Origin of the sequence: Variovorax boronicumulans (assembly GCF_029892485.1) — a bacterium.
GTDB lineage: Bacteria > Pseudomonadota > Gammaproteobacteria > Burkholderiales > Burkholderiaceae_C > Variovorax > Variovorax boronicumulans_B.
This window is the reverse complement of the sequence record NZ_JARXVG010000005.1, coordinates 340,596-397,253: the sequence shown is the minus strand read 5'-3', so window position 1 is coordinate 397,253 and position 56,658 is coordinate 340,596. Positions and strand designations below refer to the sequence as shown.

Below are 56,658 nucleotides of genomic sequence, written 5' to 3'. Positions count from 1 at the left end.
GTTGCGGCCACTCACTTGCCAGAGGCCCGTGATGCCCGGCCGCACGGCGCAGTAGTGGGACCAGTCCTGGCCATAGAGCGCCTTCTGGTCGAGCATGCAGGGGCGCGGGCCGATCAGGCTCATTTCGCCCACGAGCACATTCCAGAATTGCGGCAGTTCGTCCAGGCTGGTCTTGCGGATGAATTTGCCGAAGGGCGTGATCCGCGGGTCGTTTTCGAGCTTCTGGTATTCATCCCATTGCCGGCGCGCCTCGGGATTGCTTTTGAGATGCTCTTCCAGCACCTGCGCGGAATTCGCCGTCATCGAGCGGAATTTCCAGAAGCGGAATACCCGCCCGTCTTTTCCATAGCGCGGCTGCGAATAAAAGACCGGCGCGCCCGAGCTGACCATCACGCACAGGCCGATCAGCACGAATATCCAGCCGAAGGCCAGGAAGAAGAAAAGCGCGGCGGCAATGTCCACCGATCTTTTTCCGATTTTCAGCGCGGTGGGATGGCGAACGCGGCCCCGCGAATTGTCGCGGGACGATTCGCCGTTGAGTTCCGAATTGTCCCAGCCTTGCGGGACGAGCGATTCTTCGCGGCGGAGGTTTCTCATGGTTTTCTCCATCCGGATCCGGAAAGCGAAAGAATTTCTTTCGACAGGTATTTCATTTTTGGCGCACCTTTCCTCATGCGGGCGAAAACGCCTGCATCTCTCTGGTTATGGCCCTGATTTTTTTTGGCCGACACGACCCGCACAAATGCCTCGTAGCTCTGCCTTGCAGAAGCTGTTGCGCGGCCTACGGACTCGAAAGACGTAACACAAATGATTTATTGCTCATTGGCATTACTTTTGGATTGATTGAATACAAATTGAGTAATAGCTCAATGCGCCGGTTTTGAATGTCAAGCGCATCGAGATGAATTTAACTCCAATTTTTCACGGTCTAGGTGGAATCCCTGTTGGTTTTGTATGTGTATTGTAAATGCTTGTAAGCGCCATATTTATAACCCCCACTGCCCGCATGGCGGCGCGATAGGTCAATAGCATTCAGAATTACGCCATTTACCGAACGGCCTGCATGCGCAAGCCTCCGGACGCTTTCATTCAATTCGCCCAGCTGTGTTTTTTCGGCGCGTGCGACCAGCAGCAAGGTGCTGGCAAGCGGCGCCACGGAGGCCGTGTCCGCGGCCACCAGCACGGGTGCGGTGTCGATGATCACCAGGTCGTAGCCGGGCGAGAGCTTGTCCAATACATGGACGAACGACTCGCTCGTGAGCAATTCGGCCGGATTGGGCGGCAGCACGCCGGTGGTGATGATGTCCAGGTTGGGCAGCACCGAGGGCCGCACGGCCTTCTCGAAGCTGAGCGTTCCCGCGATCAATTCCGACAGGCCGGAGGATCTTGGAATCGACAGGAATTGATTGACCCGGCCTTTTCGCAAATCCGCATCAATCAAAAGAACTCTTTTTCCGGCCGCGGCGGCAATGGTCGCGAAATTGACCGAAATGAACGTTTTGCCTACGCCGGGTGTGGCACCGGAAATGAGCAGGCGGTTGTTGGTCGCCTCCAGCATCGTGAACTGCAGCGCTGTGCGCAGGCTGCGCAGGCTCTCCACCGCCGGGTCTTCGGGCTGCAGGTGCGCTAGCACATGCACGCCGGTGACCTTGTTCTCGATGTTCCTGTCGATGCTGCGCTGGGCGGCGCTCAGCGGAATGCTGCTGTAGACGTTCAGGCCGGTGTGGCTCTCGATCTCGCCCGGATGGCGGATGCCGCCGAAGAACGAGTTGCGCGCCACCGCGGCCGCGACACCCGCGGCAAGTCCCAGGATCAGCGCGAGCACGATGACCAGCGGGCGCTTGGGCCACACCGCCTCTTCCGGCACGATGGCCTCGTCGAGCAGGCGCACGTTGCCCACCTTGCCTTCCTTGGCCAGGCGCATCTGCAGCGAGCTGTTGAGCAGCGACACATAGAGGTCTGTGTTCACCTTGATGTCGCGCTGCATGCGCACGGTGTTCTGCTGCAGCTCGGGCATCTTGCGGATGCGCGCATCGATGGCGGCGATCGCGCTCTTCCAGGCCTTGACCTGGGTGTCGAGCGTCTCGATGGCCGGATGCTCGTCGGTGAAGCGCGCGGCGAGCTCGCGGCGCTTTTGCTCGGCCTCTAGCAGCTTGGACTGCAGGTCGACGGTCTGCGTGAGCGCGTTCTTCGCCTCGTCGTCCAGGCTCACCGTGCCGTTCTGGTTGCGGTAGCGGTTGTAGATGTCTTCGGACTGCTCCAGCTGCTTCTTGAACTGCGGCAGCGCGGTATCGAGGAAGCCCAGCGTCTTCTCGGCCTCGGCGGCCTTGCGCTCCATGTTCTGGCGCACGTAGAGCGTGCCGATCTCGTTGAGCAGCTGCGTGAGCTTCTCGGGGTCGGGGAGCTTCCAGCTGACGTCGAGCACGCCGGACTGCTTGCCCTTCTCGACGACCTTCAGGCCGTCCTGCAGCGCGAGCAGCGTCTGCTGCGTGGACGAGCGCACGAGCTGGAACTGCGCGCCCGGCTTGCCGTCGATGCTGGTGACCATGAGGCCGAGGCTGCCGTTCGCGACATTCGGAATGTTCGCGCTGAGCAGGGTGCCGACGGTGCCCTTCATCGGCGTGTCGATGTCGGGCTGGCTCAGCGTGTACTGGCCACCGGTGCCGACGGTGAGCGTGAACGGCTTGTCCTCGAAGTCGGGCGGCACGTCGAAGCGCGGCACGAGGATCTTCTCGGTGCCGGTGACGTAGCCCGCGAGCCCCATGAAGCCCGGCTCCGACAGCTCCGTGGCGCGGCGCGACAGGTAGCTGCCCACGAAGGGCGCATAGCGCGGCCGCGCGCTGATGTAGAGCTTGGTGTTTTCCACCGCCTTGCCCAGGATGGCGCGCGAGCGGAGGATTTCGATCTCGCCCGCCGCGGGCGTCTTCACGCTCAGCAGCGACGAGGCCGCATCGCCGAGGAAGCTGCCCGCGGAGTTGCCCGAATCTTCGACCTGCACCGCGAGGTTGGCTTCGTAGACGGGCTTGCCCAGCAGCGCATAGGCGGTGCCGAGGAACAGGAACACGGCCACCACGGCCGCGACGAGCCAGCGGTTGTCGACCAGGATGTCCCAGTACTCCGCGAGGTTGATGCCTTCGCCTTCTTCTTCCAGCGCTTGCATCGGTGGGGCGGCTTGCGGGGATGCATTCATGTGGGTTGCTGCTCAGGTTTTGTGATCTTCAGGACGCGGTCGATCCACGACCGGGCACCGGCGTCGATGAGGGCCAGCGCCCGCTCGAACGCCGCATCGCCCTGGCGGTAGGGATCGGGCACGTCCTGCGCGGTGGTGTCGGCGATGCGGAACACCTTGCCGCGCACGAAGGGGTAGGCCGACTCGAGGTAGCGGCGCTGCGCGAGGTCCATCACCAGGATCAGATCGGCCTGGCGGCACAGGAGCTGGCTCACCTGCTGCGCGACGTGGCCCGAGATGTCGATGCCGCGCGAACGCATGAGCGCCTGCGCGGCGGGGTCGGCGGGCCGGCCCACGAGCGCGCCGGTGCCCGCGGACATCACGCGCAGGTGCGGCAGCCCGGCCGAAAGAAGGCCTTCCGCCATCGGGCTTCGGCAGATGTTGCCGATGCAGACCGTCAGCACGGATTTCATCGGTGGTTCATGTAGACGCGGTCGCCGATGTCCAGCACCTGGGCGGCCGGCAGGATCAGGCTGGCCACGCGGTTCCAGCTCACCAGCGGCACCGAGTCGATGTAGATGACGTCGCGCGGCTGCAGCGGAAAGCGGTCGGCCAGCGCGAGCGCGGCGGGGTTCTTCGCATTCAGGTGGAACACGGCCGGCGTGCCCCTGGCGGTGTTGCGCACCACGTAGATCTGGCCCGTGTTGGCGGTGCCCAGGCTGGCGCTGCCGGCCTCGCCGAGCGCTTCGTTCAGGCTCAGGCGTCCGTTGTGCATGGTGAGCGCCGAGGGACGCAGCACCTCGCCCATCACGACGACCTTGCTCTCGTCACGGTTGCGCACCTGGACCACGTCGCCGTTCTGCAGCGGGATGTTGCTGGCGTTGATGCCCAGGTCCTGGAGCCTGGGCAGGTCGATGAGCGTGGTCTTGTCGCGGCGCGTGAGCGTGACGAACGAGCGGTCGCCGTTGGCGGTGATGCCGCCGGCGCGGTTGAGCGCCTCGGCCAGGGTCATCGGCACGTCGGTGAAGATCTGCAGCCCCGGCGTGCGCACCTCGCCCTCGACGAAGGCGCGGCGGCTGCGGAAGGACTGGATGCGCACCGTGACCTGCGGCTCCTTGATGTAGCGGGCGATGCGCTTGGCGATGAGGTCGGAGGCCTCGATCTCGGTCAGCCCCTGCATCTGCACGCGGCCGATGTACGGAAAGCTGATCTCCCCGTTGGCGCCCACGATGAAGCCCGGCGCCACGCTGATGCCGGTGGGATCGACCTGCTGACTGATCACCGCGCCGGCATTGGGCAGCAGTTCGGGGTGGTCGTAGACGATGACGCCCACGACGTCGCCCGGCCCGATGGTGTACGTGGCGGCTTCGCCGAACAGCGCTTTCACGTCGGGGGGCACGGCCGTCGGCTGGGCCTCGGCCATGGCGCGGATGAGCGCCGGCGAGATGGGCGTGAGCGCCCCTTCCGGCGAGCCGTCGGCGGCCAGGCCGGGGGCCGGATTCTGGTCGGGCTCGTAGGCCACCAGGGAGCCGAAGCCCGGCGCGCAGCCCTGGAGCAGCATCGCGCCGAGCAGGGCGGCGCTCCACCCCATCAGGTACACGTGACGTGTCAAATCGATCTCCATTGCAAAACTGGTTTTTTCAACCACAGCGGTTCATATGCAAAGGTCGAGCCCGGTTGAACGGGGCGCGGCCTTTTGGATCGCGCCGCCCTTCAAAGCGGTACCCGGCTTCGTCGGTTGCGGGCGAAATCCGAATTGTCACCGCGTCCGAAGACCTCCTTTTTCGTCGCAGAGGCGAAATAAACGTGTCTATTCGTGGCGCAACCATGCAGGTTTCATGGTCATCTGTCATCGCACTCTCCGGAACAGTGCCTTCATTGGGAAAACACGCGTTGGAACAGCATTCCGTAACTTGATTCGGGCGGCAAAACAGCGACTTATTAATTACGTCGAAAAGTGAGGGGATCGTGGCGTGCGTGCCACGAAACCGGGGCTTTGAGGGTTTTTCGATATTGCATGCCGTTTTGTAAGATTTTGTGTTTTCGTGCAGGTGTACGAGGAGAACTCGCCGAGAGCGCCGCAGCCGCGTCTTGTGTCCGGGCAGAAGGCGGCACCAGAAAGGTCATTCCGGAAGGCAACCGGTGCCCCGATTTGAATGGCTGTAGGTTTTTCGATTTACCTGGAATTCAGGACAATGCATCCCTGTGGGGCATCGATATCGTGCAACGATTGAACACAAAGCCAAATGAATAATTTCAGCTTCATTTCCAATTGAAACTTTGGTGCTGTTTTTCAATTGAAGTCACACCGCCGCCATGAATCCTTCGCATCTCGTCATGCGAATTCGGCTTCATCCTCCAAGCGGGAGGGCTGAATCAGAAAAAAGAATTCAAATCCCGCGCACAAGAATAGGACGGGATATAGGGAGGAATTAGGCCCCCCAGACGGAGGCCATTAAATGCAAAAGGCCTCACGAGGAGGCCTTTGGTATTGCAGATCCAGCTGGCAAAGGCCGGATCGGAGCGCGGGGTCTACTGCTCCTGGTCGTCGCCCGGCTGGCCGAGCTTGTCCTTGGTGGCGCGCACGCCCCGCAGTACGAGGAACAGGGTGATGCCGACCAGAACCAGAAAGCCGGCCAGCGCCCAACCGCCCATGCCGAAGGCCCACCACCAGAACAGGCCGCTCAGCGGCAGCAGCACCAGGGCCAATAGAAGTTCGATAAAGATCAAGCGCATCTGTCTCTCCCCCTTCGCTCGGGCACGCGCAGCCCTCAGGATGTGTAAAAAATCGCTACGCGTGTCGGGTGCGAGAGGATAGCTCAAGAAAAGTGGAGAGCAGGCAGGTTCACACACGCTGCGGATGCAGTATTCGGGGCGAACCTGCATCCCGCCTGACTGCTCCGCCTGGCTGCAGCCGAAGCACCTCGGCCGTTTACTTCAAGGCGGCGCCGCCTCGTGAGAGGTACTGGCCCGAGAGGCGGGCGAACTGGCCGCCGTCGGTGGCGAGCGAGGTCTGATAAGTACCACCTGGGCTGAAGACGATGGCGAAGGTGTGCATGTCGCCGTATTCCTGGGCGTTGCGCAGCATGTAGTCGACGCGGTTGTCGCGGTAGTGCAGGTCTGTGCCGCCCGGCGTGTCGGACGGCACGCCCATCGGCGTCTGCCACCACAGGATCGGGAGGCTGTTGCCCAGCGCTGCCCGGTAGTCCGAAATCTGCTTCTGGGAGTCGTGGAAGTTCGGGCTGGTCTTGTTGCTTGCGTCCCAGTAGTCCGTTGGTTTCGCGCATTCGTCGGGATGCGGTTTAGCTTCCCAGCAGCCCGCATCGCGATCGCTGGTCTGGGCGACGATGAAGTCCGCCTTGTCCGCCCCGACCGCGCGCATCTGCGCGCCGATCTCGGCAGAGGTGCCGCTCCAGAAGGAGGGCGGAAACCCCACCAGCGCCTTGGGTGCGATCTGCCTGCCCATCTGCACCATGCATTGGCCCAAGCCCGCGGCAGTGTTGGGCAACCCCGCACATTCGGGCTGGTTGCTCACGACGGCCGGCACCCGCGTTGCATCGCGATCCGGCGCCTGCGACGCAAGGAATCCCCAGAAGTCCGGCTCCAGATTGACGAGAACAGGCCCGCGCTGGTCCGCAATCAGCTGGTACATCAGCCGCACCTGCGCCCAGTACTTGTTCATGAAGGCCGTGTCGTTGATGCCGCTCAGATCGGCCTCGCCCCTCGCCGTCATCTGGTAGAGCGTGAACATCGGAATCGCGCCGTAGGCCTGGACGGCCTGCGCGGTGTACGTGAGGAATGCGCCATCCGGGCTGTTCCAGGCGATCCAGCTGTGCCCAGGGGTGTAGCCCTCGACGCCCACTAGGTAGGTGTCCATGATGTCCGGGTGAATGTCCTGGCTCTTCATCTGGTCGATGGCGCCGGAGGCCAGTCCGAGCAGCACCCGGGCGGGCTTGCCGAGCCCGGTCACCAACGAGGTGGTCGCCGCGACGGGCGCAGTGCCTCCATCTGTGGCGCCTGTGCCGGCTGTGCCACCGCCACTCTGGCCGGCACCTTGGCTACCGGTGGTGCCGGTGGTGGTGCCGGTGGTGCCGCTGGTGCCACCGCCCAGGCCGAACAGGCCGGCCAGGCCACTGCCTTGATTGCCGCCACCTCCGCCACCGCAGCCGGACAGGAGCACCGAAATCGTCAGTGCGCAAACGCATCCTCGGGGAAACATCATCATGGAATTCATTTTTTTGAGATTGAAGAAACCTGCCACCGCACGCCGGTACGTGCCTCGCTTGCGGGATTGGCCCTCTCTCCAATGACGCGCTGCGCGGTGGCGCAGCGATATTTGCAGGGGGAAATGTTTTCGACTACGCCGGAAAATGAAATGCAGCCACTCATTTTTCGCGGCAATGCGCGGAAGGCCGCTGCACCGACACGGGCACATCCGGTCCCGCGAGAACGCGACGGCGGCTGACGCGAAAGGCTTCGCCGACGAGGCAAGATCGCGGCAGATGAAATCTCTTCGCGGTCAGTTGCTCTTTTTCTGGGTGCTGTTGTTCGGCATGTGCGCCGCACTGGCCGTGGTGATGGTCACGCTGTACCGCAGCAGCGCGGGCGCACAGGTGGCGGTGGGGCGCGGCGCCACCGAACAGTCGTGCCGGGCCATCGCCGCGCGCTATGCGCGGTCGACCACCGCGCCCGCCCCCGCACAGCCGCAGGTCGACCTGCTGCAGGTGCTGCTGCAGCTGGTGCTGATCGAGGCGCCGCACGTCGAAGGCGGCGTGTGGCAGGCGGCCGGCGGCCAGCTGGCCTACGCCTACCCCACCTACGAAGGCAGCGGCGTCAAGCGCGACGTGCCCTCGGCCGAGCAGCCGCTGATCGCCGAGCTGGCGCAGCTCGCGGCGCGCACCCAACAACCGCAGACCGACGTGGTGCGCGGCAACCGCGAGGCGCTGATCGTCTCGGCCTGTCCGCTGGCCGCACCGGGCAAGGACCTGGCGGCCTGGACCATGACCCGCACCAACGGCGGCGCGCTGGCCGCGCAGGACAGCCTGCGCACCGGGCTGGGCGTGTTGCTGCTGCTGGTGCTGGCCTCGGGGCTGTGGCTGGGCTTCATCCTGCTGCGCGGGCTGCGCCATGTGCAGCGCCTGGAAAACCGGCTGGCCCAGGCCCAGGCCGATACCGACGGCAGCGCCGTGCCCGAACTGCCGCGCACCGGCGTGCGCGAGCTCGACCGCATCGTGGACGGCTTCAACCACTACCGGCTGCGCTTCGAGGAGGCCCGCGCCCATCTGCGCGCCACCGCCCAGCAGCGCAGCCGCGACCAGCGCCTGGCCGCGCTGGGCCGCATGACGGGCGGCATCGCCCACGAGATCCGCAACCCCATCGCCACCATGCGGCTGAAGGCCGAGAACGCGCTGGCCGCCGCGCCCGAGCGCCAGGGCGCCGCGCTGCAGGCCATCGTCGGGCAGATCGACCGGCTCGACGGCCTGGTGCAAAGCCTGCTGGCGCTGGTGCAGCCGGTGACGCTGGCGCCGGCGGACGTGGTGCTGCACCGCTGGCTCGACGAGCGCGTGGCCGCGGTGGCGCCCAAGGCGCATGCGGCCGGCGTGCAGGTCACGCTGCAGCACGAGACGCCGGCCAGCGCCCTCTTCGACCCGGTGCACCTGGCGCGCGCCGTCGACAACCTGCTGGACAACGCGGTGCGCCATGCGCCGCGCGGCGGCCACGTCGTGCTCTCGGCCCTGCAGCCCGACGTGCACACCCTGTCCATCCGCGTGGACGACGACGGCCCCGGCGTGCCCGAGACGCTGCAGGCCAGCCTGTTCGAGCCCTTCGCCACCGGCCGCGCCGATGGCACCGGGCTGGGCCTGGCGCTGGCGCGCGAAGTGGCGCTGGCGCACGGCGGCGAGTTGCACCACGTGCCGCTGGCACCGGGCACCCGGTTCGAACTGGAGCTTCCATGGCGCATCTCCTGATCGTCGACGACGACGACGCGTTTCGCGACACGCTGGCCGAGACGCTGCAGGGCCTGGGCCACGGGACGGTCGCGGTCGCCAGCGGCGCCGAGGCCGTCGAGACGGCATCGCGCGAACGCTTCGACGCGGTGTTCCTCGACCACCGCATGCCCGGCATGGACGGCCTGCAGACCCTCGCGGCCCTGCAGGCGCGCATGGCGCGGCTGCCGCCGGTGATCGTGCTCACGGCGTTCGCGAGCGCGGGCAACACCATCGAGGCGATGCGCCTGGGCGCCTTCGACCACCTGGCCAAGCCGATCGGCCGCGAGGCGGTGCGCGAGGTGCTGGAACGCGCGCTGCAGCAGCACACGGCGGCCTCGCCGTCCGGCACGGCCGGGGAGGACGACGGCAGCGACCTGATCGGCCCCAGCCATGCGATGCGCGAGGTGCACAAGCGCATCGGCCTGGCCGCGGCCAACGCGATGCCGGTGCTGGTGCTCGGCGAGACAGGCACCGGCAAGGAAATGGTGGCGCGCGCGCTGCACCGCCATTCGGCGCGCGCCGATCGCCCCTTCGTGGCCGTCAATTGCTCGGCCATTCCGAAGGAGCTGCTCGAGAGCGAGCTCTTCGGCCATGTGCGCGGCGCCTTCACCGGCGCCACCGGCGAGCGGCCCGGATGCTTTCGCGCGGCCGACGGCGGCGTGCTGCTGCTCGACGAGATCGGCGACATGGCGCTGGACGTGCAGGCCAAGATATTGCGCACGCTGCAGGAGGGCGAGGTCACGCCGCTGGGCAGCCACCGGACGGTGAAGGTCGACGTGCGCGTGATCGCCGCCACCCACCGCGACCTGGCCGCCGCCGTGCGTGAAGGACGCTTCCGGGAAGACCTGCTGTACCGGCTGGATGTGCTGTCGATCCGCATGCCGCCGCTGCGCGAGCGGCTGGCCGACATCATTCCGCTGGCGGAGCACTTCCTGCGCCGCGCGGCCGTGCAGGATGCGTCCGATGTGCCCAAGGCGCTGTCGGCCGATGCGGCGCAGCGGCTGCTGAGCCACCCGTGGCCGGGCAACGTGCGCGAACTGCGCAACGTGATGGAGCGCTGCCATGCGCTGGTGCGGCACCGCGTGATCGGCGGCGCGGACCTGGCCGTTGCGCTCGGGGCCGCGCCAGCCGACGAGGCCACCGATGCGCTGCCCGCCGGCTGGCTCGACGGCGAGCTGCCCGCCGCCGTCGAGAGGCTGGAGCGCCTCATGATCGCCCGCGCGCTCGCGCAGACGCAGGGCAACCGCGCGGAAACGGCGCGCCGCCTGGGCATTCACCGGCAGTTGCTGTATCGCAAGCTGACGCAGTACGGGCTCGATTGAGCCCAAGGGTGTCCGCAAACCGGACACCCACCGTCTCCGGATCATGCAGCGGCAAGCCGCCCGGTGCGCGCAAGTCGTTGATTTCTAAGGATTCATGCGCTGGCACGTTGTGTGAGATGTCTTCGGGCATCCCATCCTCAAGGAGCCATCCATGACACCTCGCATCACCTTCCTCGCCGCCGCCTGCCTGCTGGCGGGCAGCGCCGCCTTCGCCCAGATGCCGCCACCGCCGCCCGGCGCCGGGGGGCCACTGCCGGCCGCCGCGCCCCAGGCCGGCACCGTCGCCAGCGGCCGCGTGCAGCAATGGCTGGTCAATCCCAATGGCGAAGCCGACGGCCTGCTGCTGGCCGACGGCACGCAGGTCGCATTCGCGCCGCACCTCTCGGCCGCGGTGATGCAGATGCTCAAGCCCGGCGACACCGTGCAGGTCAGCGGCTGGCGTGCGCCCAACGTGCCGGTGGTGCGCATGCAGTCGCTGGTCGCCAACGGCCGCAGCCTGACCGACCAGCCGCCGGCACCCGGCATGGCGCCGCCGCCGCCGCGCGAGCCGGGCGCGCTCAGCGCCCTGTCGGCAGGCGGGCGCATCGAACGCCTGCTCTACAACGACCGCGGCGACGTGCACGGTGTGGTCCTCGCGGACAAGACCATCGTGCGCTTCCCGCCGCACATCGGCGCGATGTACGGCGCGCAACTGCAGGCCGGGGCGCAGCTCCATGCGCGCGGCTGGGGCACCCGCGGCGCGCAGGGCACGGCGCTGGAGGCCACCAGCCTGGGCCAGACCGCGGACACGGTGCGAGAAGTGTTCGGCGGGCCGGGGCTGGAACCCGGGCCGCGTGGTCCCGGCGGCCCGCGCGGTGCCAGAGGCGCCGGCCCCACGCCGCCCACGCCACCCGCCCCGCTGATGGCGCCACCGGCCCCGCTGCCGGCCTCCTGATCCGCCAGGCCGTCGACCATGAGCATCGCCAAACCCACCCCCTCGCGCCGCAGCCTGCGCGCGCTCGACGCGCTGGCCTTCTTCGCCCCCGACATCCAGGGCGGCGTCGGCCCGTTCCTCATCGTCTTCATGGCCGGCACGCTGGCCTGGGACCCGCAGCGCATCGGCACCGTGATGTTCGTCTCGGCGCTGGTGGGGCTGGTGGTGCAGGCGCCGGCCGGCGCACTGATCGACAGCGTGCGGCACAAGCCGCGCTGGATCGCGGGCGCCATCGCGCTCATTGCTGCATGCCTCGTGGTCATGGCGAACTGGCCGGGCTACGGCGTGATCCTGGCGGGCCAGTCGCTCATCGGCGCGGCGGGCACGCTGGTGGCGCCCGCCATCGCGGCCACCAGCCTCGGCATGGTGGGCCGCGCCGGGCTGGACGCGCGCGTCGGCCGCAATGCCGCGATCACCGCGGCCGGCACGGTGCTGTGGGCGCTGGGCACCGGCTGGGTCGGCCACGCCTTCGGTCCGCATGCGATGTTCTTCTATGCGGTGGCGATGGCACTGCCGACAGTGGCGGCGGCGATGCTGATCCGGCCCCGCGATGTCGACCAGCGGCTGGCGCGCGGTGCCGACGCCGACGCCGATGCGGATGCCGGTGTCGATGCCGACACGGCGGCCGTCACGGCACCCTCCACCGGCCGGTGGTACGACCACCGCCTCATGGTGCTGCTGGCCTGCGCCTTCCTCTTTCACCTGGCCAACGCCGCCATGCTCACGCTGGTGGCGCAGAAGGTCGGCACGCGGGCCGGCACCTCGGCCACGCTGTGGCTGTCGGGCGGCGTCATCGTCACGCAGCTGGTGACCATTCCGATCGCGCTGGCGGTCGGGCGCTGGGCGCCGCGGCTGGCGCGCAAGCCGATCTTCCTGGTGGGTTTCGCGGTGCTGCCGGTGCGCGGGCTGCTCTACCTGCTGGCCGACAGCCCTGCCGCGCTGCTGTCGCTGCAGGTGCTGGACGGCATCGGCGCAGGCATCTTCGGCGTGATGCTGACCCTGATGATCGGCGACCTCACGCGCGGCAGCGGCCACTTCAACTTCGCACTGGGCATCGGCGCGGCCTGCGTGGGACTGGGCGCGGCGCTGAGCAACCTGGTGGCCGGCACGGTCGCGCACCTGGCCGGCTACGGCACGGCCTTCGTCCTGCTGGCGGGCATCGCGGCCTGTGCGCTCATGCTGTTCGCGCTGGCCATGCCGGAAACCCGCGACCGTCGCCGTTCGATGGCGCACGGGCCGGCCGCCGCTGCACTGACCACCGCCGCACCATGAGCAAAGACACGACGTTCGCGCCGGTTCCTGCTTCGCCCGCCCCCGCCCAGGAGGGCGGCGGCAACGGCCTGCTGTGGGTGCTGGTGGCCGTCGCGGTGCTGTTCGCGTTCCTGCGCCCGCGCGCGCCGATGGACTGGCTCAGGCTGGTCGACTGGCAGACCGTGGGCGCGCTCGCCGGCCTGCTGGCCATCACGCAGGGCGTGGAGAAAAGCGGCATGCTGCAGGCCACCGCGCAGCGCCTGCTCGCGCGCACGCACAACCAGCGCAGCCTGGCGATGCTGCTGACGGCCTGCGCTGCATTGCTCTCGGCGCTGGTGACCAACGATGTGAGCCTGTTCCTGCTGGTGCCGCTCACGCGCGTGCTGGCCAACCAGGCGCATCTGCCGCTCGCACGGCTGGTGGTGCTGGAGGCGCTGGCGGTGAATGCAGGCTCGGCCCTCACGCCGATCGGCAATCCGCAAAACCTGTACCTCTGGCACCGCTCGGGCGAGAGCTTCTTCGCGTTCATGGGAATGATGGGACCGACGGTGGCGGTGATGCTGTTCTGGCTCTTCGTCGCGGTCTGGCTGCTGGTGCCGCGCACGCCCATTGCGCTCAAGCCTGCGGCGGAGGCGGCGCCGGTGCAGCCTCGGCTCCTGGCATTGGCCGGGGTTCTGTTCGTCGGCTTCGTGGTCGCGCTGGACCGGCACTGGCTGCTGGCGGGGCTGGGCGTGGTGTTCGGGGTGTTCCTGGTGACCTATCCGCGCGTGCTGCGCGGCATCGACTGGGCGCTGCTCGCGATCATCGCGCTGATGTTCGTGGACCTGCGCCAGCTGGCCGAGCTGCCCGCCATCACCGCGCTGCTGGGCCACTGGCCGATCACCGAAGGCTGGCGCGCCTACCTCGCGGCGATCGTCACCTCGCAGTTCATCAGCAATGTGCCGGCGGCGATCCTGCTGGACAGCCATGTGCGCGACCTGCCCGCGCTGGCGGCGGGCGTGAGCGTGGGCGGCTTTGGCTGCGTGCTGGGCTCGCTGGCCAACCTGATCGCGCTGCGCCTGGCCAGGCTGCCGAACGGGCTGCGCGAGTTCCATCGCATCAGCTTTCCGTTCCTGCTGGTGTGCGGGGTGTCGGCGCTGCTTTTGCGGCTCGGCTGATTTCGCCTTTTCTTTTTTTCAACCCACTCTCTCCAAGGAGTTCCATGCCACATCCCCAAGAAACCCTCGACGTCTGGTCGGTCGAAGGACGCTTCCAGCATCTGGTCTACAGCCCCCAGGGGGGCATCGAAGGCGTGCTGATCGACACCGACGGCGTGCCCACGCAGTTCGTGTTCGGCCGCCATGACGAAGGCGCTGCGTCCGCCTTCGCCGGCCTGCAGCCCGGCCAGGCGCTGGTGATCGAGGGCATCGAGGAAGAGCCCTCCCACAAGGGCGAGGCCTCGCACACGGTCTACCGCTTCGAGCGACTGGCCAGCGTCGATGGCCACGCGCCCACGCCGGCACGCATCGACGAAGGCATCGAAGGCACGGTGCTGCGCCTGAACTACGCGCGCCACGGCGAGGCGAACGGCGTGGTGCTGGACACCGGCGACTTCGTCCACACCCGGCCCGAAGGCTTTGCGCGGCTGGGCCTGACGATCGGCGACAAGGTCCGCGTCGAAGGGCCTGCCCGGCCGCTGGCTGTCGGCAAGGGATGCGTGGTGGAGGCCGTGCGGATCAACGGCCAGCCGTGCGTACCTGGCAAGAAGTGAATCGGGAATTTCAGGCGCCTAACACTCGGCGCCCCCGGCGATTGCTTCGAAAAATGATCGTCTGAATTCCATTTTTCATGGCTAGTGGAAAGTACGCAATCCGGCCGACAATCAGTGCGCAAGGTTCCCGAATGACACATGGGGTCCGCATCGCTCGCAAGAGCCGAATCTCTTGCGAGCGATGCCGGGCGATGGATGCGAACGCGACTCTCGAGGGTCGGCGAAACAGCAACGGCGTGTGATCGACATCGAAATTCAAACCGCCGTTGGCGTCGTACCCCCATGTTCCCTTTTTCCGTGCGGCTGCTGCGTGCCGCGATGATTTCCCTGGTCCCCGCGCTGGCGGCGTTGGCGGCACTGCCGGCGCAAGCCGCCGGCGACACGATGAGCAAGATCCGCGAAACGCACACGATCGTGCTCGGCGTGCGCGAAGCCGTGCCGCCCTTTTCGTTCGTCAATGCGCAGAAGCAGCCCACCGGCTATTCGGTGGACCTGTGCATGAATGCGGTCGAGGAGATCAAGCGCGAGCTCAAGCTTTCCGACATCAAGGTCCAGTACAAGCTCGTGGCCGGCCCGGAGCGCATTCCGAAGCTGATCGCCGGCGAAATCGACCTCGAATGCGGCTCGACCACCAACACGATGGCGCGCCAGGAGAAGGTGGACTTCAGCTACACCTTCTTCGTCGCCGGCATGCGCGTGCTGACGAACAAGGGCCTCCACGTGGAGACGGTGAAGGACCTGAAGAACATGCCGATCGCGCTGGCCAAGGGTTCGACCTCGGAGAAGCTTTTCAGGCAACTGGGCGACGGTGAACTGCGCGATGCGAAGTTCACCACCTACGACAACAACGGCGAGGCCTACAAGGCCCTGAAGGAAGGCAAGGTGCGGGCATTTGCGCAGGACGATTCGCTGCTGCAGGGCCTCGTGTCGAACGACAAGGAGATCGACACGCTCAGCCTGAGCAGGCTTGCGTTGTCGGTCGAACCGTATGCCGTGATGGTGCGCAAGGGCGACACCGCGTTGCTCGCGGCGGTCGACCGAAGCCTCGCGCAGCTGTACGCCAGCGGCGAGATCAATGCGCTCTACGACAAGTGGTTCAACACCCACACGCTCACCATCAAGATGGGACGCCTGACGCGCGACAGCTTCGTTCGGCCGAACAAGCAGCCGGGCGTCGCGATGGTGCTCGGCCATTCGATCTGAGACGAACCAACCGCCAGTGAAAGACCTCGGCGCGCGGGGCGCTCTCCGGTTCCGGTTCCTCCTTCGGGCCGTGTGCCTGGGCGTGCTTGCGGCCGGCGCGGTCGGCACCGCCTGTGCGCAGAACGCGATCAAGGCGGTCGCAAGCACCATGCAACAGGGTGCGGAGGTGATCCAGATCGATCTGGCACAACCGCTCGCCGCGGTACCCAGCAGTTTTTCGGTCGCGAGCCCCGCGCGCATCGCACTGGACTTCCTTGGCGCCACCAACGATGTCGGGCGCGCAGCCATCGAAGTGAATCAACCCAACCTGCGCTCGATCAATGTGGTGCAGGCCGGCGAGCGCAGCCGGGTCGTGTTGAATCTGCGGCAGCCGGTGCCGTACACGGCGGAGCTGCAAGGCAATTCGGTGCGGGTCACGCTTCAGGCCGTTGCCATTGCCGTTGCCGCCACCGAGACACGGACGGCGGAGACGCCCGCGCCGGCCAAGGCCGTGCCAACGCCATCGCCTGCTCCTTCGCCTGTGGTTCGCAGCAGTCCGATCACGCTCAATTTCTCCAACGCCGACATCGAGGCCGTGGCGCGCACCATGGCGGTGGTCACCGGTCGCAATGTGGTGGTCGATCCGCGCGTGAAGGGGACGATGGACCTCGTGACCGAACGCGCCGTGCAGCCGGCCGCGGCCTTCAACCAGTTCGCCGCGGCGCTGCGCATGCAGGGCTTTGCGGTGGTGGAGGCCGACGGCCTCTACAAGGTCGTGCTCGAAGCCAACGCCAAGCTGCAGAGCGTTGCCGTGAACACCTCCAGCGGCGCCGTGCCGGCGTCGGCCAGCAACCAGGTCGTCACACAGATCTTCAAGCTCAACCACGAGTCGCCCAACGCCCTGCTGCCGGTGCTGCGTCCGCTGATCCCGCCCAACAACCCCATCAACGTGAACGCGGGCAACAACTCGCTGGTGGTCACCGACTACGCCGACAACATGCGGCGATTGGCCCGCATCATCGCGGCGCTCGATGTGCCAAATGCGTCCGATGTCGAGGTCATCCAGCTGAAGCACTCGATCGCCACCGACATGATTCCGCTGGTGCAGCGGCTCATCGATGGCAGTGCGTCGGGCGCACCGAACGTCAGTGAAGCGCCGGGCGGTGCCGACGCATCGTTCCGGACCACGCTGCTGGCCGATCCGCGCAGCAACTCGGTGCTCATGCGCGCAGCCAACCCGGCGCGCGCGCAACTCGTGCGCACACTGATCGAGAAGCTCGACCGTCCGCCTGCCGAAAGCAGCAACGGCGCGGCCGGCAATATCTATGTGGTCTACCTGAAGAACGCCGATGCGGTGCGCCTGGCGGCCACGCTGCGCGCCGCGATGGCGGCGAACCAGCTGGCCACTCCGGGCACCGCGAGTGGCGGCGGCAGCCCCGCACCGCAGCAAGCCAGCTTCCAGCAAAACAACCAGGGCAACATGGGCGGCAGCGGCCAAAGCGGCTCGCCGGCCGCCAACGCCCCGCTGAACAACGCCAACCAGCCGTCGACCGGCGGCCAGATCCAGGCCGACCCGTCCACCAACTCGCTGATCATCACCGCCCCCGAGCCCCAGTACCGCCAGATGCGCGCCGTCATCGACAAGCTCGATGGCCGCCGCGCGCAGGTCATGATCGAGGCGCTGATCGTGGAGGTCAGCGCCAACAAGGCCGCCAACTTCGGCGTGCAGTGGCAAAGCGCGCTGGGCAACAACGCGGTCATCGGCACCAACTCCAGCCTCAACAGGAACAACATCCTGGCCCTGACCCAGGCGCTGGCCACCCGCAATGCCGCGGGCCTGGCCTCCTCGATCCAGCCGGGCCTGAACCTGGGCCTCGCCGGCAAGATCGGCGGCCAGTACATCCTGGGCGCGATCGCCAACTTCTTCAGCAGCGATGGCGATGCCAACGTGCTCTCGACGCCCAACCTGCTGACGCTGGACAACGAAGAGGCCAAGATCATCATCGGCCAGAACGTGCCCTTTCCCACCGGCTCGTATGCGAGCACCTCGGGCTCGGTGGGCGTGAACCCGTTCACTACCGTGGAGCGCAAGGACGTGGGGCTGACCCTGCGCGTGCGCCCCACCATCAACGAGAACGGCACGGTGCGCATGACGATCTTCCAGGAGACCTCCACGGTCGACCAGAACTCGCTGGCCAACCCCAACGGCCCGACCACCAACAAGCGCTCGATCGAGTCGAGCGTGCTGGTGGAAGACGGCGGCCTGGTGATGCTGGGCGGGCTGCTGTCGGACACCTACAACAACAACATCGAGAAGATACCGCTGGCCGGGGACATCCCGGTGCTGGGCAACCTGTTCAAGAACGAGAACCGCACGCGCAACAAGAGCAACCTGATGATGTTCCTGCGCCCGGCGGTGATGCGCGACGGGGCCTCGACCGAGGCCTTCGCCTACGACCGCTACGACGAGATCCGCGGCCAGCAGCTGCAGGTGCAGCCCAACACCGACAACCTGATGCTGCGCGGCGTGAACGCCGCACCGGTGCTGCCGGATGCGGCGCTGCAGCGCTCGAACAACCGGGGAAACGGCAGCACCCGCATGGAGGGCACGCAGCTGATTCCGCCGCCGCAGCCGCTGGCCGATACGCGCAAGCTCGCACCCAGCCCGCTGCGCGGGGCGCTGCCGCCTACGGCCGATCCGGTCAGCGCACGCGAACTGCCGTAGGGCGCAAGCAGCTTCACCGCGGACTGAGCGTTCTGTTCGAGCGCGAGATCCTTGGAGAGACAAGATGCGTCGCCCGGATCGATGCGCCGGTCATCGCGCATAGCGTTCACTACGGCTTGGAAACGTACAGCCCCAGTTCGGCAAGATCCGTGAGGGTGCTGTCGCCGTTGTTGGCTGTGATGTCGAGCCGGTAGCAGCGATAGGCAGCCGGATTCGCAATCGCGTAGGTTTTCAACTCCACGCGTTTGGCAAACGCCTGGTCGTTTTGCGTGTCGAGCGTTGTCCAGGTGGCGCCGTCGTTGGAGGCCTGGAACTGCCAGTCCTTTGGATCGCGGGGGACCTGGTCGAAGCTGCTGGTGACCGCATGGCGCTGGACGCGCTCCGTGTGGCCGAGTCGTACCGCAGCCAGCCGGTCGCGCCGGAGTAGAACTATTGCGTCGCCGAGTTCTGGTCGACGGCGCTTTCAGCGTTGCCGGAGTTGCTCGCGCTGTCTGCGGCAGCCTTGACCATCGGACGACCCGGTGCGACGCTGTCCTCAGGAGAACGGCCGCTCGTTCCGGCGGAGTTGCTCGCCGTGACGGTGTAGTAGTAGGTCGTGCCGTTGGTCACGGAGGTGTCCGTGTAGCTGCTGCCCGTGACGCCCGACGCGATGGCCTCGTAGGGCCCGCCGCTGAACTCGGAGCGGTTGACCGTGTAGCCGGTGGCCCCGAAGGACGCCTGCCAGCGCAGCGGGACAGCCCCATCGCCCGGCGAGGCCAGCAGCATGGCGGGCGCCGCCGGGATGACGCGCGGCGCACCACCGTCGCCGCCGGTGATCTGGACGTTGCTGAAGACGCTGTTGTTCAGCTTGCTTGTGACCGACGTGACCACCAATCCGACATAGATCGTGTCGGGAACGGGAGCATTGATGCGGCCGACATCGGTAGCGGCCCAATTGGTGCCATCGGGAGAAATATAGCCAGTGATGATGTTTCCGATGCGCTCGAGCTTCACCCAGTTAATGGGCCCGGAGCTCCCATTGGTCAATGCCTTGTTCGCGTAGTTCGAACTGCCATACACCGCCAGATTCGTCATGTTTTGTGAGGCTTGACCTTTGTAATTTATCGCCATCCAGGCGCGCGGAGCGCCTGGTTCCAGGCTTGTGCGCATCATCACGCCCGCCAGTGCGGACGGATGGGTGTTCTCGGCCGACTCGACTTTCGCGATGATGGCGCTGTTGCCGGTGAGGGCCTTGTAGGCGAAGTGGGAACTGTCGAGTGCGCCCCAGATACCCCAGCCTGAGCCAGCCACGTTCCATTTGCCGGCGGCGTATGTGGCCGCGCCGGCCGCGCTGGGCCCCCCGATGTCCGCACCGCTGAACCCCGAGGTGATCGAGGCGGTCGAAGGAATGGGCAGCGCCGGCGGCGGCGTCGCCTTCGAAGTGTCGGACTCCTTGAGGAACATGAAGCTGGTGCCATCCACCGTTGTCCCGAGGCGCCTCTGCGCGATGAAGGGTGCCTGGAGCCCCTTGCGCAGGACGTAGGCGCCATGGAGCTGGGTCAGCGCCACGCTCCCGCGATTGGCGCCGCCCCAGCCGCGATTGGTGATGTCGGAGGTGTAGTAGCGATCGGTGGTGCCGAAAGGAAGGGCTGTCGTGGGGACGAGCTCGTTCACCCTCGCCCAATACTCACCCGCCGCGAGCAGGCGGTTGTCAAAGTCGGAATAGATGTCGATGCCTTGGGTCCAGAGCGCCTCGGCCAGCATGGTCAGTGACGCGAGCTGCCCATAGGCATGCCCCTGGTCGCGGAGGTAGTCGCCGAGCATGCCGATGTCATTGGAATTTCGCAGTCCGATGTGGGCCAGCGTGCGGGTCTGGTAGACGACCCTGTCCAATGTCTCGATGTCGTCGTTGTAGATCGCCATCAGCCCCAGCGCGACGAGGGACAGTCCGCCCTTGTTGGCGGCCCCGAACATGCTTTCGCCATAGGGATTCGCTGCCGGCATCAAGACGTTCTTGAAGTACGTCTTGACCGTCGCCGTGTCGGCCTCCTTCCAGCCCGGGTATGTGGCGCGCAGGATTTCAGCACCGCCAACGAACGCGGCGGCGTAGTCACCCAGATCCAGCATCGACTCGCGACCCGAGAACTCCACGTGGGTGGTAGCCCATCCCAGCAGCAGCCACTTTGCAATCTCCGCGTATTGCTCGTTCCCGGTGAAGTACCACATCCGCGAGAGATTCGAGATCGCGACCATATCGGAGCGCCAGGCATTGAGATTCTCGTCGGGGGCGCGGCTCACCTTCGCGAACGGGCCACCACGCCCTCGGTAGCTGAGCCTGGAGTTGGGACTGTTCGCCAATTGGTTGTAGCCGGACTTCCACGGTTCCTTGCCCTGCTCGATGTTTGCCTTGAGCGTCGCGAGATCCGAGAGCGTGACACCAACGCCTGGATGCTTGATGACGCGGGCCACCGGAGTGTTGTCTACCGGGGCGGCGGGGACTTCGGGGGTGACGCCCGGGGTGGCGGGAGCGTCCGGTGCGCCTCCCGCGACAGCGGGGACCACCGGGGTGCCTTCCGCTGCACCAGGGGCCGTAGCGGCTGCCTGGAAACTTCCCGAATCTCCGCCACCGCAACCCGGGAGCACGATCGCGCTCAACACGAGCAACGCAGCAGCAAAATTGGTTTTATCAAACATGAGAACCTTCTTGGTCAATACGAGAGCTAACGCTGGATCGCCGCGTGCGGCGATTCACAAGTCGTTCACGGTACTGCGGGCATGACGTGCGAGTCGCGGTCTGTTGGTAGCGATGAACGACAACTGGTGCGAAGCAAATGAGCTGGAACTCAGCGATGGCGAGTTCAAGCGCCGGCTGTCAGGGCGGCGCCAGCGTGGCTATGCGACAGCACACAGGGACAGGCTATTTGAGCGGTGTGCCCCCTGCATTTCGATAGGCGGCCGTCTTCTTGTACAGGTTGCCGCCGTCGGTTTCAGCCGTGGTCGACAGGTCCGATCCTTGGCCGAACATCAGAGCCCCGACATGGGCGCTCGCGACCTGGTCCATGTGCGAGAACAGCCAGTCCACCTTGTCGTCCTGGTAGTGGTAGTCGGTGTTGTTCTGTGCCATGTTGCCGATCGGGATCTGCCAGACCACGATCGGGTGGCCGACCGCCTCGGCCATCTGTTTCCAATAGGCGAGTTGCGCGGCCCACTTCTCGTCGCTCCAGAATGAGCTGCCATTCCCCAGCTTGGCGTTGAGTCCGGCGTCCGTGGATTCAACCTCCCCTACGAGGAAGTCGGCACCCTTTCCCCCGAGGGTCACGTAATCTTTGGCACATTTATCCACATTGCCCGGCCAGTCCCAGCAGGTGAGGTGCAGGCCGACGGCGGTGTTAGGAGCGTACTTGCGGGTCATTGCGATCAGGCAGTGAGCCAGACCCGCCACAGTGTTCGCCTGGTCTGCGCAGTCGGTCGGATTCGCAGCCTTCACCCGCGCCGGGACCTGGTCCAGAGGGCCGTACCCTCGCGCGAAACCAAAAAAATCGGGTTCGAGATCGATCATGTCGTGCGAGGTGCCGATCTTCTGGAGGAAGAAGCGGTAGTCGTCCAGGTATCTGGTCAGGAGCTCGACCTTGTTGACCGACTCAACCTCCTCCTGCCACGGAGTAGCAACACCGGGCGTACCGGGCACGAGGAGGCCGAGTTCAAACCATGTCCACATCACTGTCTGCGGATACGGTTTACCCAAGTAGGTGGCCTGCGCAGCGCGGGCGTTGACGCTGGGGATGAGCCCCCCGATGCTGCCGCCCGCGCATCCCCACCAGTTCGTCCCATCCGGGCAGGACGTCGCCGTGTACAGGTCACTCGACGGTGCCGGCGGACTGACGACGTATTGGTACTGGGCGTCGAATGGTGCGGCAACAGAAAGAGCATCAATCGACGTTCTTCCGATCAACACGGTGCTCTTGCCCATGAAAGTGACAGGTGCAGGTTCGAGCGCAGGTCCAGGTCCAGGTCCAGGTCCAGGTGCCGGTGCCGGTGCGATTGCAGGTGCAGGTGCAGGTGCAGGTGCAGGTGCGGTTGTGCCTGCAACAGGCGCTCCAGTCGAAGTACCCGACGACCCACCGCCACAAGCCGCGACCCATGTGCTCAGCAGGCCGATCGCGATGAGCCGCGCGCGATTCCAGTTGCGGGGGAACACACATGGAACCGGCGACGATCTGTCAATGGACACTTCACTCATCACTTTTGAAATATGTGACATTTTTTGCCTTTTGTGACCAATTGTGCACGTGCAGCAAGAACCGATCCATGTAGATCGTCGCCGCGCGGCCGTGGAAAAAACGACAAGATGCGTCACCCGGATCGATGCGCCGGTCATCGCGCATCGGGGTGTTGATTGCCGTCGAAAATTGACCCCTCTAGACCCAGTAATTTCCGTCTAAAGACTGACCCACGTAAAACCCTACCCTGCTCATTTTTAAAGCAGGGGATCCCAGGAGTGATAGACGTGGCGACATCGAGTGTCATCAGACGTTGGGTCCTGCGCGAGCAGATGTCCATCAGCGAGATCGCCAGGCGTACAGGCCTGTCTCGCAACACAGTCAAGAAGTACCTGCGAGCGGGCGAAGAAATGCCGCGCTACGCCAAGCGGGAGAGCTCAAGCAAGCTCGATCCCTATGCCGAGAAGCTCGCGACCTGGCTCGCGATCAGATCAGCGAAATTCAACACGTCGCCGCCTAAGAGCCGGAGAGGCGCGCAGGCCGGCTAACTCGATGTTCGCCAGACTCCAAAGGAGCGGTCTCGGCCACTCGCATCGCCCGCTGAGCGAGCGCCGCGCCCATCTTGCACCCAAGAGTGTTTGCGACTCTATTGCCCCGTTTACGGCTTTATTGAGCCAGATCAAGGAATCAGCAGCAGCCCGTCGCTCACTCCACCGTCACGCTCTTCGCCAGGTTCCGCGGCTTGTCCACATCGGTCCCGCGCGCGCAGGCCGTGTGATACGCCAGCAACTGCAGCGGCACCACATGCAGCAGCGGTGACAGTTGGCCGTAGTGCTCCGGCATGCGGATCACATGCAGCCCTTCGCCGCTCTTGATCTTCGTGTCGCCATCGGCCAGTACGTAGAGCACGCCACCGCGCGCGCGCACTTCCTGCAGGTTGCTCTTGAGCTTTTCGAGCAGCGCGTCGTTCGGTGCGACCGCGACCACCGGCATCTCGCTGGTGACCAGCGCGAGCGGGCCGTGCTTGAGTTCGCCCGCCGCATACGCCTCGGCGTGGATGTACGTCACTTCCTTGAGCTTGAGCGCGCCTTCGAGCGCGATCGGGTAGTGCAGCCCGCGGCCCAGGAACAGTGCGTTGTCCTTGCGCGCGAAGTCCTCGGCCCAGCCGATGATCTGCGGCTCCAGCGCAAGCACCGATTGCAGCGCGACCGGCAGGTGGCGCATTTCCTTCAGGTAGCGCGCCTCGTCGGCCTCGGTGAGGTGGCCCTTGGTCTGCGCGATGGCCAGCGTCAGCAGGAACAGGCCCGCGAGCTGCGTCGTGAAGGCCTTGGTCGATGCCACGCCGATCTCCACGCCGGCCCGCGTGATGTAGGCCAGCTTGCACTCGCGCACCATCGCGCTGGTGGCCACGTTGCAGATCGTCAGCGTCTGTTCCATGCCGAGCGAACGTGCATGCTTGAGCGCGGCGAGCGTGTCGGCCGTCTCGCCCGACTGGCTGATGGTGACCACCAGCGTCTTCGGGTCGGGCACCGACTCGCGGTAGCGGTATTCGCTCGCGATCTCGACCTGCGTGGAGATCTTCGCGATGCTTTCGAGCCAGTACTTGGCGGTGCAGCCGCTGTAGTAGCTGGTGCCGCAGGCGAGGATGAGGATCTTGTCGATGTCCTTGAACACGCGGTGCGCGCTCGCACCCGTGGCGCCGTCCTGCCCGATGCCGTCGAACAGCTCGGGCACGATGCCCGCTACGCCTTCGAGCGTGTCGCCAATGGCGCGCGGCTGCTCGAAGATTTCCTTCTGCATGTAGTGGCGGTACGGGCCGAGTTCGGCTGCGCCGCTGTGCGCGAGCACTGTGCGCACCTGGCGCGTCACGGGCTTGTGGTTCTTGTCGACGATCCAGTACTTGCCCGGTTGCAGATCGACCACGTCGCCTTCTTCGAGATAGACGATCTGGTCGGTCACGCCGGCCAGGGCCATCGCGTCGCTGGCCAGGAAATTCTCCGCGCCGTCCTTGCCCGCGCCGAGGATCAGCGGCGAGCCGGCGCGCGCGCCGACCACGCGCTGCGGCTCGTCGCGGCAGATCACCGCAATGGCATAGGCGCCGTGCAGTTGCAGCACCGCGGCCTTGACGGCCTCGAACAGGTCGCCGTCGTAGAGGCTGTCGACAAGGTGGGCGATGACCTCGGTGTCGGTCTGGCTCTCGAACACGTAGCCCTTGGCCTCGAGCGCGGCGCGCAGCGCTTCGTGGTTTTCGATGATGCCGTTGTGCACCAACGCGATGCGGCCGGGGCGCGCGCCCTGCGCGTCGGCGCCTGGGCCGTGGCTGAAGTGCGGATGCGCGTTGTGCACCGCTGGCGCACCGTGCGTGGCCCAGCGCGTGTGGGCGATGCCGGTCAGGCCTTCGACCTTGTCCTCGCGCACCTGCGTGACGAGTTCCGCCACGCGCGAGGTGGTGCGCGCCCGCGTGAGGCCGCCCGCATGCACCGCGACGCCGCAGGAGTCATAGCCGCGGTATTCGAGCCGCTGGAGGCCCTGCACGAGGACCGGAACGATGTTGCGATGGGACGCTGCCCCGACGATGCCGCACATGGTGAGCTGCCTTTGGATGAAAAGAATGGGTCGATGGTAGGGAGGTGATCAAAAAATATGTCCTCGAAATTCTGTGAATTTCGGAGTTTTATTTCACATCCGTAACGATATGGATTTTTATTCCATAATTTATGAATATATGGAATCAATCTCCCTCGATGCAACAGACCTCCGGCTGCTGGATGCGCTCCAGCGAGACGCCTCGCTCACCAACCAGCGGCTGGCCGCCGACGTGGGCATCTCTCCACCCACTTGCCTCCGACGCGTGCAGCGGTTGAAGGACGAAGGCCTCATCGAGCGCCAGGTCGCGCTGCTCTCGCCCGACCGGCTGGCCGCGGTGCTCGGCCACGGATTGCAGGCGGTCGTGGAGATCTCGCTGGACCGGCAGGACGCCGCCGCGCTCGACGCTTTCGAAACCCGCGTGATCGCCGACAACGCGGTGCAGCAGTGCTGGCGCGTCTCGCCCGGCCCCGACTTCGTGCTCGTGGTCGCGGCGCGCGATATGCCGGACTACGGCGCGCTGACGCAGCGCCTGTTCACCGCCGATGCGAACGTGCGCAACGTGAAGGCCTTCTTCAGCCTCAAGCGCGCCAAGTTCGAACCCGCGGTGCCGCTGGGCTGAAGCCTTCTCAGGCCTTTGGCTTTTTCTGCGGCCGCTTCCAGTTGGGGAAACTCACCGGCTTGCTGCGCGCCACGGTCAGCGCGCCGGGCGCGGTCGACTTGTTCACCGTCGACCCGCCCCCGATGGTGCCGCCCGCGCCGATGGTGATCGGCGCCACCAGCACGCAGTTGCTGCCGATGTGCACGTCGGCCTCGATCACGGTGCGGTGCTTGTTGGCGCCGTCGTAGTTGGCCGTGATGCTGCCCGCGCCGTAGTTGACGCGCTCGCCCACCGTGGCATCGCCCAGGTAGGCCAGGTGGTTGGCCTTGGCGCCGGCGGCGAGCGTGGAGTTCTTCACCTCGACGAAGTTGCCGATGTGCACCTCGGCGCCTAGCTGCGCCCCGGGGCGCAGGCGCGCGAAGGGACCGATCAGGGCGCGCTCACCCACCGTCACGCCGGCCTTCTCGCCGTCGATGTGGGTGAACGGATGGATCACCGCGCCCGCTTCGATGCGCGCATTGGCGATCACGCAGTTGGCGCCGATGCGCACGCCCTCGCCCAGCGACACCTGGCCTTCGAACACGCAGTTGACGTCGATCTCGACATCGGCCGCGCATGCCAGCGTGCCGCGCAGGTCGAAGCGCGCCGGATCGGCCAGGCGCACGCCCTGCTCCATCAGCGCATTCGCCTGGCGCAGTTGCCAGGCGCGCTCGAGCGCCGCGAGCTGCATCGGGCTGTTGATGCCCGCCACCTGCAGCGCATCGGTCGTGATGTGCGCCACCACCGGCACCCCGTCGGCCGCGGCGAGCTTCACGACATCGGTCAGGTAGTACTCGTTCTGCGCATTGCGGTTGTCCAGCCGCGCGAGCCAGCCCTTGAGCAGGCGCGCGGGCACGGCCATCACGCCGCTGTAGATCTCGCGCACGGCGCGCTGCACCTCGGTGGCGTCCTTGTGCTCGACGATGGCGGTCACCGCCCCGCCGGCCGAAGCGCGGATCACCCGGCCGTAGCCGCTCGGGTCGTCGAATTCGATGGTCAGCAGCGCAAGGCGTTCGCCCGCGCTGGCCGCAACCAGCGCGCGCAGGGTTTCTTCGCCGATCAGCGGCACGTCGCCCGAGAGCACGACCACCGTGCCGTCGTCCGGCAGCAGCGGCGCCGCCTGCTGCACTGCGTGGCCGGTGCCCAGTTGCGGCTCCTGGCGCGCGAAGCGCGGCGTGGCGCCACCCACGGGGCCGGCCATGGCGGCCTCGACCTCGGCCGCGCCGTGGCCGGTCACGACCACCACATGGCGGGCGCCGATGTGCGCGGCGGTGTCGGCGACATGCGCGATCAGTGCGCGGCCGCCCAAACGATGCAACACTTTGGGCAGCCTGCTTTTCATGCGCGTGCCTTTGCCGGCCGCCATGATCACCACATCGATCGGCCCCTGGATGTCTTGCTGCTGCGGAGTCTGATTCATGCTTTCTTCTTCCCGGATTCGTTGCGCTGAACTGGCGCGGATTATCGGCGTGCTGCTTTTGGTTACCGCACTCGGGGCCTGCAGCGCGGTCCGGCTGGCCTACAACAACCTGCCCGAGGTGAGCTACTGGTGGCTCGACGGCTACTTCGATTTCGACAGCACGCAGACGCCCAAGGTGCGCGACGAACTCGCCCAGTTGCTGGCCTGGCACCGGCAGAACGAGCTGCCCAAGGTCATCACCCTGCTGCAGGAGGCGCAAGGCCTGGCACCGGGCGAAGTCACGCCGGCGCAGGCTTGCGGCTTTGCCGACAGCATTCGCGAGCGCCTGCTGGCCGTGACCGAGCGCGCCGAGCCGGCCACCACCGACCTCGCGCTGACCCTGAGCGAATCGCAGTTGCAGCAGCTCGAACGCAAGTACGCCAAGCTCAACAACGAATACCGCAAGGACTGGCTCGACCGCACGCCCGCGCAGGTGCAGGACAAGCGCTACGACCAGTTCCTGGACCGCATGGAAGACTTCTACGGCCGGCTCACGGCCGAGCAGCGCGATCTGCTCAGGCAGCAGGTGGCGCAGTCGGTGTTCAACCCGCAACTGGCGGACGCCGAGCGCCGCAAGCGCCAGCAGGAAGCGCTGGCGATGCTGCGCGGGTTCAACGCGAAGAAGCCCTCGCCGGCCGAGGCGCGCGCGGCATTGCATGCCTACCTGTTGCGCATCGCCAATCCGCCGCCCGGCCCGTGGCGCGACCAGCAGCAGGTGTTGCTGGAAGAAGGCTGCCGCAATCTCGCGGCCCTGCACAACGGCACCAGCGCCAGCCAGCGCGAACAGGCGGTGCGCCGGCTGCAGGCCTACCAGAGCGACTTTCGCCAGCTGGTGGCCGCGCGTTGAGGCAGTGGCTCAGATCAGGGGGACGGGCCGCAGCGGACGCTCGAAGTAATCGCCCAGTGTCTCGAGCGCGTGCGGCTCCAGGATGCGCAGCCAGCCGGCATCGAGCTTGTAGAGCCCCAGGCGCTGCAGGCGGCGCAGCGTCTTGTTGGTGTGCACCAGCGAAAGCCCCAGCGCATCGGCGATGTGCTGCTGGTTGAACGGAAACTCGACCCAGCCGTCGCGCACCATGCCCACGCGTTCGGCGCGGCGGTACAGGTGCATGAGCAGCATCGCCACGCGCTCGGCCGCGTTGCGCCGCCCGGCGGTAACGAGGTTGTCGTCCACCATCTTTTCCTCGCGCGCGGCCAGCCAGGTGATGTCGTAGCCCAGCTTGGGCTGGGCATGAAAGAGCGGCCAGAGCCGGTCGCGCGAAAAGACGCACAGGGTGACGTCGGTCACCGCCTCGACGCCATGCGTCTGGCCTTCGGCGAATTCGTCCTGCAGGCCGATGAAGTCGCCGGGCAAGAGAAAGCTCAGGATCTGCCGCCGGCCGTCGCTCAGCGTCTTGTAGCGGAAGGCCCATCCCGCGTAGAGCGTGAAGAGCTGCGGGCTGGGCCGGTGCTCCTCGACGATCGAGCTGCCGGCCTCGACGCGCCGCGCGCCGACGCGAAACGACTGGATGGTCTTGAGCTCTTCGGCCGATGCGGGCAGGAAGGCCTCGAGCCGGCGCAATGCGCAGTCGTCGCAGGGATTGAGGCCCTGGGGAGGGGAAGCCGCAACGGGATGGTCATCGAATCTCACGCGGCACTATAGGCGTTTTGGCTGTGTCTTTTTACATTTCGCGGCGCGTCGTCGGTCTCTAGACTCCGCAGCGTTTTTCTCCCAAGACGCATGACAGAAGACCAACCGCTCCACGAAATCTTTTACTGCAGCGTGCTCGCGCAGGACCTGCCGGCCACCGCGGTGGGCGCCATCGTCGGCCAGGCGCGGGCGCGCAACGCCCAGCGGAATATCACCGGCCTGCTGGTGTTCGACGGCATGCGCTTCTGCCAGCACCTGGAAGGCCCGCGCGATGCGGTGGAGGCATTGATGCGGCGCATCGAACAGGACCCCCGGCACATCGAGGTGCGGGTGGTTCACCAGGGCCCGCTGGAAACCCGGCACTACAGCGGTTTCGGCATGGGCCTGGCCGAGAGCGAAGGACCGCACCTGATGGCCGGCGTGCACGCCCTGGAAGGCGAGGCCGCCCTCAGGCATTTCCTGGCGCTGCGCCCCAGTTTCGACATCAACGGCTGAAAAAGAAAAAAGGCGGCCGAAGCCGCCTTCCGTCCGTGGGAGGTCGACCCGGGTCAGGCCTGATCCCACGAGTAGGTGGCACCGTAGCCATCCCACGCTTCCATGACGATGCGCTGGCCGGCGGCCACCGTCATCGATTCGCCCGGTGCGAGCACCAGGTCTTCGCTGGGATTGGCCAGCGTGGCGTCGGGCGTGATCCACACCCGGCCCTGCTTGACGCGCAGGACGCTGGCCGTGCGCGCCTTCAGGCTCATCGCCTCGCCAGGGGCGATCTGCCAGGCGCCGCGGCGTACGGCCGGCGGCACGGCGGCAGCGGTACGGGCGGGGATGGACAGGGATGCGAGCGATTCGGTGGTGCAGACGGCGGTGGACATGATGGAGACTCCTTGGCTTGGCCGAGGTGCGATGCCAGGACGGTGGCAATGACGCAGTTCGGGAATGAATGATCGTTTCTGCGGCGTTGTGGGTCCAATGAAAACGAAGTAGCCTACTGATGTCCATTCCGCATCAATCGACCCGACCGCCGGCCCGCCCCTCGGAACCCCATCCATGCAGCATTCGCAAACCCACCTGCGCTCCCGTCCCATCTCGGCCGGGCATCTGCGTGCCTTCGAAGCCGTCGCCCGGCACCTGAATTTCCGCGCCGCGGCGGAAGAAATGGCGCTGACCCAGTCGGCCGTCAGCCGGCAGATCCAGTCGCTGGAGGAAGAAGTGGGCGTGTCGCTGTTCCTTCGCCACACGCGGGCGGTGGAACTGACCGGCGCCGGAGCGCAGTTGCTGCTCGCGGTGCAGCAGTCGCTGCCGCGCATCGACATGGCGGTGCGCCAGATCCGCCAGAGCGCGGGGCGCAAGAGCGTGTCGCTCACCACTTTTGCGTCTTTCGCCTCGATGTGGCTGATCCCGCGGCTGGAGGCCTTCCAGCGCGACAACCCCGAGATCGACATCCGCATCGACGCCAGCGACGTGGCGGTCGACCTCGAAGTGGCCGACGTGGACATCGCGCTGCGCTACGGCCCGCGCGAGGCCATGCCGCCGACCGCGGTGCGCCTGTTCGGCGAAAACCTGACGCCGGTGGCGAGCCCCTGGCTCATCAAGAGCAGCCCGCCGATCAAGACCCCGGAAGACATCACCCGCTTCACGCTGATCGAGGCGGGCGATGCCCACCGCACGCACCTCGAATGGCTGACGTGGCGGCGCTGGTTCGAGGTGAACGGCCTGGAGCGCGCGCAGCCCAAGCGCTGGCTCTATTTCAACTACGCCTACCAGATGGTGCAGGCCGCGCTCACCGGCCAGGGCGTGGTGCTGGCGCGCAGCTCGCTGATCGCCGAAAGCCTGGCCAACGGCGACCTGGTGGAGGTGCTGCCCCAGCACCGCATGGATTCACCGATGTGCTACTGGCTCATCGCCGGCCCGCGCAATGCGCTGCGGCCCGAGATCAACGCCTTCTGGGACTGGCTGCTGCTGCAGGCCGGCACCACGCGCGAGACCATCGGCGAGGTGCCCGATCCGGACACCGTGGACAACATCGATTGAACGGAGATGCGGCCGCCGCCGGGCCGCGCCTCCCCCTTGGGGGGTGGAGTTACACGAAGTGAAAAGCCGGGGGGCTCAAGACATTGGCCACACGACGCCGTTGTCGTTCAGGATGGCGTCCAGCGGCAGGTCGTGCGCCTCTGGCTCGAAGTCATCGAGAAAGCCATGCGTGAAACCGAGGCCCACCGTGAACGGCCGCGGCTCCAGCGCCGCCAGCGTGCGGTCGTAGAAGCCGCCGCCGTAGCCCAGACGGTAGCCGCCCGCGCTGTAGCCCACGCAGGGCACGAACAGCAGGGTCGGCACGATCAGCTCGGTGTCCTTGGGCTTGGGAATGCCGTAGGCGTCTTCTTCCATCTGGCAGCCGGGGTACCAGGCATGGAAGGTGAGGGTCTTGTGAACCTTGTCGATCACCGGCAGTCCGATGCGGCGGCGCTGGGTTTCTTCCATGAGCTCGCCGTCTTCCTTCCAGCGGTGCAGTGCGGGCAGCGGATCGAACTCGCCCTTGATCGGCCAGTAGGCGCCGATCACGGTGTCGGGCCGGCCGACCAGCCAGATGCGCATGACGCGCTGCAGCAGGTCGGCACGCGTCATCCGATCCGGCATGGCCAGGCGTTGTTCGATCAGTGCCTTGCGCAACTGGTCCTTCAGAAAACTCGCCGTCGCCGAAGTGTCGGCACCCTTTGACTTGTCCATAATCCCCCGATGCAGTTCCCAAGCATTTTGGCATCCACGCGCAACCGCCCGCGCAACGCAACGCCAGCCGTTGCTTTTTCCCTCGTCCTGACTGCCGCCGCACTGCTCTTTCATCCACCTGCCAGCGCACAGGCCAACACCAACGACGACGTGCTGGTGCAGATGAAGCAGGCCTTCCAGCGCGGCGACAAGGCGCGTCTCACCGCCCTCCTGCCGCAAGCCCGCGGCCATGCGCTCGAACCCTGGGCTGCCTACTGGGAACTGAAGGCCCGCCTGCAGGAAGCCGCGCCCAACGAAGTGCAGGACTTCTACGCGCGCTACCCCGGCACGTACCAGGAAGACCGCCTGCGCAACGACTGGCTGCTGCTGCTCGGCCAGCGCCGCGATTGGGACGGCTTTGCCGCCAACGTGGCCGGCTACCGCATGGGCGACGACGCGCAGGTGCGCTGCTATGCGATCCTGGCCGAGACGCTGCGCTCGGGCACCGCCACGCAGGCCCAAGCCGACGACGTGCGCCGCAGCTGGTTCAGCCAGAAGGAAGCCGACGACGGCTGCCTCACCGCCGCCGACCGCATGGTCGCCTCGCGCCTGATGTCGCCCAACGATGCCTGGAAGAAGGCGCGCCTGGCCATCGAAGCCAACCGCCCGCAGGCCGCGCGCGGCGCCGTCACCATCGCCGCGCCCGATGCGCTGCCGCTTTTCGAGGAGCTCAACGCCAGCTCGGCCAAGTTCCTCACCGGCCGCGCCTTCGTGGCCGCCAAATCGCGCAAGGAACTGGTGGTGCTCGCGCTCATCAAGGTCGCCATTGCCGACCCCGACATGGCCGCCTCGCAGCTGGACAGCAAGTGGGGCCCGATGCTCTCGTCCGAAGAGCGCAACTGGCTCTGGGGCGCCATCGGCCGCGCATCGGCCAACAAGCTCTCGCCGCAGGCCGTGGGCTATTTCGCCAACGTCACGAAGAACAGCGACCTGTCGGACGACATGCTCGGCTGGCGCGTGCGCACCGCGTTGCGCGCCGGCCAGTGGAAGGACGTGGTGCCCACCATCAACGCGATGAGCGAAACCGCCCAGCTCGACCCCACCTGGGTCTACTGGAAGGCCCGCGCGCTCGCCACCGAACGCAGCGACGAGCGTCGCGCCCAGGCCCGCGATCTGTACACCAGCATCGCCGGCACGCGCGGCTTTTACGAAATGCTCGCGCTCGAAGAATTGGGCCAGCGCGTCGTCGCGGCCACCCGGCCCGCGCCGCTCACGCCCGAGGAAAAAGCCGCCGCGCGCAGCAACGTCGCGCTCAACCGCGGCCTCTACGCCATCGCGATCGGCCTGCGCTCCGAAGGCACGCGCGAGTGGAACTACGCCACCAACCTGCACGACAAGGGCGGCATGGACGACCGCGCGCTCCTGGCCGCGGCCGACTTCGCCTGCCAGCGCGAGGTGTGGGACCGCTGCATCAACACCAGCGAGCGCACCAAGGGCGCGATCGACGTGGAGCAGCGCTTTCCCATGCCCTTCCACGACACGGTGCTGCGCAAGAGCCAGGACATCGGCCTGGACCCGGCCTACGTCTACGGCCTGATCCGCCAGGAAAGCCGCTTCATCATGGACGCCCGCTCGGGCGTCGGCGCTTCGGGCCTCATGCAGGTGATGCCCGCCACCGCGCGCTGGACGGCCCGCAAGATCGGCATGACCGACTTCACGCCCGGCCAGATCAACGACCGCGAAACCAACATCACCATCGGCACCAATTACCTGAAGCTCGCGCTCGACGATTTCGACGGCTCCATGGCGCTGGCCGCCGCGGCCTACAACGCCGGCCCGGGCCGCCCGCGCAGCTGGCGCAACGGGCCGGTGCTCGACGCCGCGATCTGGGCCGAGAACGTGCCCTTCGCCGAAACCCGCGACTACGTGAAGAAGGTGCTGGCCAACACCACCAACTACGCGGCGATCATCAGCGGCAAGCCGCAGTCGCTGAAGGAGCGACTGGGCCGCATCGGCCCGCGCGACGCCGCCGAACCCGAGCCCAACAAAGACCTGCCCTGAGATGAGCTGGCGCGACGAGGTCCTGAACACCATCGCGTCCGAGTTCTCGGACGTGACGGACGTCGCGCAGCTCACGCGCATCGTCGTTCGCCTCACGCTCGCGGCCATCCTGGGCTTCGTGCTGGGCTTCGAGCGCGAGCAGCAGGGCAAGGCGGCCGGCGTGCGCACCCACATGCTGGTGGCCATCGGCTCGGCGATGTTCGTGCTGATCCCGCAGCAGACCGGCATCGTCCCGGCCGACATGAGCCGGGTGATCCAGGGGCTGGTGGCGGGCGTGGGCTTTCTCTGCGCGGGCACCATCCTCAAGCAGGGCAAGGACGAGTCGCACGTGCAGGGCCTCACCACCGCCGCCGGGCTGTGGATGACGGCCGCCATCGGCATGGCCTGCGGGCTCGGCCGCGAGGCGACCGCCGTGCTCAGCGCGCTGCTGGCGCTGGCGGTGCTGTCGCTGGTGCCGCGGCTGGTGAGCCTGCTGGAGCGCGCCGTCCCCAAGGACGATGCGCAAGGCGCGCCGCGCGTGATCGCCTCGCCGAACGACAAGCCCCGCGACCGCTGAAGGCGCGGGCCGGCCCGCATCAATCCGCACCGCGTTCGGCATCAATGGCCACGCGCCTCGCGGCTAGCATCGAAGGCTTTGCACTGAACCGAACCGGAGGATCCCCTGATGCGCAAGCTCTACATCGGCAACAAGAACTACTCGTCGTGGTCCATGCGCCCCTGGGTGCTCATGAAGCAGGCGGGCATCGCGTTCGATGAAGTCATGGTGCGCTTCGACTCCTTCGAGGCGGAGTCGCAGTTCAAGCACACCATCGCCGCGCTGAACCCGGTGGCGAAGGTGCCGGTACTGGTCGATGGCGACCTCGTCGTCTGGGACACGCTGGCCATCGCCGAATACCTCGCCGAGACCTTTCCCGACAAGCAGCTCTGGCCGAAGGGCGTTGCCGACCGCGCGCGCGCACGCAGCATCTGCGCCGAGATGCATTCGGGCTTCGGTGGCCTGCGCAACCATTGCGGCATGAACATCGAGGCATCGCTGCCCGGAGTCGGCGCGAAGCTGCTCAAGGAACAGCCCGAGGTGCGCAGCGACCTCGACCGCATCGTCCAGATGTGGACCGGCCTGCTCGACACCCATGGCGGCCCGCTGCTGTTCGGCGAATTCACCATCGCCGACGCGTACTTCGCGCCCATCGGCACGCGCATCAAGACCTACGGGCTGCCGGTGCCGCCTGCCATTTCGGCCTACATCGAACGCGTGCAGGCACTGCCGGGCATCAAGGCCTGGATCGACGAGGCGCTGGCGGAGAAGGATTTCCTGCAGTTCGAAGAGCCCTACCGCACGGCGCGGTAAGGCCTTCAGGTCGGGTCAGAACCTGTAGGTCGCCGCCACGTAGGTGACGATCGGGTTCAGCTTCAGGCTGGCTTCGCTGCGGGCGACCGGCAGGCCACTCACCGTGGTCGTTGTCAGCTTGGCCTTGGTCTTCAGCGGGATGTACGACACCGAGAACGACACGCCCCAGTGCTTGTCGAACTGGTAGGCCACGCCGGCATTGAGCACGGGTGCGAACGCACTGTCGAGCTTGGCCGTGGTGTTGACCGCGTACGGCGACTGGTGGAACTGGCTCGCCAATGCGCCCTGCAGGTTGGAGGTCAGCTTCACGTCGCTGTACCAGACGTAGGTGCCGCCCAGGCCGACGAACGGACGGAAGGCGTCGTTGCCTTCGTTGAAGAAGTACTTGGCCAGGATGGTCGGGCTCCACTGGCGGGCTTCGCCGAGCTGGCCCACGCGGCCCAGCGTGCCGGTGCCGTTCAGCTTGAATTTGGGGGGAACGCCCAGCACGCCTTCCACAGCCCAGTGGCTGTCGATGAAATAGCCGATGTTGAAGCCGAAGGTGTCCGAGTCCTTGACGCTGGCACCCGATCCCGGCAGCACGCTCTGCACCGGGGACGTGACCGTGAGCGGCTTGCTCGAATCCTGAGGCGCCAGATGGAACCAGCCTGCACCGACGACCCAGTCGCCGGCGTTTTGCGCTGATGCGCTGCCGGACGCCAAGGCACCCAGAGCCGCCAGCGCAAACATTGTTTTCTTCATGATGTGAATGCTCCTTTGGTTGAAAAATCCCGGCCGACGCGGCGCGAGGCGGTTGGCCGGCGCTGCGTTCGAGCAAATAAACGAACGTTCGTTCTGTTTGCGGCCGGGATTATCGAACGCTCGTTCTATTTAGTGGGTGCGGGGTATCCCTATCGCTCATCCCCGCCTAATTCCCCAGCGCCCATCCCTACACTGCGGCCATGAAAATCTTTCTCGTCGGCGGCGCCGTCCGCGACCGGCTGCTCGGGCGGCCGGTGTCCGACCACGACTGGCTGGTCGTCGGCGCCACGCCCGAAGACATGGCCGCCCGCGGCTACCTGCCCGTGGGGCGCGACTTCCCGGTGTTTTTGCACCCCGAGACGCGCGAGGAATACGCCCTCGCCCGCACCGAGCGCAAGAGCGCACCCGGCTACCGCGGCTTCACCATCCACGCCGCGCCGGATGTCACGCTGGAGCAGGACCTCGCCCGGCGCGACCTGACCATCAACGCCATCGCGCTGCCGGCCGAACTGGTGGGCGCCGACGGCCAATTCGAACCCGACCCCGAAAAACTGGCCGACCCCTTCCACGGCCAGCGCGACCTGCGTGACAGGCTGCTGCGCCACGTGACCGACGCCTTCCGAGAAGACCCGGTGCGCATCCTGCGGGTAGCGCGTTTCGCCGCGCGCTTCGACGATTTCTCGGTCGCCCCCGAGACCATGGTGCTGATGCACGAGATGGTCCGGGCCGGCGAAGCCGATGCGCTGGTGCCCGAGCGCGTCTGGCAGGAACTCGCGCGCGGCCTGATGGAAACGCAGCCTTCCCGCATGTTCGAGGTGCTGCGCACCTGCGGCGCGCTCGCCGTGCTGCTGCCCGAAGTCGATCGTCTCTGGGGCGTGCCGCAGCCCGAACTCCATCACCCCGAGATCGACACCGGCGTGCACCTGATGATGGTCGTGGACACCAGCGCGCGGCTCTCGGCCTCATTGCCGGTGCGCTTCGCCTGCCTGATGCACGACCTGGGCAAAGGCACCACGCCCGCCGACGTGCTGCCGCGCCACATCGGCCACGAGAAGCGCAGCGTCGACCTGCTGCATGCGGTGTGCGACCGCTGGCGCGTGCCGGTCGAGATCCGCGAGCTGGCCGAGGTGGTGGCGCGCGAGCACGGCAACGTGCACCGCAGCGGCGAGCTCGATGCGGCGCCGCTGGTGCGCCTGCTGGAGCGCTGCGACGCCTTCCGCAAGCCCGCGCGCTTTGCCGAGGTGCTGCTGGCCTGCGAATGCGATGCGCGCGGCCGGCTCGGTTTCGAGGACAAGCCCTATCCGCAGCGGGAGCGCCTGCTCGCCGTGCTGGCCACCGCGGCGGCCGTGCCCACCGACGTGGTCGCACGCCAGGCGCAGCAGTCGGGCGCCACCGGGCCGCAGATCGGCGATGCCATCCACCGCGCGCGCATCGAGGCCGTGGCGACATCGCTGCAAGCCTGAAGACCGGCCCGATGGCATCGATCGGGTGAATGCCGCCGAGGTGCTGGTGAACAGCACCGGAACGCCGTAGGCGCGCACGCGCTGCAGCCGCTCGGGCGCGGTCTCGCCGGTCACCAAGCCGGTGAGCGCAGCCACGCTGCTGCGCATGCTGGGCGATTTCATGCCGGGCCTGGCCACGCGGCCTGCCTGAGAGAGATCAGCAGGTCGCGGCGCCCGCCGCGCAGCACGTCCGGTTTTGGCCGACACGCGGCGTCAGATGCCCGTGTTATGGTTTTTCCCAATGCCAAAGTCCTCCGACAGCAACGTCCAGTTGCCTCCTCCGCTGGGCCGGAACGCCGCCCTTTTCCTCGACTTCGACGGCACGCTGGTCGGCCTCGCGCCCACCCCCGAGGCCATCGAGATCCCTCCCGCGCTCGTCGCCCTGCTGAGCGACCTGCGCGACCAGCTCGGCGGCGCCCTGGCCGTGGTGTCGGGGCGCCAGATCGATTCGATCGACCGTTTTCTCGCGCCGCTCAGGCTCCCTGCAGCCGGCGAGCACGGCGTGCAGCGCCGCGATGCCAAGGGCCACATGCAGGAGCAGCACGCACCCGACCTCGTGCCCATCCTGGAGATCGCCAACGAACTCGCGCGCGTGCACGAAGGCCTGCTGGTGGAGCGCAAGCACGCCGCCATCGCCCTGCACTACCGGCTCGCGCCGCAGCTGGAAGCCGTGTGCCGCGATGCGATGTCACGCGCCATCCAGAACCATCCCGAGCTCGAACTCATGCACGGCAAGTTCGTGTTCGAGGTCAAGCCCGCGGGCGTCAACAAGGGCATTGCCATCGATGCCTTCATGACCGAGCCGCCCTTCGCGGGCCGCACGCCGGTCTTCGCGGGCGACGACACCACCGACGAGAGCGGCTTCGCGGTCGTGCAGCCGCGCGGCGGCATCGCGATCAAGGTCGGCTCGGGGCCGAGCCTGGCACTGCACCGGCTCGAGTCGCCGCGCGCCGTCTACGAATGGCTGGTGCAGGCACGCGACATGCTGGTGGCACAACCCCCTGCGAACACCGAACAGAAAACAGAAGAACCGAGGAATCCCGGATGAGCGAACAACAACTGCCGGAGGCGCCCGAGGACCGCGCCGGCCAGTCCCTGGCCGATGCCGCCGGGCCCGACGACCGCGCGCCGGTCGACGTGCAGGCCGCCGCGGCGCCCGGACCGCGCGGCTTCGCGCCACCGGCAGAGCCATCGCTGAACGTCGGCGTGATCGGCAACTGCGCCTACAGCGCGCTCATCGATGCGCGCGGCCGCGCGGTCTGGTGCTGCCTGCCGCGCTTCGACGGCGACCCGGTGTTCAACGCGCTGCTGCATCCTGGCGAAGGCGCCGGCGCCTGGAGCATCGACATCGAGGACTTCGCCGAGGCCAAGCAGTGGTACGAGCCGAACACCGCCGTGCTGCGCACGCAGCTCTTCGACAGCGCCGGCCAGGGCATCGAGATCACCGACTTCGCGCCGCGCTTTTACAGCCGCTCGCGCTACTTCCGCCCGCTGATGATGGTGCGCCGCGTGCGCCCGATTGCCGGTGCGCCGCGCATCCGCGTGTCGCTGGACCCGCGCTTCCAGTGGGGCGCCTCGGAGCCCATCGAGGTGACGCGCGGCAGCAACCACATCCGCTATGTCGGCCCCGACGTCACGCTGCGGCTGAACACCGACGCCTCGATCTCGCACATCCTCTCGCGCCAGCCCTTCGTGATCTCGCGCGAGTACAACTTCATGTTCGGCGTGGACGAGACGCTGCTGGACGGCATTGCCGACACCGCGCGCAAGTTCGAGCAGGAGACCATTTCGTACTGGCGCACCTGGAGCAAGCGCCTCGCGATTCCGTTTGAATACCAGGACGCGGTGATCCGCGCAGCCATCACGCTCAAGCTCTCGCTGTACGAGGACACCGGAGCCATCGTCGCCGCGATGACCACCAGCATCCCCGAGGCGCCGGGCAGCCAGCGCAACTGGGACTACCGCTACTGCTGGCTGCGCGATGCCTTCTTCGTGGTGCGCGCGCTCAACTCGCTGAGCGAAGTGGGCACCATGGAAGACTACCTGCGGTGGCTGGGCAACGTGGTCATCGGCTCGCACGGCGAGCACATCCAGCCGCTGTACGGCATCGGCCTCGAGCGCGAACTGCCCGAGTCGTTCGTCGAAGGTCTTCCCGGCTACCGCGGCATGGGCCCGGTGCGCGTGGGCAACCAGGCGCAGGAGCATTTCCAGCACGACGTGTACGGCAACATCGTGCTCGGCGCGGCGCAGGCCTTTCACGATCACCGGCTGCTCGCCCGTGCGGGCGTGGCCGAGTTTCCACACCTCGAGGCGGTCGGCGAGCAAGCCGTGCGCGTCTACGGCACACCCGACGCCGGCATGTGGGAGCTGCGCACACGCGCACGCGTGCACACCAGCTCGGCGCTGATGAGCTGGGCCGCCTGCGACCGGCTCTCCAAGATCGCGCGCACCCTGGAGCTGCCCGACCGCGCCGCCTACTGGCACGGCCATGCCGCGCGCATGAAAGAAGAGATTCTCGAAAAGTCCTGGTGCGAAGAACGCCAGGCCTTTGCCGAGAGCTTCGGCGGACACGAGCTCGACGCGAGCATCCTGCTGATGGTCGAGGTGGGCCTGATCGACGCGCGCGACCCGCGCTTCATCTCCACCGTGGACGCGATGGAAAAGTCGCTCTGCGACGGCCCCTACATGCGCCGCTACGAAGCGGCCGACGATTTCGGCAAGCCCGAGACCGCCTTCAACATCTGCACCTTCTGGCGCATCGACGCACTTGCCAAGATCGGCCGCAAGGCCGAGGCACGCCAGATCTTCGAGACCATGCTCGCGGCGCGCAACCCGCTGGGCCTGCTGTCCGAAGACACCCACCCGGTCACGGGCGAGATGTGGGGCAACTTTCCGCAGACCTATTCGATGGTCGGCATCATCAATGCGGCTGTGCGTCTGTCCGCTCCCTGGGATTCCTGCATATGACAACGACAGCCCCCCGGCTTTTCACTCGCTTCGCTCGTGTAACTCCACCCCCCGAGGGGGAGGCGCGGCCCGCCTTGGGGCGGCCCGGCGGCGGCCGCAGGGAGGCTCCATGAGTCGCCTCGTCGTCGTTTCCAACCGCGTGGCAGACCCACGCAAGCCCGCCGCCGGCGGCCTGGCCGTCGCACTCGGCGAAAGCCTCCAGCAAAGCGGCGGCCTCTGGTTCGGCTGGAGCGGCCAGATCGTGGAAGACGGCCCCACCGGCGAAGGCGAGCTGCACAAGCACCAGGCCGGCAAGGTCACGCTGGCCACCATCGACCTGAGCCGCGAGGACCACGACGCCTACTACCTGGGCTACAGCAACGACGTGCTCTGGCCGGTGTTCCACAACCGCCTGGACCTGGCCCACTTCGAGGCCGGCTTCATCGGCGGCTACCGGCGCGTGAACCAGCTGTTCGCGCGCAAGCTGCTGCCGATGCTGAAGGACGACGACATCATCTGGATCCACGACTACCACCTGATGCCGCTCGCCGCCGAGCTGCGCGCCATGGGATGCAAGCAGCGCATCGGCTTCTTCCTGCACATTCCGCTGCCGCCGCAGATCATCGTGGCGGCCATTCCGCAGCACGAGTGGCTGATGCGCTCGCTGTTCTCCTATGACCTGATCGGCTTCCAGGCCCAGCAGGACGTGCAGCACTTCGAGCACTACGTGCGCAACGAGGCGCACGGCGAGTACCTGGGCAACGACATGTACCGCGCCTATGGGCAGACGGTGCGATGCAGCGCCTTTCCGATCGGCATCGACGTGGACGAGTTCGTGGCGCTCACGCACGCCAAGGAATCGCGCGACATGTACGAGACCATGAAGCGCGAATACTCGAGCCGGCGCCTCCTGCTGGGCATCGACCGGCTCGATTACTCCAAGGGCATTCCGCAGCGGGTGCGCGCATTCCGCGAACTGCTCGCCAACTACCCCGAAAACCGGCGCAGCGCCACGCTGATCCAGATCGCCTCGCCCACGCGCGAGACGGTCGATGCGTACGGCGACATCCGGCGCGAACTCGAATCGCTGTGCGGCGCGATCAACGGCGACTACGGCGAGCTCGACTGGATGCCGGTGCGCTACATCCACCGCATGGTGGCGCGCAAGCGGGTGCCGGGGCTGTGCCGCGCAGCCGCGGTCGGACTGGTCACACCGTTGCGCGACGGCATGAACCTCGTCGCGAAGGAATACATCGCGGCGCAGGACCCGGCCGATCCGGGCGTGCTGGTGCTGTCGCGCTTTGCCGGTGCAGCGGAGCAGTTGAAGGAAGCGCTGCTGGTCAATCCGTACGACACCCACGGCACGGCGGAGACGGTGCAGCAGGCGCTGCAGATGCCGCTGGAAGAGCGGCGCGAACGACACCAGAAATTGCTGTCGCGCATCCGCGAGCAGGACATTCACTGGTGGCGACGCACCTTCCTCGACGCATTGCGCGAGGCGGCCAGCGAACGCTGAGGCTGCTGTTCGGGGCGGCGATCGCGCCGACGGGGTACCTTGCTCCGCGAATGTCCCCCGGCCTGCGGCCTCCTCCTTGATTTCGCTGCGCAAGGCACCCCATCGACGCGCTCGTTTTCAGAGCACTGGTTGATCGGCCGCACACCAACATCGCGTCCAAGTGCGCAGGGCATCGGGTGCTCCCCGCAGCGAAATCAAGGGGGAGGCCGCAGGCCGGAGGACATTCGCGGAGGGGAGTACCCGGTGGCCTGCGCACACGCCCTGAATACCCCCGCTACCAGCCAGTGAGCAGCCGCACGAAGCGCATCACAGGCCGAGCCTCCGAACAAGCCGAAGCCGGCGCGAGCGACACCGCCGGTACATGAACCCGCAGGTGCACAGGCGTCAACGCCGCCACCTCGATCCACCCGCCGTGCTCGATGCGATGCACATCGCCTTCGTCGAGCACCGTCTCGCTCATGAACACCGTGCCGCCGAACCAGCCCGGCGGCGACACGACCCGCACGCGCCCTTCGGCCACCTGCAGCCAGGTGCCCGCATCGACGCAGGTGCGCAGGGACTGGCCCGGCTCCAGGACGATGGAGTCGGGTGCTTGGGACAGGGTGGTGATCATGGCGGGCCTCGAAGGTGAGTGAAAAGCGATTCGGCGAGTCCAGATCGTAGAAATTCGGGCGCTCAAAAAACAGGCACAGCCAACGGCCATTCGCACCGGAACAGCCATCCGGCAGCCCATCTGTTATGGTCGTTTTCCCGTTCAACTGCATCTGTTTTTGGATGTCCGTTTGGGGGAGCATCGACGCCATGGACTCGCTACCGCTCTACCGGCAACTCGCAGCGCACTACGTGGACGCGATCCACACCGGCTCGCTCAAGCAGGGCGACAAGCTGCCATCGCTGCGCACCCTCATGCGCCTGCACGAGATCAGCCTCTCGACCGCGCTGCAGCTGTGCCGCGCGATGGAGAGCGACGGCTGGGTCGAGGCGCGCGACCGCTCGGGCTACTTCGTGCGCCGGCCGCAGCGCCTGGCCATCGCGCCGATGGAAGAACCGGTGGCCGACGTGCCGCCGGACCCCGCGCAGTTCGTCAACATGCGCACCCGCATGGCCACCTTCATGGCGCGCGGTCGGCATGCGGGCGTGAAGCTCAACTTCGCCATCGCACGCGCGGCCCCCGAGCTCTACCCGGCCGAGGCGCTGCGCAATTCGATGACGCGCGCGCTGCGCCAGCGGCCCGAGCTCTTGACCACCGCCTCGTCCCAGAAGGGCCATGAACAGTTCCGCGAAGCCGTGGCGCAACGCAACCTGCGCATCGGCATGACGGTGTCGCCCGACGAGGTGCTGGTCACCAACGGCTGCATCGAGGCGCTGAACCTCGCGCTGCGCGCCGTCGCCAAGCCCGGCGACACCGTGGCCGTGGAATCGCCCACTTTCTACGGCCTGCTGCAGGTGCTCGAGAGCCTGGGCATGCGCGCGCTGGAAATTCCCACCAGTCCGCAGACCGGCATCTCGATCGAGGCGCTGGACCTGGCCATCCACACCTACGACGACATCAAGGCCGTGGTGGTGGTGCCGCATCTGCAGAACCCCATCGGCAGCGTGATGCCCGATGCCCACAAGCAGCGCCTCGTGCAGCTGTGCGAGAGCCACGGCATTGCGCTCGTCGAAGACGACACCTACAGCGACCTGGTGGAGGCCGAGGTGCCGCTGCGCGCGGCCAAGTCGTGGGACCGCACGGGCAACGTGATCTATTGCGCCTCGCTGCACAAGGTGCTGGCGCCGGGCCTGCGCTTGGGCTGGATCACCGCCGGGCGCTGGCATGCGCAGGTGGAAATGCTCAAGTACGCGCAGACGCGCAACAACGAGGCGCTGGCGCAGATCGCCGCGGGCGAGTTCATTGCGAGCGGCGCTTACGACCGCCACCTGCGGCGCCTGCGCGACCGGCTGCACGTGCAGCGCGACCAGACGGCGGACGCCATCGCGAAATACTTTCCGCCGGGCACGCGGCTGAACCTGCCGCGCGGCGGCCTGCAGCTGTGGGTCGAGCTGCCCGAGCAGCGCTCCTCGGTCACCGTGTTCGAGGCGGCGCTGCGCGAGCAGATGCTGGTGTCGCCGGGCGCGCAGTTCTCCAACTCGGGGCGCTTCGACAACTACCTGCGCATCAACTGCGGCTGGCCGTATTCGAAGGCGGTGGATGCGGGGCTGCAGCGGCTGGGCGAGATCGTGTCGGCCACGCGCAAGACACCGCGCGCGCCGGCCGGCTAGACGATGTAGAAAACGACCGCATCGCGGCGCTCGGCCGCCGCGGCGAAGAAGCGCTTCACGCCTTCCATGAAATCCGCGAGGTCCTCGGCGCCGTTCTGCCACACCTTCGCCCAATAGAGCTCGGCGAACTGCGCCGGTTCGCCGGTGAACCGCGCCATCGCTTCCGGCACGCTGCGCCGCGCCAGCCGGGCCGCCGCGCGCTCGACATGGCTGGCAGTGAGGTAGATGCAGCCCAGGCCGTCGGTGCCATCGAGCTCTTCGCCGTCCACCGCCTCGGGCAGCAGCGCGCGCACCACGTCCCAGGCCTGCTCGACCGTCTGGCTGGCGTGCGGTCCGCCCTGGTCCTCGGGGGAATGGAGGAAACCCGACACGCTGGACGGATCGATGACCAGCCCGCGCAGCCGGTAGCGGTCGAAGGCGTAGAACGCCGCGCCGATGCTCACGTGCTCGGCTCCAGGCGCGCGGCTCGGGCGACCGCCGCCAGCGCGAGGCTCACGTTGTCGATGTTGCGTTGCGCGTTCGCGAGATTGCCGAAGTGGTCGGGCGCACAGATCTGGTTGAGCAACAGCGTGCGCTTGAAGTGCTTCAGCGCCTCGCGCAGGTCGCCCTCTTCCTGCGCGATCAGGCCCAGGTCGTTGTGGGCGGTGGCCGCGCTGGTGGAAATGCCCCGGCAGCTGCGCTCCTGGATCGCCAGCGCGCGTTCGAACAGGGGCTTGGCATGCTCGGCCTCGTTGAGCGACATGTGGAGCTGGGCGAAATTGATCAGCAGGTCGGAATGCAGGTCGGCGTCGCCCTCGCCGGGCGGGAGCTTGTCCAGGTGCACCATGGCCCGTGCGTAGCAGAGCTCGGCCTTCTGGTCCTGGTCGGTGTTCGTGTAGAGAAACGCCAGGTTGTTGAAGGCGCGCACCACGTCGTCGGTCGAGGCGCCCTTGCTCAGCGCCACGGCCATCGCGATGGTCTTCTTGTAGAGGACCTCCGCCTCGTCGGAGCGGCCGGCATCGGCGTGCAGCAGCGCCAGCGTGTTGGTCGGGCCGAGCCGCCAGCCATCGTCCAGGCCCAGCTGGTCGATGATGGCCAGGCACTCGTCCAGCAGGGACGCGGCCTTGTCGTGCCACTGCAATTGCCGGCAGATCTCCGCATGGCTGATGAGGTGGAACACGACCGCCTTGCCGGCCCCGCCGCACAGCTGGCGGCTGGTTTCCACGGCCTCGGCGCAGAGCTTCTCGGCGAGCGCCAGGTCGCGCCGCTCGAAGGCGGCCTTGTAGTGTTTCTCCCGGTCTTCGAGCAGGTCCAGCAGGACGGTGTCGTTCCCGGCGCCACCACCGGCGGGCAGGCCCGCGCGAAGCTGGCGGGCGCTGCGTTCATCGCCGATGCCGGCCAGGGTCATGGCCAGTGCCTTGCGCACGATCTCCATGTCTTCCGCCGGCATGCCGATCCGGCGGCCGATGGCCAGGCTTTCCTCCAGGCTGGCCTTGGCCTCGTCGAGGGCCTTGAACTGGTAGCAGGCCTGCCCGTGCATGCACAGCGACATCGCGAGGTTCCGGTGCGGCCCCTTGAAGACCTTGCGCGCGCTCGCGACGATCTGCTCGCCCAGCGCCACGGCCTTCGCCCAGTCGTGCGTCTCGGCGGCGACGGCGAAGCGCTCGCGCAGTTCGTCGGCATGGTTGAGCGCTTCGAGGTCGTAGGCCTTGGCGGTGGGGCGGCGCGCGGCGCTGCTTTCGTCCTGCCGCTTCAGGCGCAGGTGCACCCAGTAGATGTCCAGCAGCAGCCAGGGGCCCAGCAGGCCGAGCGCGAACCGCGAGCCCGGCAGGTTGCCGACGCCGACGAGGAGCAACAGCAATTGAGCCGCTCCGCCCAGATAGCTCCCCAGATAGAAGCGATGCGCCCCCAGGAAGCCGCCCACCACCAACAGCAGCCAGGCGAACGACTTGCGGCGGGGAGACAGAGGGAGCGGCATGGTTCGCCGAGGGTGATCGCGGCGCGGTCGCTCAGTCCAGAAGCGCCAGTGCCGCGTAGTCGCCGACCTTCTCGCCGAGCCCCGCGGGCACCAGCAGCACGCCGCGGGTGAGCGGCATCAGCTTGCCGTCGATCTGCGCCTGCAGCCGGGGCAGCAGGAAATCGCGGTGGTGCCAGAACACGCTGCCGCCGAGGCTGATGCGCTGCAGGTCCAGCGTGATGATCATGTTGTAGAGCATGCGGCCCATCACCCGGCACAGCGCATCCACGATTTCCAGCGAATGCGGCTCGCCGGCCGAGGCGGCCGAAAACAGGTCGGGGGCGGGTTGGCCGAAGCGGCGCGAGATCGAGTTGCCGGCGACCAGCGCCTCGACGTCGCCCAGGTTGCCGCAGCCGCAGAGCGCGCCGCTGGCATCGTCGACCACGAAGCTGTGCCCTGCGTGGCCTGCATTGCCGTTCTTGCCGCGCAGCGCGCGACCGTCGACGCAGAGACCGACGCCCACGCCGGTGCTCCAGGTGGCATAGGCGCAGTGATCGAATCCCTTGAGCGCGCCCCAGTGGCGTTCGGCCTCCAGGCCGGCCACCGCGTCGTTCTCGACACGCACCTGCCCGAAGCGCCTGGCCAACGGGGCTTCGATGATCGCGGTCATCCACTGGTTGGGCAGGCCCCGCGCCGGACCGGCGATGCCGCCGCAGATATTGGGCGTCGCGAGCTCGACCATGCCGTCGTGCAGCTCGAAGGGGCCGGTCGACGACACGCCCACGCGTTCGATCGTCGCGGGGTCGATGCCTTGCTCGGCACAGACCTCGTCGATCATCCGAAGGATCTGCACCGCCACGGCGTCGTTGTCGCCGGTCTTGGCGGTCGGCTCGCTGCGGCGGCCGACCAACGGCGCATCGCTCGAAGCGGAAAGGCTCACGGCCACCTTGGTGCCGCCGATGTCAACGCAGGCTCTCATTGCGGTTTTTCTTTTCTCTACAAAAGGCGCGCCACCAGCGCCGCGATCATGCTGAGCACCATGGTGCTTCCAATCGGCAGCTGCCAGTCGCGGCCGAAGGCGCGAAACTCGAAATCGCCGGGCAACCGTCCGAAGCCGAAGCGGCGCAGCCACGCGGTCAACCCGCTCATGAGCACCAGTGCAAGGACGACGACGATCAGCCAGCGGAACATGGGGACAGTCTAGGCCGCGAGGACGGCCATGGCTTGTCGGTGAAGCTCGGGCGTTGCGGCGGCAATCACCCGGCCGTCGGACTTCAGGCCCAGCGGCTGGCCCCGCCAGTCGGTGATGACACCGCCCGCAGCCTCGATCAGGCCGGCGGGGCCGAGGTAGTCGTAGGGCTGCAGGCCGGTTTCCACCACGAGGTCGATGGTGCCGCCGGCCAGTTGCGCGTAACCGTAGCAGTCCCCGCCGAAGCGGCGCATCGCGCACTGGCGGCTGAGCCGGTCGAACGCTTGCCAGTCGGCGGGCGCAAAGATGTCGGGCGAGGTGGTGACGATGCGGGCCTTGGCCACTTCGGTGCAGTTGCTCACGCGCACCGGCTGGCCATCGCGCGTGGCGCCCTGGCCGCCGTCCTTGCTGTTGATGCCGATCCAGCGCTCTTTCAGCACCGGCATGTCGATCATGCCGAGCACCACGCGCGCTCCTTGCATCACGCCGATCAGCGTGCCCCAGAGCGGGGAGCCAGTGATGAAGCTGCGCGTGCCGTCGATGGGGTCCAGCACCCAAATGCGTTCGGCATCGAGCCGCTCGGGGCCGTGCTCCTCGCCGTAGATGCCATCGGCCGGCACGCGCTGGCCGAGGATCTTGCGCATCGCCGTCTCGGCCGCGCGGTCGGCCAGCGTGACGGGGCTCTCGTCGGCCTTGGTGATGATGTCCAGCGGCGTGCGGAAGTAGTGCATCGACTGCGCGGCGGCCGCATCGGCCAGCGCCTCTGCAATGGTCGGCAGTTCGGGAGTGGGAGAGCTCATGGAAGAGTGAACGCGAGCCAAAACTGCGATTAGACCCGAGCCGGCGTCGGTTTGACACGACAAGGGCTGCCGCCTTGGTACGCCGCCCCGGAGATTTCGAAACATGACGAAAGCGATGGATTCGCGCCGAGGGCAAGGCGCAAACCGCAGCGATACCCGTAGGTATCGCGAGGATTTGCAACGCCCCCATCGGGGCGAAGACGCGCTTTCGTGTTTCGACATCTCTGGGGCGGCGTACTAACATGGCGCGAAAATTGCCAGCGATAGGACAAATGGCCTCTTTCAAACTCCTGCGCACCGCGCTGCTCGCCCTGCTGCTCGGTGCCTCTGCCCTGCTGGCCCAGGCCACCCCTTCGGCTGCCGAAGAAAAGCTGATCGACACGCTGATCCAGCGCGTGTCGAAGATGAATGCGATGGTGTTCCTGCGCAACGGCAACGAGTACAACGCCGCCGATGCCGCCAAGCACATGCAGGCCAAGTACGACTATTTCAAAAAGGAACTGGCCACGGCCGAGGACTTCATCGAACGCTGCGCCTCGCGCTCGGAGATGACCGGGCAGGCCTACAAGGTCAAGCTCAACGACGGCGCAGTGCGGGACGCCAACGAGTTCCTGAACAGCGAGCTGCGCGCGCTGCGGCAGCTGGCGAAGAAGTCGAGCGGCTGAGCGGGCGCAGCTTCATCAGCGCTGCTGGCCCCAGCGCCGCACCGTCAGGCGCTCCAGTGTCTTGAAGCCCAGGCTTTCCACCAGCAGGCCGATCAGCACCACCATCGCCAGACCCGCGAACACGCGGTCGGTGTAGAGCTCGTTGCGGTTCTGGAAGATGTACCAGCCGAGCCCGCCCTTGCCCGACGAGGCACCGAACACCAGCTCGGCTGCGATCAGCGTGCGCCACGCAAACGCCCAGCCGATCTTCAGGCCCGAAAGAATCGACGGCAGCGCGGCCGGCACCAGGATCTGCAGCACGTAGCGCAGGCCCTTGAGCCCGTAGTTGCGCCCCGCCATGCGCAAGGTCTCGGGCACACCCTGGAAGCCTGCATAGGTGTTGAGCGCCAGCGGCCACAGCACCGAATGGATCAGCACGAACACCAGGCTGCCGCGCCCAAGGCCGAACCACAGCAAGGCGAGCGGCAGCAGCGCGATGGCGGGCAGCGGGTTGAACATGGAGGTGAGCGTGTCCAGCAGGTCGCGGCCGATCTGCGTGGACACCGCGAGCGTGGTGAGCCCGAAGGCCAGCAGCACGCCGGCCAGATAGCCCTGCAGCAGCACGGCCAGCGAGATGCGCACCTTCTCGATCAGCTCGCCGCTGGCCAGCCCCTCGAACAGGGCCGAAGCGGTGGCGGTGAAAGTCGGCAGCAGCAGGTCGTTGTTCTGCCAGCGCGCCGCGAGCTCCCAGAGCACGGCGATGACAACGAGGATCAGGCCCTTGCGCACGCCGGCCTGGGCCCAGATGCGGGCGGGCAGCGGCAACGTGCGTTCGAGCGGGACTTCGGTGAAGGGCTCGAGCGTGCGTTCGTATTCGGGGCGGATCGGCGGGACGATGGCGCTCATGCGTCGGCCTCCGCATGCGCTTGCTCTTCTTCGAACAGCATGTCGTGAATACGCTGCGCCGTGCCTTGGAACTCCGCCCCGCCCAGGCTCGCAAGCGAGAAGCCGTGGCTGTTGACCTCGGCGCGCATGCGCCCCGGATGCGGCGACAGCAGCGCCACGCGATTGCCCACCACCAGCGCCTCTTCGATCGAGTGCGTGACGAACAGCAGCGTGAAACGCACCTCGTCCCACAGCTCGAGCAGCTCCTGCTGCATCTTGCGACGCGTGAGCGCGTCGAGCGCGGCGAAGGGCTCGTCCATCAGCAGCACGCGCGGCTGCATCGCGAGCGCACGCGCAATCGCCACGCGCTGCTTCATGCCGCCGGAGAGCTGGTGCGGATGCACGTCGGCGAACTTGGCGAGGCCCACCTTGTCGAGGTAGTGCAGTGCGCGCTCGGCGGCTTCCTTCTTGCCGAGCGTGCGCGATGCGAGCAGTGGAAACATGACGTTCTGCTTCACCGTCTTCCACGGCGGCAGCTGGTCGAACTCCTGGAACACGACGATCCGGTCGGGGCCGGGCTGCGTCACGCGCTGGCCGTCCAGGCGGATCTCGCCTTCGACCGGCGCAATGAAGCCGCCCACGGCCTTCAGCAGCGTGGACTTGCCGCAGCCCGAGGGGCCCAGCAGCACGAAGCGATCGGCGGCATGGACGTCGAAGCTCACGCGGTGCGTGGCCCGGACGACGCGCTCGGGGGTGCGGTATTCGAGGCTGACGCTGTCGACCTGGAGCAGCGGCGCGAGGTCTTGCCCCCTCTCCCGCTCGCGGGAGAGGGTTGGGGTGAGGGCCGGTGGCGATGCCAAAGGCTCCCCCCTCACCCCCGCCCTCTCCCGATGGGAGAGGGAGTCAGCCCCGGAGGGCAGCACGGCCGCGTTGCTCACTCAATTCCCCGAACTGTTCTGCGCATCGTCGAAGAAATAGTCCTTCACCGACGCCGGCTTGTTCTTGATCGCCCCCACCCGGTGCATGAATTCCGCCAGCGGGTACGTGTTCTGCGGCGTGGTCTTGAACTGCACTTCGGGGTTCTTGATGATCTTGAGCAGCAGGTCGCGGTCGAGCTTCGCGTTGCTCACCTTCAGGTAGATGTCGGCCGCCTTCTCGGGATTGGCCGTGACGAACTTGGCGGCTTCATCGAGCGCATCGACGAAGGCCTTGTAGGTCTTGGGGTTCTCGTTGCGGAATTTCTCGGTGGCGTAGAGCACCGTGGCCGAAGCGGGACCGCCGAGCACCTGGTACGAATTGAGCACGATGTGCGCATTCGGATTGCCTGCGAGTTCCTGTTCCTGGAACGGCGGATTGCCGAAGTGGCCCGTGATCTCGGTGCCGCCCTTGATGATGGCCGCTGCCGCGTCGGGGTGCGGCAAGGCCACGCTGATCTTGTCGAGCCGGTTGAATTCCTTGTCGCCCCACAGCTTGGCCGAGGCGAACTGCAGCACGCGCGACTGCACCGACACGCCCACGGCGGGCAGCGCGATGCGGTCCTTCTCGGTGAAGTCGGCGATCGTCTTCACGTTCGGGTTGTTGCTCACCAGGTAGTACGGGAAGTTGCCCAGCGACGCCACGCCCTTGACGTTCTGCTTGCCCTTGGTGCGGTCCCACAGCGTGAGCAGCGGGCCCACGCCGGCACCCGCGATCTCGATGTTGCCGGAGAGCAGCGCGTCGTTCACCGCCGAGCCGCCCGAGAGCTTGATCCACTCGACCTTGGCATCGACGCCCGCGGCCTTCGCGTGCTTCTCGATGAGCTTCTGCTCCTGCGCGACGTTGAGCAGCAGGTAGACGATGCCGAACTGCTCGGCGATGCGGATCTGGCCCTCGGCATGCGCGGCAAGACTGCCGGCGAGGAGACCGAGGCCGGTAACGAATGCAGCGGCCTTGCGTGTGAAGCGGTTCATGAAAGAGCGGTCCGGAAAAAGAAGGATCAGAAAGGCGTGTCGCCGACGATGGTGGTGCGATTGAGGCGGCGGCGCAGGTGATCGGGCGTGCCAGCGGCCAGGTGCATCAGCGAGCGGTTGTCCCAGAAAACCAGGTCGTGCGGCGCCCAGGTGTGGCGGTACACGAACTCGGGCTTCACGCTGTGCGCAAACAGCTCGGCCAGCAGCGCATCGCTTTCATCCTGCGGCAGGCCGACGATGCGCGTCGTGAAGTGTTCGCTGACGAAGAGCGCCTTGCGGCCCGTCTCCGGATGCCTGCGCACCACGGGCTGCACGGCGGGCGCGACCTGGTCGATCTGCGCCTGCGAGAGCTTGGGGCGCCACGGATTCTTGGCGCGCAGCTCTTCGTACTTGGCAAGGTAGCTGTGCTCTGCTTTCAACGGCAGGATGCGCTGCTGCAGATCGGCCGGCAGCGACTCCCATGCAAGGTGCTGGTCGGCGAAGAGCGTGTCGCCGCCTTCGTCTGGCAGCTCTTGCGCATGCAGCAGCGACCCGAGGCTGGGCTTGGGCTTGTACGAGATGTCCGAGTGCCAGTAGACGCCCGCATCGCCCAGCCCGATGGGCTCGCCGTTCTCCTTGATGTTGGAGACGATCAGGATCTCGGGGTGGTTCTTGAGCTGGAACTGGTGCAGCACATGGATTTCCAGCGGGCCGAAGCGGCGGCTGAATTCGATGTGCTCGGCGGGGGTGATCTGCTGGTTGCGAAATACCACGACGTGGTGGTCGAAGTGCGCGCGGTGGATGCGGGCGAAGTCTTCGGCGTTGATCGGCTTCGAGATGTCGAGGCCGAGGATTTCGGCGCCGACCGGGGCGACGAAGGGGCGCACTTCGAAGTGCTGCGCGGCGGCCTCGGGGGGAAGAACGGCAGTCATGCTGCGAATGTAGGGGGCGGTGGGGCGTTCTCCAACGAACTCTTTGTTGCTAGCTTATGACCCTGCTTTTTTAAACCCGGATTTTTTGAGGGCGGGGGCCGGGTCTCGGCCCGGCGGCCGACTTACTTTCTTTTGCTTCGCCAAAAGAACGTAAGCAAAGAAAAGGCGACCCTGCTGTCTGCGTCCCTCCGCTTCGCTGCGGGCAACCTGCGGTGCTCACGTTTCGCGGGGTCTCGCCCAAACTCGCTGCGCTCAAACAAGGGCGAGCCCTGATCCGCGAAACGCTCCGCTCCTCGGCGCATACAGAAGGGCGTTGGGGCACGCCATCGCTGCGCTCGGCAAGTTCACGGGCCTTTGCTTCGCTCGGCTTGGATTGGCTCCCTCTCCCCTTGGGGAGAGGGCTGGGGTGAGGGTCAGCGGCGTAGCTATCGAGCGCTCTGCCTGCCCCCATCCCAGCCTTCCCCCAGAGGGGGAAGGAGCAAGTCCGGCGCCAAGCGAAGCAAAGGCCCGTGTGGTCTCCACCCCTCTGGCTGCGCCGAGGAGCGCAGCGTTTCGCGGATCAGGGCTCGCCGCTGTCTGAGCGCAGCGAGTTCGGCGAGACCCCGCGAAACGCGAGCACCGCAGGTTGCCCCGTAGCAACGCGAAGGGGTCGCAGACAGTGGGGTCGCCTTTCTTTTGCCTACTTTTCTTTGGCGAAGCAAAGAAAAGTAGGTCGCCCGCCGGGGCGAGTCCCGGCCTCGGAAAGCGAACGAAGCAGCAGGATTCAGAGCGTATGGCTGCGATCACCTTCAGCAAACCCTATCGCATCCCAAGCCGAGCCAACCGCAAACCCGATCACCTTGAACAGCTCCCCCATCTCATGCTCATGAATCAGCCGGGCCGCCATCGCCCGCTCAGCCACAGAGCCTTTTTCCATCAATGACACCAACCCGCAATTCAGCAGAAACCGCGCCTGGCTGGTGTAGCCCAGCACCTCAAGCCCCGCGTCCTGCCCAGCCAGCGCGATCCCGGTGAAATCGACATGCGCCGTGATGTCCTTGTAGCCCACGTCGGCCAGCGGATCGCCATCGGCCTGGTGCGCGCGATGGCACATCACCGTGCCCATGTGCCGCTGCGGGTGGTAGTACTCGCCCTCGGGAAATCCGTAGTCGATGAGGAAGGCCGCGCCCCTCTCCAGCCGATCCGCCAGCGTGGCAACGAAGGCCCGCGCCTGCGGATGGATCTCGGTGAGGTAGTCATGCTCGCCCGGCACATCGACCGGCGGCCGCAACTCGGTCGCGCGGTCCGCCCAGGTCCAGCCGTCGTTGCCGGCGTTGCGCACCACGCCGCGCTCGAACCACTGGCCTTTCACGCGAGCGAGCAACTGCACGGGCATCGCATCGAGCACCTCGTTGCCGACCACCACGCCCTGCATCTTTTCGGGCAATTCGTTCAGCCACTCGACCCGGTCCGCATACCGGACCAGCGCCTGCTGCTGCCGCTCGCGCAGGGTGCCGGAGAGATCGACGATGCGGTAGCGCACATCGCTGCGCCCCATTTCGTCGAGCGCGTGCAGCAACTGCACCGCGAGCGCGCCGGAGCCGGCGCCGAACTCCCATACCGTGTCGGTGCCGGTCTTCTCCAGCGCCTCGGCCACCTGCGCCGCGAGCGTCTGGCCGAACATCGGGGTGAGTTCGGGCGCGGTCACGAAGTCGCTGCCCGAAGAGGGCATGTGGCCGAACTTGGCTGAGGTGTTGGCGTAATAGCCCAGGCCGGGGGCATACAGGGCGAGCGCCATGAAGCGGTCGAAGCCGATCCAGCCGCCGGCGCGTTCGACGGCGCGGGCGATCAGGTGGTCGAGGGCGGTGGGTAAACTGTTCGGGGTCTTTGTCGTCACCCTGCCATTCTCCCTCCGTCCTCGCATGAGCACCGCCTCCCCTGACTCCACCCGCCGCACCGTCCTGGTCACGGGCGCAGGCCGACGCCTGGGCCGCGAGATCGCGCTGGCGCTCGCCGCGGGCGGCTGGCAGGTGGCGGTGCACTACCGCAACTCGCGCGCCGATGCCGAAAAGACAGTGGCCGATTGCGCCGCGCTCTCGGGTGATTCCGCGCTGTTCGAGGCCGATCTCGAAGACGAGCAAGTCACGCGCGCTCTGCTGCCGCGTGTGGCGGCGCGCTTTCGCAGCGTCGATGCGGTGGTGCACAGCGCCGCGCTCTTCGAGCATGACGATGCCGCCAGCTTCAGCTATGCGCTCATGGAACGCCATGCACGCAGCAACACGGGTGCGGCCATCCTGCTGGCGCAGGCGCTGCACGACCACCTCGCTCGGCGCGATGCACAGGGCGCCGTCGTGCACCTGCTCGACCAGAAGCTCTGGAATCCGAACCCCGATTTCCTGAGCTACACGCTCTCCAAGGCCGCGCTGGAAGCCGCCACGCCGATGCTCGCGCTGGCCCTTGCGCCGCGGGTGCGCGTGGTGGGTGTCGCGCCGGGCCTCACCTTGCCCAGCCACATGCTGGACGACGACAAGTTCGCGCAGTTGCACAAGCTGTCGCCGCTGGGCCGCTCGTCCACGCCGGCCGACGTTGTCGCCACCGTGAAATTCGCGCTGGAGAACGGCTCGATCACCGGCACCACGCTGCTGGTGGACGGCGGCCAGCACCTGATGAAATTCGAGCGCGATTTCTCGCTCATGTGAGCACCACCATGTCTTCCTCCCACACCCATGGCCGCCAGACCCTCACCCTGCTGGGCCTGCGCTTCAACGCCAACCTCGGCATCCTCGACCACGAGAAGGTGGCGCCGCAGCCGATCCAGGTCGATGCCGAACTCAGCATGGGCCAGCAGCCGCTGCTGCCGCAGGACGACGACATCTTCCACGTGCTCGACTACGGGAAGGTGCGACTGATCATCATCGACGAGTGCACCGCCGAACACGTCAACCTGCTGGAGAGCCTGATCGGCAAGGTGGTGCACCGCCTGCTGCAACTGCCTGGCGTGCTGGGCGTGCGGGTGAAGATCGCCAAGCTCGAAATCTTCGACGACTGCGAAGTGGCGATCCGCATGGAAGCCGGGGAATGGTGATCCAAGGCAAAATCGGGGTCCTTTCCCCCGATTTGCCTGAAGTAGCCCACCAATGAATGCCGTCTGGATCGACGAGGCGCCTGCCGACGCCACGACCGTCGCCTCGCCCACGAACTCGCTGAAGATAGAACGCGAGACGCACAAGCTCGAGAAGCGCCTGTGCCGCGAGGTCGGCCGCGCGATCGTCGACTACAACATGATCGAAGAGGGCGACAAGGTCATGGTGTGCGTCTCGGGCGGGAAGGACAGCTACGCGATGCTGGACATCCTGCTCAAGCTGAAGGCACGCGCGCCCATTCACTTCGACATCGTCGCGGTCAACCTCGACCAGAAACAGCCCGGCTTTCCCGAAGAGGTGCTGCCCAAGTACCTGAGCGAGCTCGGCGTGGCCTTCCACATCGAGAACCAGGACACCTACAGCATCGTCAAGCGCGTGATTCCCGAGGGCAAGACGACCTGCGGCCTCTGCAGCCGCCTGCGCCGCGGCATCCTGTACCGCGTGGCGGACGAACTGGGCGCCACCAAGGTCGCGCTGGGCCACCACCGCGACGACATGCTGCAGACCTTCTTCCTCAACATGTTCTTCGCCGGCAAGTTGAAGAGCATGCCGCCCAAGCTGGTGAGCGACGACGGCAAGCACATCGTGATCCGCCCGCTCGCCTATGTGGCCGAGAAAGACCTGGTGCGCTGGGCACAGCACCGCGAGTTCCCGATCATTCCGTGCACCCTCTGCGGCAGCCAGGAAAACCTGCAGCGCAAGCAAGTCGGCGAGATGCTGCGCGAGTGGGACAAAAAGCATCCCGGCCGCGTGGAGAACATGTTCACCGCGCTGCAGAACGTGGTGCCTTCGCACCTGCTGGACGGAACGCGGCACGACTTCAAGGGTCTGAAGGCGACGGGCGTGGCCGACGACGATGGCGACAAGGCCTTCGACACGCCCTCCTTCGATTTGCTCTCCCAGGCACCCGCCGCCCTTCGCATCGTCCAGGGCTGATCAGGCACCCAGGGGAATTTTGGGCATCGCTGCCCGGAGACCCTTTATGAAACGCGCGTTCCCCGCTCTTCTTTTAGTAGCAGCAGTAGCCGCCCTCAGCGGCTGCGCCACCTCCTGGGTGGTCGACAGCGATGTGAAGAGTTTTTCATCGATCGGCACCGTGCCGCCCGGCGCCACCTACCGCTTCGACCGCCTGCCCTCGCAGCAGGCCGACACCGCCCGGCAGGACGCACTCGAGGCAATGGCCGCCGCCGCGCTCGACAAAGTAGGCCTGCGCCGCGACGACGCCAAGCCGGAATACAGCGCGCAGATCGGCGCCCGCGTGACCGCCGGGCTC

Annotated in this window: 52 protein-coding genes and 1 pseudogene (2 of these 53 running past the window's edge); 26 read left to right on the top strand and 27 right to left on the bottom strand. The window is 66.8% G+C overall.

Annotation, left to right across the window (positions count from 1 at the left end):
- The 6 genes from M2282_RS14785 to M2282_RS14760 all read right to left on the bottom strand — a co-directional run.
- Positions 1-597, bottom strand: the 5' portion of a protein-coding gene (locus tag M2282_RS14785) for a sugar transferase (RefSeq protein ID WP_280809528.1). It extends 126 nt beyond the left edge of the window; 597 of the gene's 723 nt are visible here — the first part of the coding sequence; the start codon lies at positions 595-597; its stop codon lies beyond the left edge, outside the window.
- 331 nt (positions 598-928) lie between these two features.
- Positions 929-3,190, bottom strand: a complete 2,262-nt coding sequence (locus tag M2282_RS14780) for a polysaccharide biosynthesis tyrosine autokinase (protein ID WP_280809527.1) — start codon at positions 3,188-3,190, stop codon at positions 929-931.
- Positions 3,187-3,642, bottom strand: a complete 456-nt coding sequence (locus M2282_RS14775; RefSeq protein ID WP_280809526.1) for a low molecular weight protein-tyrosine-phosphatase — start codon at positions 3,640-3,642, stop codon at positions 3,187-3,189. The genes M2282_RS14780 and M2282_RS14775 overlap by 4 nt, the downstream gene beginning before the upstream one ends.
- Entirely contained in the window at positions 3,639-4,793 is a 1,155-nt protein-coding gene (locus tag M2282_RS14770) for a polysaccharide biosynthesis/export family protein (protein WP_280809525.1), read from the bottom strand. Before M2282_RS14770 ends, M2282_RS14775 begins: the two co-directional genes overlap by 4 nt.
- A gap of 908 nt (positions 4,794-5,701) precedes the next feature.
- On the bottom strand, positions 5,702-5,905 hold the full coding sequence (locus M2282_RS14765) for a hypothetical protein (RefSeq protein ID WP_280809524.1): 204 nt from the start codon (positions 5,903-5,905) through the stop codon (positions 5,702-5,704).
- A 196-nt stretch (positions 5,906-6,101) separates the two neighbouring features.
- Complete coding sequence (locus tag M2282_RS14760; RefSeq protein WP_280809523.1) at positions 6,102-7,394, bottom strand: hypothetical protein; 1,293 nt, start codon at positions 7,392-7,394, stop codon at positions 6,102-6,104.
- 277 nt (positions 7,395-7,671) lie between these two features.
- Between M2282_RS14760 and M2282_RS14755 the strand changes: the two genes are divergently transcribed.
- From M2282_RS14755 to gspD, 8 genes are all read left to right on the top strand, one after another.
- Positions 7,672-9,138 carry a sensor histidine kinase gene (locus M2282_RS14755; protein WP_280809522.1) on the top strand — a complete coding sequence of 489 codons (1,467 nt, stop codon included), beginning with the start codon at positions 7,672-7,674 and terminating at the stop codon, positions 9,136-9,138.
- A complete protein-coding gene (locus M2282_RS14750) occupies positions 9,123-10,481 on the top strand; it encodes a sigma-54-dependent transcriptional regulator (RefSeq protein WP_280809521.1) in 1,359 nt (452 codons plus the stop codon). The genes M2282_RS14755 and M2282_RS14750 overlap by 16 nt, the downstream gene beginning before the upstream one ends.
- A gap of 151 nt (positions 10,482-10,632) precedes the next feature.
- Positions 10,633-11,415: a hypothetical protein gene (locus tag M2282_RS14745; protein ID WP_280809520.1), complete on the top strand. Its 783-nt coding sequence runs from the start codon at positions 10,633-10,635 to the stop codon at positions 11,413-11,415.
- An 18-nt stretch (positions 11,416-11,433) separates the two neighbouring features.
- A complete protein-coding gene (locus tag M2282_RS14740) occupies positions 11,434-12,726 on the top strand; it encodes an MFS transporter (RefSeq protein WP_280809519.1) in 1,293 nt (430 codons plus the stop codon).
- Positions 12,723-13,862: an SLC13 family permease gene (locus M2282_RS14735; RefSeq protein ID WP_280809518.1), complete on the top strand. Its 1,140-nt coding sequence runs from the start codon at positions 12,723-12,725 to the stop codon at positions 13,860-13,862. The genes M2282_RS14740 and M2282_RS14735 overlap by 4 nt, the downstream gene beginning before the upstream one ends.
- Before the next feature lie 44 nt (positions 13,863-13,906).
- On the top strand, positions 13,907-14,455 hold the full coding sequence (locus M2282_RS14730; RefSeq protein WP_280809517.1) for a hypothetical protein: 549 nt from the start codon (positions 13,907-13,909) through the stop codon (positions 14,453-14,455).
- Positions 14,456-14,737: 282 nt separating this feature from the next.
- Complete coding sequence (locus M2282_RS14725) at positions 14,738-15,658, top strand: amino acid ABC transporter substrate-binding protein (protein WP_280809516.1); 921 nt, start codon at positions 14,738-14,740, stop codon at positions 15,656-15,658.
- A 16-nt stretch (positions 15,659-15,674) separates the two neighbouring features.
- Positions 15,675-18,362, top strand: coding sequence for a type II secretion system secretin GspD (gspD, locus tag M2282_RS14720; RefSeq protein WP_280809515.1), 2,688 nt, complete (start codon positions 15,675-15,677; stop codon positions 18,360-18,362).
- Positions 18,363-18,471: 109 nt separating this feature from the next.
- Here the strand turns inward: gspD and M2282_RS14715 are convergent, their stop codons facing one another.
- The 4 genes from M2282_RS14715 to M2282_RS14700 form a co-directional block, all read right to left on the bottom strand.
- Entirely contained in the window at positions 18,472-18,603 is a 132-nt protein-coding gene (locus M2282_RS14715; protein WP_280809514.1) for a hypothetical protein, read from the bottom strand.
- A 188-nt stretch (positions 18,604-18,791) separates the two neighbouring features.
- Complete coding sequence (locus M2282_RS14710; protein ID WP_280809513.1) at positions 18,792-21,035, bottom strand: alginate lyase family protein; 2,244 nt, start codon at positions 21,033-21,035, stop codon at positions 18,792-18,794.
- Positions 21,036-21,258: 223 nt separating this feature from the next.
- Positions 21,259-22,311 carry a hypothetical protein gene (locus tag M2282_RS14705; protein WP_280809512.1) on the bottom strand — a complete coding sequence of 351 codons (1,053 nt, stop codon included), beginning with the start codon at positions 22,309-22,311 and terminating at the stop codon, positions 21,259-21,261.
- Positions 22,290-22,430, bottom strand: coding sequence for a hypothetical protein (locus M2282_RS14700; protein WP_280809511.1), 141 nt, complete (start codon positions 22,428-22,430; stop codon positions 22,290-22,292). The genes M2282_RS14705 and M2282_RS14700 overlap by 22 nt, the downstream gene beginning before the upstream one ends.
- Before the next feature lie 409 nt (positions 22,431-22,839).
- On the opposite strand from M2282_RS14700, the pseudogene M2282_RS14695 reads away from it, so the two are divergent.
- Positions 22,840-23,061: pseudogene (locus tag M2282_RS14695) on the top strand (helix-turn-helix domain-containing protein); the annotation flags it as partial.
- 205 nt (positions 23,062-23,266) lie between these two features.
- Here M2282_RS14695 and glmS read toward each other — a convergent pair.
- Positions 23,267-25,147, bottom strand: coding sequence for a glutamine--fructose-6-phosphate transaminase (isomerizing) (glmS, locus tag M2282_RS14690; RefSeq protein ID WP_280809510.1), 1,881 nt, complete (start codon positions 25,145-25,147; stop codon positions 23,267-23,269).
- Positions 25,148-25,286: 139 nt separating this feature from the next.
- Between glmS and M2282_RS14685 the strand changes: the two genes are divergently transcribed.
- A complete protein-coding gene (locus tag M2282_RS14685) occupies positions 25,287-25,769 on the top strand; it encodes an Lrp/AsnC family transcriptional regulator (protein ID WP_280809509.1) in 483 nt (160 codons plus the stop codon).
- A gap of 7 nt (positions 25,770-25,776) precedes the next feature.
- On the opposite strand, the gene glmU is transcribed toward M2282_RS14685, so the two are convergent.
- Entirely contained in the window at positions 25,777-27,207 is a 1,431-nt protein-coding gene (gene glmU / locus M2282_RS14680) for a bifunctional UDP-N-acetylglucosamine diphosphorylase/glucosamine-1-phosphate N-acetyltransferase GlmU (protein WP_280809508.1), read from the bottom strand.
- A gap of 49 nt (positions 27,208-27,256) precedes the next feature.
- On the opposite strand from glmU, the gene M2282_RS14675 reads away from it, so the two are divergent.
- Positions 27,257-28,093, top strand: coding sequence for a DUF6279 family lipoprotein (locus tag M2282_RS14675; protein ID WP_280809507.1), 837 nt, complete (start codon positions 27,257-27,259; stop codon positions 28,091-28,093).
- 9 nt (positions 28,094-28,102) lie between these two features.
- On the opposite strand, the gene M2282_RS14670 is transcribed toward M2282_RS14675, so the two are convergent.
- Complete coding sequence (locus tag M2282_RS14670) at positions 28,103-28,873, bottom strand: Crp/Fnr family transcriptional regulator (RefSeq protein WP_280809506.1); 771 nt, start codon at positions 28,871-28,873, stop codon at positions 28,103-28,105.
- Between the two features lie 90 nt (positions 28,874-28,963).
- Between M2282_RS14670 and M2282_RS14665 the strand changes: the two genes are divergently transcribed.
- Positions 28,964-29,368 carry a BLUF domain-containing protein gene (locus M2282_RS14665; protein WP_280809505.1) on the top strand — a complete coding sequence of 135 codons (405 nt, stop codon included), beginning with the start codon at positions 28,964-28,966 and terminating at the stop codon, positions 29,366-29,368.
- Positions 29,369-29,421: 53 nt separating this feature from the next.
- On the opposite strand, the gene M2282_RS14660 is transcribed toward M2282_RS14665, so the two are convergent.
- Positions 29,422-29,742 (bottom strand): DUF2917 domain-containing protein, encoded by a 321-nt coding sequence (locus tag M2282_RS14660; protein WP_280809504.1) that lies wholly within the window; start codon positions 29,740-29,742, stop codon positions 29,422-29,424.
- A 175-nt stretch (positions 29,743-29,917) separates the two neighbouring features.
- Here M2282_RS14660 and M2282_RS14655 point away from each other — a divergent pair, with 175 nt between their 5' ends.
- The gene (locus M2282_RS14655; RefSeq protein WP_280809502.1) at positions 29,918-30,901 is read left to right on the top strand and encodes a LysR substrate-binding domain-containing protein; all 984 of its coding nucleotides are present in this window, start codon (positions 29,918-29,920) and stop codon (positions 30,899-30,901) included.
- Positions 30,902-30,976: 75 nt separating this feature from the next.
- Here the strand turns inward: M2282_RS14655 and M2282_RS14650 are convergent, their stop codons facing one another.
- Positions 30,977-31,594, bottom strand: coding sequence for a 5-formyltetrahydrofolate cyclo-ligase (locus M2282_RS14650; protein WP_280809500.1), 618 nt, complete (start codon positions 31,592-31,594; stop codon positions 30,977-30,979).
- A 9-nt stretch (positions 31,595-31,603) separates the two neighbouring features.
- On the opposite strand from M2282_RS14650, the gene M2282_RS14645 reads away from it, so the two are divergent.
- The 3 genes from M2282_RS14645 (at position 31,604) to M2282_RS14635 (ending at position 34,982) form a co-directional block, all read left to right on the top strand.
- Positions 31,604-33,634 (top strand): lytic transglycosylase domain-containing protein, encoded by a 2,031-nt coding sequence (locus tag M2282_RS14645; protein WP_280809499.1) that lies wholly within the window; start codon positions 31,604-31,606, stop codon positions 33,632-33,634.
- Between the two features lies 1 nt (position 33,635).
- The gene (locus M2282_RS14640; protein ID WP_280809498.1) at positions 33,636-34,190 is read left to right on the top strand and encodes an MgtC/SapB family protein; all 555 of its coding nucleotides are present in this window, start codon (positions 33,636-33,638) and stop codon (positions 34,188-34,190) included.
- Between the two features lie 108 nt (positions 34,191-34,298).
- Positions 34,299-34,982, top strand: a complete 684-nt coding sequence (locus M2282_RS14635; protein WP_280809497.1) for a glutathione S-transferase family protein — start codon at positions 34,299-34,301, stop codon at positions 34,980-34,982.
- A 15-nt stretch (positions 34,983-34,997) separates the two neighbouring features.
- Here M2282_RS14635 and M2282_RS14630 read toward each other — a convergent pair whose 3' ends face one another.
- Positions 34,998-35,723, bottom strand: a complete 726-nt coding sequence (locus tag M2282_RS14630; RefSeq protein ID WP_280809496.1) for an OmpW/AlkL family protein — start codon at positions 35,721-35,723, stop codon at positions 34,998-35,000.
- 200 nt (positions 35,724-35,923) lie between these two features.
- On the opposite strand from M2282_RS14630, the gene M2282_RS14625 reads away from it, so the two are divergent.
- The 4 genes from M2282_RS14625 to otsA all read left to right on the top strand — a co-directional run bounded on the left by M2282_RS14625 (position 35,924) and on the right by otsA (position 41,687).
- A complete protein-coding gene (locus M2282_RS14625; protein WP_280809495.1) occupies positions 35,924-37,186 on the top strand; it encodes a multifunctional CCA addition/repair protein in 1,263 nt (420 codons plus the stop codon).
- 280 nt (positions 37,187-37,466) lie between these two features.
- Complete coding sequence (gene otsB, locus M2282_RS14620) at positions 37,467-38,273, top strand: trehalose-phosphatase (protein ID WP_280809494.1); 807 nt, start codon at positions 37,467-37,469, stop codon at positions 38,271-38,273.
- Complete coding sequence (locus tag M2282_RS14615) at positions 38,270-40,192, top strand: glycoside hydrolase family 15 protein (RefSeq protein WP_280809493.1); 1,923 nt, start codon at positions 38,270-38,272, stop codon at positions 40,190-40,192. Before otsB ends, M2282_RS14615 begins: the two co-directional genes overlap by 4 nt.
- A 109-nt stretch (positions 40,193-40,301) precedes the next feature.
- Entirely contained in the window at positions 40,302-41,687 is a 1,386-nt protein-coding gene (gene otsA / locus M2282_RS14610) for an alpha,alpha-trehalose-phosphate synthase (UDP-forming) (protein WP_280809492.1), read from the top strand.
- Between the two features lie 274 nt (positions 41,688-41,961).
- Here the strand turns inward: otsA and M2282_RS14605 are convergent, their stop codons facing one another.
- Entirely contained in the window at positions 41,962-42,300 is a 339-nt protein-coding gene (locus tag M2282_RS14605; RefSeq protein WP_280809491.1) for a hypothetical protein, read from the bottom strand.
- Positions 42,301-42,488: 188 nt separating this feature from the next.
- On the opposite strand from M2282_RS14605, the gene M2282_RS14600 reads away from it, so the two are divergent.
- Positions 42,489-43,949 (top strand): PLP-dependent aminotransferase family protein, encoded by a 1,461-nt coding sequence (locus tag M2282_RS14600; protein WP_280809490.1) that lies wholly within the window; start codon positions 42,489-42,491, stop codon positions 43,947-43,949.
- Here M2282_RS14600 and M2282_RS14595 read toward each other — a convergent pair.
- The 5 genes from M2282_RS14595 to hisN are packed head-to-tail and all read right to left on the bottom strand — an operon-like array spanning position 43,946 to position 47,874.
- Positions 43,946-44,392 (bottom strand): DUF1877 family protein, encoded by a 447-nt coding sequence (locus M2282_RS14595; protein ID WP_280809489.1) that lies wholly within the window; start codon positions 44,390-44,392, stop codon positions 43,946-43,948. The two genes, M2282_RS14600 and M2282_RS14595, sit on opposite strands and share 4 nt — an antisense overlap.
- Positions 44,389-45,906 carry a tetratricopeptide repeat protein gene (locus tag M2282_RS14590; RefSeq protein ID WP_280809488.1) on the bottom strand — a complete coding sequence of 506 codons (1,518 nt, stop codon included), beginning with the start codon at positions 45,904-45,906 and terminating at the stop codon, positions 44,389-44,391. The genes M2282_RS14595 and M2282_RS14590 overlap by 4 nt, the downstream gene beginning before the upstream one ends.
- Before the next feature lie 31 nt (positions 45,907-45,937).
- Positions 45,938-46,864 (bottom strand): ROK family protein, encoded by a 927-nt coding sequence (locus M2282_RS14585; protein WP_280809487.1) that lies wholly within the window; start codon positions 46,862-46,864, stop codon positions 45,938-45,940.
- Between the two features lie 17 nt (positions 46,865-46,881).
- Positions 46,882-47,076, bottom strand: a complete 195-nt coding sequence (locus M2282_RS14580; RefSeq protein WP_280809486.1) for a DUF2905 domain-containing protein — start codon at positions 47,074-47,076, stop codon at positions 46,882-46,884.
- Positions 47,077-47,085: 9 nt separating this feature from the next.
- Entirely contained in the window at positions 47,086-47,874 is a 789-nt protein-coding gene (hisN, locus tag M2282_RS14575; protein WP_280809485.1) for a histidinol-phosphatase, read from the bottom strand.
- A gap of 272 nt (positions 47,875-48,146) precedes the next feature.
- Between hisN and M2282_RS14570 the strand changes: the two genes are divergently transcribed.
- Positions 48,147-48,539, top strand: coding sequence for a DUF5329 family protein (locus M2282_RS14570; RefSeq protein WP_280809484.1), 393 nt, complete (start codon positions 48,147-48,149; stop codon positions 48,537-48,539).
- A 15-nt stretch (positions 48,540-48,554) separates the two neighbouring features.
- On the opposite strand, the gene M2282_RS14565 is transcribed toward M2282_RS14570, so the two are convergent.
- From M2282_RS14565 to M2282_RS14545, 5 genes are all read right to left on the bottom strand, one after another.
- Positions 48,555-49,424 carry an ABC transporter permease gene (locus tag M2282_RS14565; protein ID WP_280809483.1) on the bottom strand — a complete coding sequence of 290 codons (870 nt, stop codon included), beginning with the start codon at positions 49,422-49,424 and terminating at the stop codon, positions 48,555-48,557.
- Positions 49,421-50,263, bottom strand: a complete 843-nt coding sequence (locus M2282_RS14560) for an ABC transporter ATP-binding protein (RefSeq protein WP_432422903.1) — start codon at positions 50,261-50,263, stop codon at positions 49,421-49,423. The genes M2282_RS14565 and M2282_RS14560 overlap by 4 nt, the downstream gene beginning before the upstream one ends.
- 78 nt (positions 50,264-50,341) lie before the next feature.
- Positions 50,342-51,352 carry an ABC transporter substrate-binding protein gene (locus M2282_RS14555; protein WP_280809482.1) on the bottom strand — a complete coding sequence of 337 codons (1,011 nt, stop codon included), beginning with the start codon at positions 51,350-51,352 and terminating at the stop codon, positions 50,342-50,344.
- A gap of 26 nt (positions 51,353-51,378) precedes the next feature.
- Positions 51,379-52,263, bottom strand: a complete 885-nt coding sequence (locus M2282_RS14550; RefSeq protein ID WP_280809481.1) for a TauD/TfdA dioxygenase family protein — start codon at positions 52,261-52,263, stop codon at positions 51,379-51,381.
- A 763-nt stretch (positions 52,264-53,026) separates the two neighbouring features.
- Positions 53,027-54,166 carry a class I SAM-dependent methyltransferase gene (locus M2282_RS14545; protein ID WP_280809480.1) on the bottom strand — a complete coding sequence of 380 codons (1,140 nt, stop codon included), beginning with the start codon at positions 54,164-54,166 and terminating at the stop codon, positions 53,027-53,029.
- Here M2282_RS14545 and M2282_RS14540 point away from each other — a divergent pair.
- The 4 genes in view from M2282_RS14540 to M2282_RS14525 are tightly spaced (at most 52 nt apart) and all read left to right on the top strand, a layout consistent with a single transcriptional unit that may run on beyond the window.
- Positions 54,165-54,941, top strand: coding sequence for an SDR family oxidoreductase (locus M2282_RS14540; RefSeq protein WP_280809479.1), 777 nt, complete (start codon positions 54,165-54,167; stop codon positions 54,939-54,941). The genes M2282_RS14545 and M2282_RS14540 overlap by 2 nt on opposite strands.
- Before the next feature lie 8 nt (positions 54,942-54,949).
- Positions 54,950-55,327, top strand: a complete 378-nt coding sequence (locus tag M2282_RS14535; RefSeq protein WP_206177330.1) for a dihydroneopterin aldolase — start codon at positions 54,950-54,952, stop codon at positions 55,325-55,327.
- Positions 55,328-55,379: 52 nt separating this feature from the next.
- Positions 55,380-56,321: a tRNA 2-thiocytidine(32) synthetase TtcA gene (gene ttcA / locus M2282_RS14530; RefSeq protein ID WP_280809478.1), complete on the top strand. Its 942-nt coding sequence runs from the start codon at positions 55,380-55,382 to the stop codon at positions 56,319-56,321.
- Between the two features lie 46 nt (positions 56,322-56,367).
- Positions 56,368-56,658, top strand: the 5' portion of a protein-coding gene (locus M2282_RS14525) for a DUF4136 domain-containing protein (protein WP_280809477.1). 339 nt of this gene lie beyond the right edge of the window; only the first 291 of its 630 coding nucleotides appear in the window; it begins with the start codon at positions 56,368-56,370; the stop codon falls past the right edge of the window.

Coding starts and splice junctions, on each gene's coding strand:
- M2282_RS14780 (WP_280809527.1), bottom strand. CDS start 3,190: ATGAATGCATCCCCGCAAGCCGCCCCACCGATGCAAGCGCTGGAAGAA.
- M2282_RS14775 (WP_280809526.1), bottom strand. CDS start 3,642: ATGAAATCCGTGCTGACGGTCTGCATCGGCAACATCTGCCGAAGCCCG.
- M2282_RS14770 (WP_280809525.1), bottom strand. CDS start 4,793: ATGGAGATCGATTTGACACGTCACGTGTACCTGATGGGGTGGAGCGCC.
- M2282_RS14765 (WP_280809524.1), bottom strand. CDS start 5,905: ATGCGCTTGATCTTTATCGAACTTCTATTGGCCCTGGTGCTGCTGCCG.
- M2282_RS14760 (WP_280809523.1), bottom strand. CDS start 7,394: ATGATGATGTTTCCCCGAGGATGCGTTTGCGCACTGACGATTTCGGTG.
- M2282_RS14755 (WP_280809522.1), top strand. CDS start 7,672: ATGAAATCTCTTCGCGGTCAGTTGCTCTTTTTCTGGGTGCTGTTGTTC.
- M2282_RS14750 (WP_280809521.1), top strand. CDS start 9,123: ATGGCGCATCTCCTGATCGTCGACGACGACGACGCGTTTCGCGACACG.
- M2282_RS14745 (WP_280809520.1), top strand. CDS start 10,633: ATGACACCTCGCATCACCTTCCTCGCCGCCGCCTGCCTGCTGGCGGGC.
- M2282_RS14740 (WP_280809519.1), top strand. CDS start 11,434: ATGAGCATCGCCAAACCCACCCCCTCGCGCCGCAGCCTGCGCGCGCTC.
- M2282_RS14735 (WP_280809518.1), top strand. CDS start 12,723: ATGAGCAAAGACACGACGTTCGCGCCGGTTCCTGCTTCGCCCGCCCCC.
- M2282_RS14730 (WP_280809517.1), top strand. CDS start 13,907: ATGCCACATCCCCAAGAAACCCTCGACGTCTGGTCGGTCGAAGGACGC.
- M2282_RS14725 (WP_280809516.1), top strand. CDS start 14,738: ATGTTCCCTTTTTCCGTGCGGCTGCTGCGTGCCGCGATGATTTCCCTG.
- M2282_RS14710 (WP_280809513.1), bottom strand. CDS start 21,035: ATGTTTGATAAAACCAATTTTGCTGCTGCGTTGCTCGTGTTGAGCGCG.
- M2282_RS14705 (WP_280809512.1), bottom strand. CDS start 22,311: ATGGGCAAGAGCACCGTGTTGATCGGAAGAACGTCGATTGATGCTCTT.
- glmS (WP_280809510.1), bottom strand. CDS start 25,147: ATGTGCGGCATCGTCGGGGCAGCGTCCCATCGCAACATCGTTCCGGTC.
- M2282_RS14685 (WP_280809509.1), top strand. CDS start 25,287: ATGGAATCAATCTCCCTCGATGCAACAGACCTCCGGCTGCTGGATGCG.
- glmU (WP_280809508.1), bottom strand. CDS start 27,207: ATGAATCAGACTCCGCAGCAGCAAGACATCCAGGGGCCGATCGATGTG.
- M2282_RS14665 (WP_280809505.1), top strand. CDS start 28,964: ATGACAGAAGACCAACCGCTCCACGAAATCTTTTACTGCAGCGTGCTC.
- M2282_RS14660 (WP_280809504.1), bottom strand. CDS start 29,742: ATGTCCACCGCCGTCTGCACCACCGAATCGCTCGCATCCCTGTCCATC.
- M2282_RS14655 (WP_280809502.1), top strand. CDS start 29,918: ATGCAGCATTCGCAAACCCACCTGCGCTCCCGTCCCATCTCGGCCGGG.
- M2282_RS14650 (WP_280809500.1), bottom strand. CDS start 31,594: ATGGACAAGTCAAAGGGTGCCGACACTTCGGCGACGGCGAGTTTTCTG.
- M2282_RS14645 (WP_280809499.1), top strand. CDS start 31,604: ATGCAGTTCCCAAGCATTTTGGCATCCACGCGCAACCGCCCGCGCAAC.
- M2282_RS14640 (WP_280809498.1), top strand. CDS start 33,636: ATGAGCTGGCGCGACGAGGTCCTGAACACCATCGCGTCCGAGTTCTCG.
- M2282_RS14635 (WP_280809497.1), top strand. CDS start 34,299: ATGCGCAAGCTCTACATCGGCAACAAGAACTACTCGTCGTGGTCCATG.
- M2282_RS14630 (WP_280809496.1), bottom strand. CDS start 35,723: ATGAAGAAAACAATGTTTGCGCTGGCGGCTCTGGGTGCCTTGGCGTCC.
- M2282_RS14625 (WP_280809495.1), top strand. CDS start 35,924: ATGAAAATCTTTCTCGTCGGCGGCGCCGTCCGCGACCGGCTGCTCGGG.
- otsB (WP_280809494.1), top strand. CDS start 37,467: ATGCCAAAGTCCTCCGACAGCAACGTCCAGTTGCCTCCTCCGCTGGGC.
- M2282_RS14615 (WP_280809493.1), top strand. CDS start 38,270: ATGAGCGAACAACAACTGCCGGAGGCGCCCGAGGACCGCGCCGGCCAG.
- otsA (WP_280809492.1), top strand. CDS start 40,302: ATGAGTCGCCTCGTCGTCGTTTCCAACCGCGTGGCAGACCCACGCAAG.
- M2282_RS14605 (WP_280809491.1), bottom strand. CDS start 42,300: ATGATCACCACCCTGTCCCAAGCACCCGACTCCATCGTCCTGGAGCCG.
- M2282_RS14600 (WP_280809490.1), top strand. CDS start 42,489: ATGGACTCGCTACCGCTCTACCGGCAACTCGCAGCGCACTACGTGGAC.
- M2282_RS14590 (WP_280809488.1), bottom strand. CDS start 45,906: ATGCCGCTCCCTCTGTCTCCCCGCCGCAAGTCGTTCGCCTGGCTGCTG.
- M2282_RS14585 (WP_280809487.1), bottom strand. CDS start 46,864: ATGAGAGCCTGCGTTGACATCGGCGGCACCAAGGTGGCCGTGAGCCTT.
- M2282_RS14580 (WP_280809486.1), bottom strand. CDS start 47,076: ATGTTCCGCTGGCTGATCGTCGTCGTCCTTGCACTGGTGCTCATGAGC.
- hisN (WP_280809485.1), bottom strand. CDS start 47,874: ATGAGCTCTCCCACTCCCGAACTGCCGACCATTGCAGAGGCGCTGGCC.
- M2282_RS14570 (WP_280809484.1), top strand. CDS start 48,147: ATGGCCTCTTTCAAACTCCTGCGCACCGCGCTGCTCGCCCTGCTGCTC.
- M2282_RS14565 (WP_280809483.1), bottom strand. CDS start 49,424: ATGAGCGCCATCGTCCCGCCGATCCGCCCCGAATACGAACGCACGCTC.
- M2282_RS14555 (WP_280809482.1), bottom strand. CDS start 51,352: ATGAACCGCTTCACACGCAAGGCCGCTGCATTCGTTACCGGCCTCGGT.
- M2282_RS14550 (WP_280809481.1), bottom strand. CDS start 52,263: ATGACTGCCGTTCTTCCCCCCGAGGCCGCCGCGCAGCACTTCGAAGTG.
- M2282_RS14540 (WP_280809479.1), top strand. CDS start 54,165: ATGAGCACCGCCTCCCCTGACTCCACCCGCCGCACCGTCCTGGTCACG.
- M2282_RS14545 (WP_280809480.1), bottom strand. CDS start 54,166: ATGCGAGGACGGAGGGAGAATGGCAGGGTGACGACAAAGACCCCGAAC.
- M2282_RS14535 (WP_206177330.1), top strand. CDS start 54,950: ATGTCTTCCTCCCACACCCATGGCCGCCAGACCCTCACCCTGCTGGGC.
- ttcA (WP_280809478.1), top strand. CDS start 55,380: ATGAATGCCGTCTGGATCGACGAGGCGCCTGCCGACGCCACGACCGTC.